This window comes from Sorangium sp. So ce117 (genome assembly GCF_051524395.1).
GTDB classification, from domain to species: Bacteria; Myxococcota_A; Polyangia; order Polyangiales; family Polyangiaceae; genus Sorangium; species Sorangium cellulosum_B.
The window spans coordinates 7,244,423-7,302,093 of the sequence record NZ_CP150309.1; the positions used below are offsets into that span (position 1 = coordinate 7,244,423).

The 57,671-nt window shown below is 71.1% G+C and carries 45 protein-coding genes (2 of these 45 running past the window's edge); 14 read left to right on the plus strand and 31 right to left on the minus strand.

Going from position 1 to position 57,671, the window contains the following annotated elements; translation table 11 throughout:
• A protein-coding gene (locus WMF46_RS27110) for a GNAT family N-acetyltransferase (RefSeq protein WP_437979847.1) crosses the window boundary here: on the minus strand, window positions 1-127 show its 5' portion. It extends 701 nt beyond the left edge of the window; only the first 127 of its 828 coding nucleotides appear in the window; the start codon lies at window positions 125-127; its stop codon lies off the left edge, out of view.
• A 143-nt stretch (window positions 128-270) separates the two neighbouring features.
• Between WMF46_RS27110 and argG the strand changes: the two genes are divergently transcribed.
• Together argG and WMF46_RS27120 are read left to right on the plus strand one after the other, a co-directional pair.
• Window positions 271-1,623: an argininosuccinate synthase gene (argG, locus tag WMF46_RS27115; RefSeq protein ID WP_437979848.1), complete on the plus strand. Its 1,353-nt coding sequence runs from the start codon at window positions 271-273 to the stop codon at window positions 1,621-1,623.
• A gap of 150 nt (window positions 1,624-1,773) precedes the next feature.
• Window positions 1,774-2,133 (plus strand): phage holin family protein, encoded by a 360-nt coding sequence (locus WMF46_RS27120; protein ID WP_437520919.1) that lies wholly within the window; start codon window positions 1,774-1,776, stop codon window positions 2,131-2,133.
• 28 nt (window positions 2,134-2,161) lie between these two features.
• Here the strand turns inward: WMF46_RS27120 and WMF46_RS27125 are convergent, their stop codons facing one another.
• Window positions 2,162-3,145 carry an aldo/keto reductase gene (locus WMF46_RS27125; protein ID WP_437979849.1) on the minus strand — a complete coding sequence of 328 codons (984 nt, stop codon included), beginning with the start codon at window positions 3,143-3,145 and terminating at the stop codon, window positions 2,162-2,164.
• Window positions 3,146-3,194: 49 nt separating this feature from the next.
• A complete protein-coding gene (locus WMF46_RS27130; protein ID WP_437979850.1) occupies window positions 3,195-4,910 on the minus strand; it encodes a MutS-related protein in 1,716 nt (571 codons plus the stop codon).
• A gap of 316 nt (window positions 4,911-5,226) precedes the next feature.
• On the opposite strand from WMF46_RS27130, the gene WMF46_RS27135 reads away from it, so the two are divergent.
• Window positions 5,227-6,006, plus strand: a complete 780-nt coding sequence (locus WMF46_RS27135; RefSeq protein ID WP_437979851.1) for a BON domain-containing protein — start codon at window positions 5,227-5,229, stop codon at window positions 6,004-6,006.
• Between the two features lie 241 nt (window positions 6,007-6,247).
• Here WMF46_RS27135 and WMF46_RS27140 read toward each other — a convergent pair whose 3' ends face one another.
• The 5 genes from WMF46_RS27140 to WMF46_RS27160 form a co-directional block, all read right to left on the minus strand.
• A complete protein-coding gene (locus WMF46_RS27140) occupies window positions 6,248-7,882 on the minus strand; it encodes a protein kinase domain-containing protein (RefSeq protein WP_437979852.1) in 1,635 nt (544 codons plus the stop codon).
• Between the two features lie 639 nt (window positions 7,883-8,521).
• Window positions 8,522-9,583 (minus strand): 3-oxoacyl-ACP synthase III family protein, encoded by a 1,062-nt coding sequence (locus tag WMF46_RS27145; RefSeq protein WP_437707750.1) that lies wholly within the window; start codon window positions 9,581-9,583, stop codon window positions 8,522-8,524.
• A gap of 226 nt (window positions 9,584-9,809) precedes the next feature.
• Window positions 9,810-10,436 (minus strand): endonuclease III domain-containing protein, encoded by a 627-nt coding sequence (locus tag WMF46_RS27150; RefSeq protein WP_437541541.1) that lies wholly within the window; start codon window positions 10,434-10,436, stop codon window positions 9,810-9,812.
• Window positions 10,433-11,188, minus strand: coding sequence for a c-type cytochrome (locus WMF46_RS27155; RefSeq protein ID WP_437979853.1), 756 nt, complete (start codon window positions 11,186-11,188; stop codon window positions 10,433-10,435). Before WMF46_RS27155 ends, WMF46_RS27150 begins: the two co-directional genes overlap by 4 nt.
• Entirely contained in the window at window positions 11,185-12,423 is a 1,239-nt protein-coding gene (locus tag WMF46_RS27160) for a YncE family protein (protein ID WP_437979854.1), read from the minus strand. The genes WMF46_RS27155 and WMF46_RS27160 overlap by 4 nt, the downstream gene beginning before the upstream one ends.
• Window positions 12,424-12,698: 275 nt before the next feature.
• On the opposite strand from WMF46_RS27160, the gene WMF46_RS27165 reads away from it, so the two are divergent.
• Window positions 12,699-14,318 (plus strand): metallophosphoesterase, encoded by a 1,620-nt coding sequence (locus WMF46_RS27165; protein ID WP_437979855.1) that lies wholly within the window; start codon window positions 12,699-12,701, stop codon window positions 14,316-14,318.
• Between the two features lie 129 nt (window positions 14,319-14,447).
• Here the strand turns inward: WMF46_RS27165 and WMF46_RS27170 are convergent, their stop codons facing one another.
• Together WMF46_RS27170 and WMF46_RS27175 are read right to left on the minus strand one after the other, a co-directional pair.
• A complete protein-coding gene (locus WMF46_RS27170; protein WP_437979856.1) occupies window positions 14,448-15,188 on the minus strand; it encodes a 4'-phosphopantetheinyl transferase family protein in 741 nt (246 codons plus the stop codon).
• A complete protein-coding gene (locus WMF46_RS27175; RefSeq protein ID WP_437979857.1) occupies window positions 15,189-16,028 on the minus strand; it encodes a metallophosphoesterase family protein in 840 nt (279 codons plus the stop codon).
• A gap of 230 nt (window positions 16,029-16,258) precedes the next feature.
• On the opposite strand from WMF46_RS27175, the gene gltB reads away from it, so the two are divergent.
• The 4 genes from gltB to WMF46_RS27195 all read left to right on the plus strand — a co-directional run bounded on the left by gltB (window position 16,259) and on the right by WMF46_RS27195 (window position 23,859).
• Window positions 16,259-20,866: a glutamate synthase large subunit gene (gene gltB / locus WMF46_RS27180; protein ID WP_437979858.1), complete on the plus strand. Its 4,608-nt coding sequence runs from the start codon at window positions 16,259-16,261 to the stop codon at window positions 20,864-20,866.
• The gene (locus WMF46_RS27185) at window positions 20,859-22,298 is read left to right on the plus strand and encodes a glutamate synthase subunit beta (RefSeq protein ID WP_437979859.1); all 1,440 of its coding nucleotides are present in this window, start codon (window positions 20,859-20,861) and stop codon (window positions 22,296-22,298) included. The genes gltB and WMF46_RS27185 overlap by 8 nt, the downstream gene beginning before the upstream one ends.
• A gap of 9 nt (window positions 22,299-22,307) precedes the next feature.
• On the plus strand, window positions 22,308-23,303 hold the full coding sequence (locus WMF46_RS27190) for an MDR/zinc-dependent alcohol dehydrogenase-like family protein (protein WP_437902447.1): 996 nt from the start codon (window positions 22,308-22,310) through the stop codon (window positions 23,301-23,303).
• A gap of 145 nt (window positions 23,304-23,448) precedes the next feature.
• Complete coding sequence (locus tag WMF46_RS27195) at window positions 23,449-23,859, plus strand: hypothetical protein (RefSeq protein WP_437979860.1); 411 nt, start codon at window positions 23,449-23,451, stop codon at window positions 23,857-23,859.
• A 106-nt stretch (window positions 23,860-23,965) separates the two neighbouring features.
• On the opposite strand, the gene WMF46_RS27200 is transcribed toward WMF46_RS27195, so the two are convergent.
• Both WMF46_RS27200 and WMF46_RS27205 read right to left on the minus strand, forming a co-directional pair.
• A complete protein-coding gene (locus tag WMF46_RS27200) occupies window positions 23,966-25,270 on the minus strand; it encodes a GRAS family protein (protein ID WP_437520963.1) in 1,305 nt (434 codons plus the stop codon).
• Between the two features lie 961 nt (window positions 25,271-26,231).
• Complete coding sequence (locus WMF46_RS27205; RefSeq protein WP_437979861.1) at window positions 26,232-27,620, minus strand: sigma 54-interacting transcriptional regulator; 1,389 nt, start codon at window positions 27,618-27,620, stop codon at window positions 26,232-26,234.
• Window positions 27,621-27,826: 206 nt separating this feature from the next.
• Between WMF46_RS27205 and WMF46_RS27210 the strand changes: the two genes are divergently transcribed.
• The gene (locus tag WMF46_RS27210) at window positions 27,827-28,474 is read left to right on the plus strand and encodes a hypothetical protein (RefSeq protein ID WP_437707773.1); all 648 of its coding nucleotides are present in this window, start codon (window positions 27,827-27,829) and stop codon (window positions 28,472-28,474) included.
• 128 nt (window positions 28,475-28,602) lie between these two features.
• Here WMF46_RS27210 and WMF46_RS27215 read toward each other — a convergent pair whose 3' ends face one another.
• From WMF46_RS27215 to WMF46_RS27245, 7 genes are all read right to left on the minus strand, one after another.
• Window positions 28,603-30,009, minus strand: a complete 1,407-nt coding sequence (locus tag WMF46_RS27215) for a hypothetical protein (RefSeq protein ID WP_437979862.1) — start codon at window positions 30,007-30,009, stop codon at window positions 28,603-28,605.
• Window positions 30,010-30,110: 101 nt separating this feature from the next.
• Window positions 30,111-33,008 carry a carboxypeptidase regulatory-like domain-containing protein gene (locus WMF46_RS27220; protein WP_437979863.1) on the minus strand — a complete coding sequence of 966 codons (2,898 nt, stop codon included), beginning with the start codon at window positions 33,006-33,008 and terminating at the stop codon, window positions 30,111-30,113.
• Window positions 33,009-33,253: 245 nt separating this feature from the next.
• A complete protein-coding gene (locus WMF46_RS27225; protein WP_044965786.1) occupies window positions 33,254-33,685 on the minus strand; it encodes an ExbD/TolR family protein in 432 nt (143 codons plus the stop codon).
• 10 nt (window positions 33,686-33,695) lie between these two features.
• Window positions 33,696-34,157, minus strand: coding sequence for an ExbD/TolR family protein (locus tag WMF46_RS27230; protein WP_437979864.1), 462 nt, complete (start codon window positions 34,155-34,157; stop codon window positions 33,696-33,698).
• Complete coding sequence (locus tag WMF46_RS27235) at window positions 34,108-34,818, minus strand: MotA/TolQ/ExbB proton channel family protein (RefSeq protein WP_437979865.1); 711 nt, start codon at window positions 34,816-34,818, stop codon at window positions 34,108-34,110. Before WMF46_RS27235 ends, WMF46_RS27230 begins: the two co-directional genes overlap by 50 nt.
• Window positions 34,819-34,875: 57 nt before the next feature.
• Entirely contained in the window at window positions 34,876-35,640 is a 765-nt protein-coding gene (locus tag WMF46_RS27240; RefSeq protein WP_437979866.1) for an energy transducer TonB, read from the minus strand.
• Between the two features lie 177 nt (window positions 35,641-35,817).
• Window positions 35,818-36,525 carry a response regulator gene (locus WMF46_RS27245; protein ID WP_437541577.1) on the minus strand — a complete coding sequence of 236 codons (708 nt, stop codon included), beginning with the start codon at window positions 36,523-36,525 and terminating at the stop codon, window positions 35,818-35,820.
• 247 nt (window positions 36,526-36,772) lie between these two features.
• On the opposite strand from WMF46_RS27245, the gene WMF46_RS27250 reads away from it, so the two are divergent.
• Window positions 36,773-37,342 carry a serine O-acetyltransferase gene (locus tag WMF46_RS27250; protein WP_044965787.1) on the plus strand — a complete coding sequence of 190 codons (570 nt, stop codon included), beginning with the start codon at window positions 36,773-36,775 and terminating at the stop codon, window positions 37,340-37,342.
• Between the two features lie 38 nt (window positions 37,343-37,380).
• Here WMF46_RS27250 and WMF46_RS27255 read toward each other — a convergent pair whose 3' ends face one another.
• From WMF46_RS27255 to WMF46_RS27295, 9 genes are all read right to left on the minus strand, one after another.
• The gene (locus WMF46_RS27255; RefSeq protein ID WP_437979867.1) at window positions 37,381-38,982 is read right to left on the minus strand and encodes a PrsW family glutamic-type intramembrane protease; all 1,602 of its coding nucleotides are present in this window, start codon (window positions 38,980-38,982) and stop codon (window positions 37,381-37,383) included.
• A gap of 469 nt (window positions 38,983-39,451) precedes the next feature.
• Complete coding sequence (locus WMF46_RS27260) at window positions 39,452-40,150, minus strand: LolA family protein (RefSeq protein ID WP_437979868.1); 699 nt, start codon at window positions 40,148-40,150, stop codon at window positions 39,452-39,454.
• Window positions 40,151-40,444: 294 nt separating this feature from the next.
• Entirely contained in the window at window positions 40,445-40,984 is a 540-nt protein-coding gene (gene ruvC / locus WMF46_RS27265; RefSeq protein WP_437979869.1) for a crossover junction endodeoxyribonuclease RuvC, read from the minus strand.
• A gap of 4 nt (window positions 40,985-40,988) precedes the next feature.
• On the minus strand, window positions 40,989-42,497 hold the full coding sequence (locus WMF46_RS27270; RefSeq protein ID WP_437979870.1) for an FAD-binding oxidoreductase: 1,509 nt from the start codon (window positions 42,495-42,497) through the stop codon (window positions 40,989-40,991).
• A 153-nt stretch (window positions 42,498-42,650) separates the two neighbouring features.
• On the minus strand, window positions 42,651-44,825 hold the full coding sequence (locus tag WMF46_RS27275) for a hypothetical protein (RefSeq protein ID WP_437979871.1): 2,175 nt from the start codon (window positions 44,823-44,825) through the stop codon (window positions 42,651-42,653).
• Window positions 44,826-44,866: 41 nt separating this feature from the next.
• The gene (locus tag WMF46_RS27280; protein WP_044965791.1) at window positions 44,867-45,058 is read right to left on the minus strand and encodes a hypothetical protein; all 192 of its coding nucleotides are present in this window, start codon (window positions 45,056-45,058) and stop codon (window positions 44,867-44,869) included.
• 234 nt (window positions 45,059-45,292) lie between these two features.
• Window positions 45,293-46,786 (minus strand): PQQ-dependent sugar dehydrogenase, encoded by a 1,494-nt coding sequence (locus tag WMF46_RS27285; protein WP_437979872.1) that lies wholly within the window; start codon window positions 46,784-46,786, stop codon window positions 45,293-45,295.
• A gap of 912 nt (window positions 46,787-47,698) precedes the next feature.
• The gene (locus tag WMF46_RS27290; RefSeq protein WP_437979873.1) at window positions 47,699-48,856 is read right to left on the minus strand and encodes a hypothetical protein; all 1,158 of its coding nucleotides are present in this window, start codon (window positions 48,854-48,856) and stop codon (window positions 47,699-47,701) included.
• A gap of 29 nt (window positions 48,857-48,885) precedes the next feature.
• Entirely contained in the window at window positions 48,886-50,436 is a 1,551-nt protein-coding gene (locus WMF46_RS27295) for a protein kinase domain-containing protein (RefSeq protein ID WP_437979874.1), read from the minus strand.
• A 227-nt stretch (window positions 50,437-50,663) separates the two neighbouring features.
• On the opposite strand from WMF46_RS27295, the gene pdxH reads away from it, so the two are divergent.
• Window positions 50,664-51,251: a pyridoxamine 5'-phosphate oxidase gene (gene pdxH, locus WMF46_RS27300; RefSeq protein WP_437902461.1), complete on the plus strand. Its 588-nt coding sequence runs from the start codon at window positions 50,664-50,666 to the stop codon at window positions 51,249-51,251.
• Window positions 51,252-51,351: 100 nt separating this feature from the next.
• On the plus strand, window positions 51,352-51,765 hold the full coding sequence (locus WMF46_RS27305) for a secondary thiamine-phosphate synthase enzyme YjbQ (RefSeq protein ID WP_437972972.1): 414 nt from the start codon (window positions 51,352-51,354) through the stop codon (window positions 51,763-51,765).
• Window positions 51,766-51,821: 56 nt separating this feature from the next.
• Here WMF46_RS27305 and WMF46_RS27310 read toward each other — a convergent pair whose 3' ends face one another.
• Window positions 51,822-52,280, minus strand: coding sequence for a globin domain-containing protein (locus WMF46_RS27310; protein WP_437979875.1), 459 nt, complete (start codon window positions 52,278-52,280; stop codon window positions 51,822-51,824).
• Window positions 52,281-52,609: 329 nt separating this feature from the next.
• On the opposite strand from WMF46_RS27310, the gene norR reads away from it, so the two are divergent.
• Entirely contained in the window at window positions 52,610-54,187 is a 1,578-nt protein-coding gene (norR, locus tag WMF46_RS27315) for a nitric oxide reductase transcriptional regulator NorR (RefSeq protein WP_437979876.1), read from the plus strand.
• 64 nt (window positions 54,188-54,251) lie between these two features.
• Here the strand turns inward: norR and thpR are convergent, their stop codons facing one another.
• Together thpR and WMF46_RS27325 are read right to left on the minus strand one after the other, a co-directional pair.
• The gene (gene thpR / locus WMF46_RS27320; protein ID WP_437979877.1) at window positions 54,252-54,839 is read right to left on the minus strand and encodes an RNA 2',3'-cyclic phosphodiesterase; all 588 of its coding nucleotides are present in this window, start codon (window positions 54,837-54,839) and stop codon (window positions 54,252-54,254) included.
• 27 nt (window positions 54,840-54,866) lie between these two features.
• Window positions 54,867-56,789 carry a M2 family metallopeptidase gene (locus tag WMF46_RS27325; RefSeq protein WP_437987942.1) on the minus strand — a complete coding sequence of 641 codons (1,923 nt, stop codon included), beginning with the start codon at window positions 56,787-56,789 and terminating at the stop codon, window positions 54,867-54,869.
• Window positions 56,790-57,340: 551 nt separating this feature from the next.
• Here WMF46_RS27325 and WMF46_RS27330 point away from each other — a divergent pair.
• Window positions 57,341-57,671, plus strand: the 5' end (the start) of a protein-coding gene (locus tag WMF46_RS27330) for a phosphatase domain-containing protein (protein WP_437979878.1). 710 nt of this gene lie beyond the right edge of the window; the window shows 331 of its 1,041 coding nt (coding positions 1-331); it begins with the start codon at window positions 57,341-57,343; the stop codon falls past the right edge of the window.

Sequence of the window (57,671 nt, forward strand, 5' to 3'; positions counted from 1 at the left end):
AGCCCTCTCCATCAAAGGCCATCCACCCGCCCGCGATGGGCTCCGCGCAGGCGACCACGGCGGCGATGCCGACCGCCAGCCGGCGCTCCTCGATCCGGGCGATCTCGGCGTACGACAGCTTCGGCATGGATTTGCACCTCATTTGCGAGCAAGGCTCGCGTGACACGGTGTCCTCCATCCTAGTCCGATGAGGCCCGGCCTGCGCCGTTTCGTGCAAGCCAGCGCGCTTCCGGTGGAGGCGCCTGGGCGTTGCGATTATGCTGCGCCGCCATGAGCAGGATCTTCCGTTCACTCCCCCCGGCGGGCACCCACCTCGGCATCGCGTTCTCGGGCGGCCTCGACACGCGCTGCGCGGTGGCGTGGCTCTCGCGCAACGGGCTCAAGGTGCACGCGTACACCGCCGATCTGGCGCAGCCGGACGAGGACTCCCCCGGCGACATCCCGCCGATCGCCCTCCAGCACGGCTCGGTCTCCGCCAAGCTGGTGGACTGTCGCGAGGCGCTCGTCCGCGAGGGCATCCTCGCCATCCAGTGCGGCGCCTTCCACCTCTCGACGGGCGGCAAGAAGTACTTCAACACCACGCCCCTCGGCCGCGCGGTGACCACGACCGCGATCGTCCGCGCGATGCGCGACGACGACGTCCACGTCTTCGGCGACGGCAGCACGCACAAGGGTAACGATATCCAGCGGTTCTACCGTTACGGCATCTTCGTCGACCCCACGCTCAAGATCTACAAGCCCTGGCTCGATCCGAGGTTCGTGGGAGAGCTCGGCGGGCGCAAGGAGATGAGCGAGTACCTCGAGCGCCACGGGCTGCCCTACCGCATGGGGACGGAGAAGGCGTACAGCACCGACGCCAACGTGCTCGGCGCGACGCACGAGGCGAAGGACCTCGAGCACCTGAACACCGGGATCAAGATCGTCCAGCCCATCATGGGCGTCGCCTCCTTCCGGCCGGAGGTCGCCATCGAGGCCGAGACGGTGACCCTCGGGTTCGAGCGCGGCGTCCCGACGACGATCAACGGCAAGCGCTTCGGCTCCCTGTTCGAGCTGTTCGTCGAGTGCAACCGGATCGGCGGGCGCCACGGGCTCGGCATGAGCGACCAGATCGAGAACCGGGTGATCGACGCGAAGAGCCGCGGCATCTACGAGGCGCCGGGCATGGCCCTGCTCCACGCCGTCTACGAGCGGCTCCTGTCCGCCATTCACAACGAGAACACCCTCGACGTGTACTTCACCCAGGGCAGGCGCCTCGGGCGTCTGCTCTACGAGGGCAAGTGGTACGACCCCGAGGCCATGATGCTGAAGGACGCGCTCTCGCGCTGGATCGCCCCCGGCGTGACCGGCGAGGTGACGCTCGAGCTGCGCCGCGGCGACGATTACAACATCCTGAACACGCGCGCCGACTACATGGCCTATGCGCCGCACAAGCTCTCGATGGAGAAGGTCGAGGAGGCCTATTTCACCCCCGAGGACCGCATCGGCGCGCTCGAGCTCCAGAACCTCTCGGTGACGGACAACCGCCAGTTCCTGATCCACCTCATCGAGAGCACGCAGGCCCTCGGCCCGGGCGGCGCCCCCGCCATCGGCGAGCTGCTCGGCGGCGACAAGCCGAAGGAATGAGCCGGGGCGGCGCCGCAGAGGCTGAGCGGAGGCCGCGCGCCGGCTCCGCTCGCCGACGCGCCGGACGAGGTTGCGCCCGGCACCTCCCTGGGTCACGAGGAAGGTGCGAACGCCGGCCCGCCCGAGCGGTGCCGGCCCAGGGAGGTGGTCATGAAGGCGCTCATCATCCAGGCACTCGCCGCGGGCCTCGCGGTCCTCGTCGGAACGAAGATCTTGCCCGGCGTGCGGATCCGAAAGACCCAGACGGCGCTCGTCGTCGCCGCCGTGTTCACCGTCCTCAACCTGCTGCTCGGCTGGCTCGTGAAGTTCCTGGTCGCGGTGGCGCTCCTGCCCGCCGCCGTCCTCACGCTCGGCCTGGCGTATCTCTTCTTCGGCCTCGTCGTGAACTCGGTGCTGCTCTACGCCACCGACAAGCTCATCGACGATTTCGAGATCCGGGGGCTAGGGCCGCTCTTCGGCACGGCGGCCCTCATCTCGTTCGCAGGATGGCTGTTGCCGCGCATCTTGTGAGCCTTCGCAGCCCTCGCCCGGGCGGCGTCTACCATAGCTGGTGAACGTGAGGCCGGAGCCGCCGGTCGTAGATCTCGCGGATCTTCGCCATCGTCTCCTGCGGCACGGGCGGCAGGTCCGCCGCGCTCGCGTTCTCGTCCACCTGCTCGGGCCGCTTCGCGCCGGGGATCACGCACGTCACCGCGTCCTGCATCAGGATCCAGCGCATCGTCCACGCGCCCATGCTCACGCCGGCGGGCACGAGCGGGCGGAGCTCGTCGACGACCTCTAGGCCCAGGTCGTAGTCGACGCCCGAGAACGTCTCGCCCTTGTCGAACGCGGCGCCCTCGCGGTTGAAACTGCGGTGATCGTCGGCCGCGAACCGGGTCGCCGCGCTCATCTTCCCGGTGAGCAGCCCCGAGGAGAGCGGCAGTCGCGCCAGGACCCCGACCTGCCGGCGCTTCGCCTCGGGGAAGAAGAGCTCGGCCGGGCGCTGCCGGAGGACGTTGTAGATGATCTGCACCGACTGCACGCCGGGGTACTCGATGGCCTTGAGCGCCTCTTCCACCCGCTCGACGCTGACGCCGTAAAACCGGATCTTGCCCGCCTTCACGAGCCTATCGAGGGCGTCGAACACCTCGGGTCGATAGTAGACGTCCGTCGGCGGGCAGTGCAGCTGGATGAGGTCGAGCGCGTCCGTCTCGAGGTTCTTCAGGCTGCGCTCGACGAAGGCCGTGAGGTTCCCCTCGTCGTAGCTTGCCGCCGTGTGCGGGCTCAGGCGCCGGCCCGCCTTCGTCGCGACGACGATCTCCTCGCGCCGCTCGCGCCTGAGCCGCGCGAGCAGCCGCTCGCTCCGGCCGTCCCCGTACACGTCCGCGGTGTCGAAGAAATTCACGCCTCGATCGACGGCCCGGTTCAACGCCGCGAGCGACTCCTTGTCGTCGACGTCGCCCCAGGTGCCCCCGATCGCCCAGGCCCCGAAGCTCACCGAGGAGACGCGGAAACCCGTCCTGCCAAGAGGTCGATACTCCATGGCGGCGCATACAACCAGATTTCCCCCGCCACGGCGAGCGTGGCCGCGCTCAGGCGGGCTCGGCCCCGCGGCGGCGGTGCGCGCGCTTGCTGCGCTCGACGAGCGCGACGAGCTCCTCGCGCGTGACCCCGAGCCGCGCCGCCGTCCGGTGCGCGAGCGACGTCCGGGCGACCCCGTCGACGAACTGGTATGTCGGCCACTGCTGCGCGTCGAGCTCGACCTGCAGGAACACGAGCCGATCGACCGGCCGCTCCCGCTCGAGCCGCGCCGCGAGCTCGAGGAAGTGCGTCGTGATGAAGGCCTGAGGGCGGAGCTCCGAGAGGAGCGAGATCACGAGCTGGAAGATCTCCTCGCCTTCCGACGGGTTCGTGCCCGAGCAGAGCTCGTCGAGCACCACCATGTCGCCGACCTGCATCGCCTCGAACAGCGACCTGATGCGGAGCAGCTCCATCCCGAGGCGCCCCTCGCTCTGATCGGCCTGCGCCTGCTCGATCAGCGACACGAAGAGCCCGTGGCACGGCGACAGGCGCGCCTCCGCGGCCGGCACGAAGAAGCCCGCCTGCCCCATCATCTGGGCCAGCGAGAGCGCCTCGAGCAGCCGGGTCTTCCCCCCCGAGTTCGGCCCGGTCACGATGACGGTCGCGTCGTGGTGATCGGTCGCGATGTCGCACGGGACCGTGCTCACCGAGCTCGCCAGGAGCAGCGGGTTGAACAGCCCCTTGAGCTCGCGCCCGGGGCTCCCGCCGCGCGCGCCGTGCGCGCCGTCGGAGGAGCCCGGCGAGACGAGCTCGGGCAGACAGACGGAGAGCCCGGCCGCGCGGGCGCGGTCGCGCAGCGCGAGGCCGGCGAGGTAGAACTCGAGATCTCCGAGCAGCTGGACGAGCGCGACGAGATCGTCCTCGATGCCGTCGAACACGCTGTTGACGTGGCGGGCGAGCAGCTCGTCGTCGCTGAACCGGTACCCCCTCCACAGCATCACGAGCTTCGTGACCAGGCGCCCGAGCGGCGACTGGTAGAAGCGGTTCTCGCTGTTCTCGCGGATCGACAGGGCGCGCAGATCGCGGACGTGGCCGTCGGAGCCGACGCGGATCCGGACATCCAGCGTCGCGATCTCCTCGTCGTACGCCAGCAGATCCGCGAGGCGGCGGTACGCCTCGCCCTCGCGCACGGCCGCGCCGAACGCCGAGAGCCGCGACAGGCCCGAGCGAGCGCCCGCGAACCCACCGGCGAGCGCGTCGAACGCGTCTTTGGCGGCGGCGAGGATGTCCAGCCGGCGCCGGCTGCCTTCGCCGCGAGAGATGGGCATCGTCTCGATCTGGCCCACCCAGCGGCGCAGCGCCGCGTAGGCGCGCTCGAGATCGCGGCGCTGCGCCTCCGACCCGGTGAGCTCCCGGAAGATCGCGCGCCGGAGCTCGACGGTGTCGCGATCGCTCGGCGGCTGGGAGAGGGCGCGGCCCAGCAGCGCTGGGCTCGGGATGTACGTGCGGCCTTCGCTCGTGAAATGGAGGCATCCGACGATGAGCTCGCGCAGGAAGACGTGCTGCGCGAAGCGGGCTGGATCCCACGTCGACGCGGGCAGCGACGCCGACTCGACGTGCCGATCGAACGCCCCCGCGGGCGCGCCGCCCGCGAACGCGAACGCCAGCGACTCCTTGACCGCCCGCGCGTCGATCCGGAGCGCCGGCCGGTGCGAGAGGAGATCGGGCGCGGAGCGCTGTCCGGGCGGGGCGTCAGGCAGGACGGGTTCCGGCGGCGCCGCGCTCACGACCTCGAGCCTACTACGATGCGTCGGGCCGGAGCGCTCGTCCGGTGTCCGGTGCCGCCGCTGCGCGGTGGCCAGGGAGGGTCTCGGCATGACCCCGTCGACACGCGCGGCGCGCCGTTGTTCCCGGGCGGCCGGGAACGACCGAGTTCCTGGCACGACGTCTGCCTCGGTGTGCGCCCGGAGATGCACCATGAGCTATCGCTGCACGATGAGCAGAATACGCTGGTTCTGCGGCCCAACCGTCCTCGCGCTGGCGCTCGCCGGCACGGCCTGCAGGAGCGAGAGCGAGAGAGCTGAAGGAGCGGTCCGCGAGCCCGTGGACCAGACGAACAGGAGAGGCGAACCGCCTCCGGCCCCGAACCAGCCCGGCAAAGAGCTGCGCGAGCAGGCCGAGCGCGTGGGCGACAAGGCAGAGCAGCTCGCCCAGGAGGGTCAGCAGCTCGGCAAGGAGGCGCGAGAGCAGGCCGGGCGCGCGGGAGACAAGGCAGAGCAGCTCGCCCGGGAGGGTCAGCAGCTCGGCCAGGAGACGCGCGAGAAGGCCGAGCGCGTGGGCGAAAAGGCAGAGCAGCTCGCCGAGCGCGGGCGCCAGGCGGGCCGCGACGTCAACGACCAGATGAACAGGGTCGGCGAGCAGACAGGTGCGCTCAAGGACAACCAGGGCGCGCGCCCGCAGTCGGCGCCGCCCGCCGCTCCCAAGGACAAGGCCGCGCCGCAGCCCCCGCAACAGGGCCAGGCTGAGGGAGCCAAGAAGCAGGAGGGAAATGCCGCCGCGATGGAGCGCGACGAGTGGACGAAGGCAGCGAAGGACAACGACTATCAGGTCACCTTCGGCCGCGACGGCTCGGTCATCGCCACGAAGGAGGCGAAGCGGACCGGCGCGCGCCCGTCCGACGAGACGCTCCGCAATGCGGTCGGCGGCAAGCTCGCGGACAGCGATCACGACGCGGTGAAGAAGCTGCACGTCACGGTGCGCGACGGCGTGGTCACGCTGCAGGGCACCGTCGCCAGCGTGAAGGAGGCGACCGAGGCGGTGAAGGAGGCCATGGACGCCGACGGCGTCACCAAGGTCATCTCCTACATCCGTCACGGCTCATGACGCCATGAGCTCCTCCTCGTAGCCGCAGTCACGGGGTGCATCCGTTCGCCGACGACGTGCGGACGCCGCCCCGATCATTCGGTTCCCGCCCCCTCAGCCCCCTCCAGAGCCGCAGCAGAGCGGCGGTCACCCGCACAGGAGACGGGCCCAGATCGGCGTTTTCGGCGCGGAAGCGCACTCCCGTGCGCTGAGCACCGAAAACGCCGAGGTGGGCCCGTATCCGAAGCGGGTGACCGCCGCTCTAGTGGGTGAAGTCTTTGGGGCGGAGCTTGACGGAGCGCTCCACGGCCTCCGCGGGTGAGAGCGCCAGCATGAGCGTCTCATCGAAGCAGTCGGACCTCGACACGACAACGACCTGCGTGCCCACGGGCAGCTCGGTCTTGAGCGGCGTCTTGCCGAGCGTCTTTCCCTTCCAGCTCACGGTCGCGTCGGGCGGATCGCTCGAGATCGTCACGCTCGCCCTGGGGCCCTCCTCGGGCTTCTTCTGGACGGTCTCCCCGGCCTCGGCGCCGTGTGAAGCGACCGCGGGAGCATCGGGGGCGGGCGCGCGCTGGTTCGCGACGTGGACCGCGCCGCCGACAAGCGCGACCAGCGCGGTCAGGGCGGACGCGCCGATCAGGTAGCCGCGCTTCGAGGCCGACACGGGCCCGGACGTGGTCGCTCGCAGGCTCACCGAGTCGCTCACGGGGGTCCTGGGCCGCTCGACGCCCGTCGCCCGCTCGGCGCCCGACACGCGCTCGAAGCCCGAGGCCCGGTCGACGCCCGACCGGCTGGACTCCCCGACATAGGGGAGCCTGCTGCCCGAGCCGGAGCTCGAGGGAACCATCGCGACGCCGATGCCGCTCATCGTCACCTGGCTGGAGGCGTCGCTCAGCAGCGACGCGCTGGCCACCCGCTCGATCTGCGCCTTGATCTGCTGGCGTATGGAGGCCCGGCTCTCGGCGAAGATCCCCCGCATGCAGGCGCCGAGGAACTCGCTGCGGACGTCCTCGCCCGACCACTGAAGGTAGTTCTCGAGCACATCGCACATCTCCTGCGCCGTCGCGAAGCGCTTCGATGGATCGCGATCAAGGGCCTTCGCGGCGATCTGATCGAGCGCGATGGGGATCCCCGGAACGACGGTGGAGAGGCGCGGAATCTTCCCCAGCAGGAGCTGGTGCATCACGGTGATCTGATCGCCCTCGAACAGCCGCCGCCCGGCGAGGAGCTCCCAGAGCACGACGCCGACCGCGAAGATGTCTGCCCGGCGGTCCACCGTCTTGCCCGCCGTGACCTGCTCGGGCGCCATATACGTCAGCTTGCCCTTGAAGGTCCCGCTCTCGGTGCTGGAGGCGTTGACGACGGCCTTGGCCACGCCGAAATCCACGAGCTTCACCGCGCCCTCGTACGTGATGAAGATGTTGTGCGGCGAGACGTCGCGATGCACGATGCCGAGAGGCCGACCGTCGAAATCGCAGAGTTCATGCGCGTAATGCAGCCCGCGCAGCACCTCGGCCACGATCCGGATCCACGTTCCACGGACGAGCCCGCCCGTGCCGGACTCCCGCTCGACAGCCGCCTTCATGACGCGCTTCAGCGGCTGGCCCTCCAGGTACTCCATCAGAATGAAGTAGCCGTCCCGATCGCTGCCGACCTCGTAGGTCTGGACGACATTCGGGTGGTTCATGCGAGCCGAGAGCTTGGCCTCGTCCATGAACATGAGGACCTGGCGATCCTCCTCGTCCCCGGAGCTGCGGAGACGCTTGACGACGACCAGCTTGTTCACCGAGGCGGGCCCGTGAGCCATCGCGAGGAAGACGTCCGCCATCCCGCCGCGGCCGAGCTTGGCGATGGGACGATACCGGCCGAGCCCAAGCTGGGTCGGTGTGTCTCTCAAGATCGACGCTCCGTGTTCTCCGATCACACTCACCTCAGTGTGCAAAATCCGATAATTGCGCGTCCGAGTCAATGCGAAGAGTTTGCGTCCTCGCCATCAAGGAAAACATGCTCCAATGAAGTGAATGGCCTACAATCGTATGAGCAAGAGCGGCAAGAGACGACATCCGAACACACGCACTCACGCATTCACGCGCATTCACGCGCATTCACGCGCATTCACGCGCATTCACGCGCATTCACGCGCATTCACGCGCATTCACGCGCACTCGCGAACACCGCACCCCCGCGCGTAGGTCCCGCGCTGTGCTGTGCCTGCTGCGCGCTACCTGCTCCGCATTAGGTGCTGCGTGCGCAATTCGCCGCTGGCCGGGGAGGGGCCGTGCCGCCGAGCCCTGAGGTGACTCCCTTCCCGGTAGCGCCCGCGCAAGGTCGATCGCATTGCAAACACGGGGTCTGCTGCGGGCGTTGATGGAAACGTAACAAGGGATACGCCACGTGCAATCCGTCGCGACACGATCGCACGAAATTTCCGCGACGTTCCGCACCGGACGCAATACGCCGCGCGCGACCGGCGCGGCTCGATGATGATGACGAGGAGGACGGGACGCCTGCGAGCGAGGCGCCGCCGCTCAGCCGCTCAGAGCTTCCAGAGCGCGCAGCCCCAGTGGACGCCGGTCCCGAGCGCGAGCACCATGGCGAGTTGCCCTTTCTTCACCCTTCCGGCGCGCATCTCCTCGTCGATGAGGATGGGCACGGTGGCGCCGCTCGTGTTGCCGAATCGCTCGATGTTGCTCGGGAGCTTCTCGACGGGCACGCCGAGGTCCTTGCGAATGTGCTCGTTGATCCGTCCGTTCGCCTGGTGCGCCAGGAACACGTCGATCTGCTCGATCGCGAGGCCCTGAGAGGCGCAGAGCTCCCGCGCGGTCGCCGGGAGCTTGGTCACCGCGAACTTGAAGAGCTCGCGGCCATCCATGCGGGGGATATGCAGGTCCTCGTCGAACGACGTCGGCTTCCAGTACGGGCGCGAGCGGAAGCCGCCGCCCGGCACGAAGAGGAGCTCGGCGAAGCGTCCATCGGAGCAGATCTTGTTGGCGCGCAGGCCCGCGTCGCGATCGGTCGCGCGGAGGACGAGCGCGCCCGACCCGTCCCCGAACAGGACGGCGAGGTTCCGGTGGCGATCGGCGTGCGCCCGCGCCTCCGGCGTCGCCGATCGGCCATTCTTCGGGTCGAGCGCTCCCCAGTCCTCCCACGGCATGAAGCCGGCGTGCGCCTCCGCGCCCACGAACAGGATGGTCTTGGCGGCCCCGGTCTGGATCAGCCCGTCGATCGTCTGGAGGCCGAACAGCATCGCGGCACACTGCTGCCGGATGTCGAGCGCGGGGACGCCTGGAATGCCCAGCTTCGCGCCGAGCAGCGCCCCGGAGCCGGGGAAAATATAGTCCGGCGTCATCGTGGCAAAGAGGATGTAATCGATCTCCGACGGCGCGATGCGCGCCGACGCGATCGCGCGCTTCGCCGCTTCGCACGCGAGATCGCTCACCCCCACGCCGTCCGGCGCGTAATGACGCTGGCGGATACCGGAGCGCTGGTAGATCCACTCGTCGGAGGTCGTGATCACCCGCGCGAGGTCGTCGTTGGTGACAGGTTCTCCGGGCACGTAGTGGCCCGTCCCGATGATCTCAAATCCAATCTTTGTCACAGAAGTGCCTTACCCGAACCGCAAGCGCGCGGCGACCGGGAACCGCACACCCGCACACGACCGCGCCCGGCCGCCTCGCGCCGCAGCGCGGCGGGCGGTGGTCGCGCTCATGAGATCGCCGGGACGTTGCACCCAGCTTGACGGAAACGCGCCGCCTCGATAGGCTGCCAGCCGCGCTGGCGACGTTGTACCCGCCCCCGTCTTCGGCGGCCGCCGGGCGCCGCGTTCAGCGTCGGCGGGCGGCCCAGCTGCAGATGGGGCAGCCGGTCCTGTCGTGGCGCAGCGCCGGGCAGTGTTCGCGGCCGAAGTAGATGAGCTGAAGGTGGAGCTTGTTCCACTGCTCGGGTGGGAACGTGCGCTTCAGGTCGCGCTCCGTCTCGACGACGTCCCTTCCGGACGACAGCCCCCAGCGGAACGCGAGCCGGTGAATGTGGGTATCGACCGGAAAGGCGGGGTGACCGAAGGCCTGTGCCATGACCACCGAGGCCGTCTTGTGACCGACCCCCGGCAGGGCCTCGAGGGCCTCGAACGAGGCGGGGACGACGCCGCCGTGCTCGGTCGCGATCCGCTCGCTCAGCGCCTTCAGGTGCCGCGCCTTGGTGGGCGCGAAACCGATCCTCCGGATGAGCTGGGCGATCTCCTCGGTGGGCACCGCCGCCATGGCCGCGGGCGTCCGGGCGCGCGCGAGGAGCGCCGGCATCACCGCGTTGACCATCTTGTCCGTCGTCTGGGCGCTGAGCATCACCGCGACGAGCAGCGAATAGGGATCGTCGTGGGCCAGCGGAATGGGCGGGGCCGGGTACAATCGGTCAAGGATCTCGGCGATCCTCGCGGCTTTCTCGGCGCGCTTCACGGAGGCCAGGGCAGCCCGTAGAACGAGAGCAGATCGCCGAGCTCCTCATCGGAGAGGACCTCGCGGGAGAACGGGGGCATCTGCCCGCCGTAGCCGACAAACCCGCCGTGCCGGACCTTCTCGATGAAGACAAGCCGCCGGTCGGCCTCGGTGTACTCGCCGAGCGGGTGTTCCTTCAGCGTCTGGTCGGGCAGCGCCGGCGCCCGCGCCACGAGCCGGCCTTCTCCCGAATGGGCGCTCCCGTGACACGAGGCGCAGGCGCGCTCGTGGATGCGCCCGCCCGCGGCCGCGTCGCCGGCCGGGATCTGGCTCAGCTCGTAGACCGGCGTGAAGGGGACGGCCTCGGCCGCTCCTCCATCGCTGGGCAGCGACTCCAGGTAGGCATAGATGGCCTGCGCGGCGTCGTCGTCCGCCGTCAAGGGCAGGTCCTTCGTCATGAAGTAATAGAGGCAATGGTTGATCGCGCCGAGGAGCTCGACCTCCTGCCCGCCCCAGTAATGCGGGCGCTCGACGGCGCCGGCCAGCGGGGCGCCCGAAAGCATGGCGTCGCCCGCGTCGCCCGCGACAGCTTCATGGCAGGTCGAGCAGGAATAGCGATTGAAGCGCGTCTCCGCGATCGACGGGTCCCGGAAGAGCGCCGCGCCGTGCTCGACGGCCGTCGCGTCGACGACCTTCGTCTCCGGATCGCCCGGACAGCCACAGAGGAGCGCCGCGCACGCGAGCGCGGCCGCAAGGCTGCAGGGCGCCCTCACGGCGCCTCCGCCGCGACGCGCACGAGCCCGTCGGGATAGAGGCCCACCTCCGTGTCGCTGAGCGTCTCCAGCGTCTCTGGATCGAGCCGGAGCACCCTGCCGGGCGTCGCGCTCCTGTCGCCCTCGCAGACGAGGAAGAGGCCGTGCTCCTCGTCGAGCTGCGCGAGGTGCGGCCGCATGCATTCATCGGCGATGTTCCGGGTGACGACGCCGTCGTCGTCCGGGGTCACGCCGATCCGCACGATGGTGTCGGGCACCTGGGTCGGCACATAGATGGCGCTCCCGTCAGGGGTCCACGCGGGGAAGTAGGGCGCGCCGATCGTGAGGATCTTCCGGGAATCGTCGAACGTCTCCGACGCGACATCGAAGAAGCGCACGTCCCTGCTCTCCGTGCTGCTCACGGCGATGGTCTTTCCATCGGGCGACATGACGGCCGCGTAGGGTCCGTAGTTGTTGGCATGGGGCGACGGGCTGGAGGTAGACCCCACAGGCACGCGCTTCACCTCGGCGGAAGGGTCCGTCAGGTCGACGATCGCGAGCACGTCCTCGCCGTAACAAGCGACGTAGGCGCGGGCGCCGTCCGGGCGCGAGAGGGCGATTCCGTGGGCGGCCATGCAGACCGGGATGAATACGGGATCGGGCGATCCCGAGAGCAGGACCTCCTCGGGATCGATCACCGCGAGGGACGAGCGCGCCGCCTCGACGTCGCCCGGGTTGTCGAGCACGCGTTTCAGATCGAAATGAGAGACGACCACGCGCTTGCCGTCCTCCGAGATCACGATATCACCCGGGTTGGCCTCGACGCGCACCTGCCCCAGGATGCGCAGATCGTCGAGCGCGAGCTTCTGGACGTAGCCCGCCACCACGCTCCCGCCGTGCACCGCGTGGGGGCCGATCGCGCCGGCGACGTCAGGGTACGACAGCGCGACGTAGACGGCGCCGCCCTCGGCGTCCACGGCCACATGGTGAGGCCCGTCGATCGTCACGGGATCGCGGCCCACGGGGTGGACGCCGAACCGCTCCCCGGTCGCGAGCGAGACAAGAGAGATCGTATCGGAGAGGCTATCGCTCACCAACCCCATCCCGCCCTCCGGAATCGTGATCTCAGGGAGTCGGTCCGGATACGCGTCGCCTTCGTAGGCCCTGTAGCGGTATTTGATGATGGGCTCGGGATCGCTGCAGCTCGCCAGCATCGCCGCCGCGAGCGCGCAACCCAGGAATCGCGAAATGACCATAGATGACCTCGGGACGAGCGCCTCTGGCTCGGACGCGCCGCATCCTAGCAGCCGTCGGCGCGCCGGCCGCGGCTCCGCCCTACCATGGCTCGGCTCGCTCGTGCGCCTCGACGTGACGCTCCGCCGACGTCCGCCGCCGCGCTGCGCGACGTGGGACGTACTACGCGCGTTCTGCGCTCTCTCTTCCTCGGTCGGCGCCGGCCCCCAACGGCAGCGCTACCGCCCGAGTGAACATTTCTTGATCGGACGCTGTGGTGTTGTCATGTAAGGAAGCGATGAGCCAGACACGAGCGGTGGGCATCGCAACATGGGAGCCCGGGCGGCGGCGGATCGCGCGAGCGCGCCCACGTCGCCCCGCGGCGTGCTTCTTCTTTGCGTCCCTTGCGCTCGCGGCGTGTGCCGAGGAGGAGTCCATCGCTCCGGCGCCGCTCCCTGCGCCGGTGCCGCTGCCAGCGCTCCGCGGCGCGCCGCCGCTGACGACCGCTCGCACCTGGGTGCCGCGCGCCGCGGTGGCCGATCCACCGGACAGGAACCCCGCTGTCCCGGCGGAGATCGAGCAGATGCTCGCGGAGGGCTACGGCGAGCTCAAGGGCGGGCCGGGGCAGCCGCTCGCTCCGGCGACGCTCGACGACACCCCTCCACCGCCGCGCGGCGAGCGGCCGACGCTCCTGACGAGGTTCGTCCACCTCGCCGACACCCAGCTCGCGGACGACGAGTCGCCCGCTCGGCTGGCGATCTTCGACTCGCCCGGCGTGTTCGCGTCGGCGTTCCGCCCGCAGGAAGGGCACGAGTGCCGGATCCTCAACGCCGCCGTCCGCACGATCAACGCGCTCCATCGGAGCGCGCCGATCGACTTCGTCCTGCTCGGCGGCGACAACGCCGACAGCGCGCAGACGAACGAGATCGCGTGGTTCTCGGCCATCCTCGACGGCGCCGAGCGCGTCGAGTGCGACTCGGGCGCTGACGACGACCCCGTGCCAGGCCCCGACAACGATCCCAAGGATCCGTTCTTCGCCGAGGGGCTGCTCGTTCCCTGGCGATGGGTGACCGGCAACCACGATGTCCTGCACCAAGGGAACTTCCCGGTGCACACGCGCGCCGAGCTCGCGACGGGGAGCTGGTCGGACGGCGGGACGCGCGACTGGTCCCTCCCCGGCGCTCCGGTGATCACGGGCGAGGTCGTCCCCGACCCGAGGAGAGCGCTGCTGAGCGGCCCCGAGCTGCTCGATCGGGTCGCGGCGACCGGCGACGGGCACGGGATCGGGCCCGACGAGCGCGCGTACGGCAAAGCGTTCTACGAGTTCGACATGAAGGACACCCCCCTTCGCGTCATCGTGCTCGATACGGCCGCCCAGGCGGGCGGGCCGAACGGCGTGATCCTCCAGGACGACGTCGATCGGTTCATCCGGCCCGCGCTCGACCGCGCGAAGCGCGAGCGCAGGTGGGTCATCCTCACGTCCCACCACGCGTCGCGCTCGCTCGGGGACGGCTCCTTCGCCGCGACGGGCACCCCCGCCGTGCCCGGCGCGATCGACGTCGATGCGTGGCAGTCACTCGTCGGCGGCTACGACAACGTCCTGCTCCACCTCGCCGGACACACCCACGTGCACCGGGTGACCCGGGTCTCTCCGGCCGGCGGGCACGCGTACTGGGAGCTCGAGACCTCCGCGCTCGCCGACTACCCCCATCAGGTCCGCGTCATCGAGATCTGGGACGAGGACAACGGCTTCGTCGCCATCCGGGGCGCCGCCCTCGACTACGCCGTCGACGACGACCCGATCGCCGCCGAAGGGCGCCGCCGGGCCGTCGTGGACGTCACCTCCGGCTTCGGCGACGACGGCCGCGGCGAGCCCTCGTGGCGCAACGTCGAGCTCTCGATCGCGCGGCCTGACTGACCTCGCCCGCCGCGCGCCGGGGCCGCGCGGCGCGCTGACCCAGCCAGCCGGAGGCCTGCCAGGGAGGGATGAGGGATGCGCGGCGGCGCCGCCGCGCGGCGGCCTCGCGCGGTCGGCCCCTGCCGTCGCTCATCCGCCGTCGCGCAGCGGCACCGTCTCCCGCAGCTCGATCGACAGCGCAGGTCCGCCCCCGCTGCGGATCGCGGCGGCCATCGTGTGCCGCGCCGAGGGCTGGTAGAGCGCGAACTGCCAGGCCGAGCGGTCGTCGCCGAGCCGCGGATCGAACGAGATGCCGATCGCCGGTCCATCGTCCAGGTGGAACGAGAACTGATCGAGCGGGATCGCGAGCCCCATCCCGCGCGCCTTGATGTACGACTCCTTGAGCGTCCAGTACTCGAAGAAGCGCGCGCGCTGCCTCTCCGGCGGCAGCGCGCGCAGCGCCCTCACCTCGCCCGGCGAGAAGAAGCGATCGGCGATGTCCACCGCGCTGCTCGCGCGCTCGGTGTCCTCGACGTCGACGCCCACGTCGCGATCCAGCGCGACCAGGCAGGCGATCAGACCCCGCGTGTTCGACAGGTTGAACCGGATCGGCGGCACCCCCGGAGGTCCGGCGATCTGCGGGCGGCCAAACTCGTTCCGGACGAACGACCACGCCTCGGGCGCGACGTTCGCGTACTTCGAGAGGACCGTGCGCACGAGGGCGCGGGTGAGCAGGTACTCGTGCCGGTTCTCGGCGAACAGGAAGCGCGCCTGCTGCGCCGCCTCGTCAGGCGCCATCAGCCGGTGGTACGCCTCGAGCAACGCCTCGTCGCGAGCCGAGTCGCAGAAGACGTACCAGAGGTGCGCGGCGCCGGGGCCGATCGTGAGCATTTACATCCTCGGCGGCGCCGCGCCTGCAGGGCCCGGCAGGATCTCCCGAAGGCAGCTGTCGGCGCTGCGCTCGATGGGCCGCTGGCGCGGATATCCGAACGACACCTCCTCGAAACGAACACCGTCGATCCAGTCGGTGCGGGGGATGTGGAGGTGCCCTGACACGACCACCCGCGCGCGGAACCGCGTGTGCCAGTCGTGCGTGCGCCGCGTCCCGCACCAGATCGAGAAACGCGGGATGTGCCGCAGCCGCACGAGCTCTTCGCGCAGCGGGAAGTGGTTGATGAGCACCGTGGGGCGCCCCTCGAGCGCGCCGAGGCGGCCCTCCGTCGCGGCGAGGCGGGCCCGGCACCACTCGGGCCGGCTCGCGTAGGGGGCCGGGTCGAGCAGCTCCTCGTCGCTGCAGAGGACGCCGCTCTCCATGGCCCACGCCACCGCGTCGCGCTCCGGCACGCCGTCCGGCCGGAAGCTGTAGTCGTAGAGCAGGAACATCGGCGCCAGCACGTGCGGTCCGCCCTCGCCGTCCCAGAGCACGTAGGGGTCTTCGGGCGTGAGCACGCCGCGGCTCCGACACAGCTCGACCAGCCGCTCGTACCGGGCCTGGCCGCGCGGACCGCCGCGCTCACTCGGCATCGTATAGAGCTCGTGGTTGCCCGGCGTCCACACGAGCCGCTTGAACCGCGGACCCAGGGTTTCGAGGACGTAGATGAGGTGCTGCTCCGTCTCCCCGAGATCCCCCGCGAGGATGAGCCAGTCGCTCGGCCGCGGCGTCATGCGCTCGATGGCCCACCGGTTCTCCGCATACCCGACGTGGAGATCGCTGAGTGCGAAGAGCTTCATCCGAATACCGCGCCGCCGGGGGCCGGACCGGCGAGCCGGCCGCCCCCACCCACACCACGGCCGACGACGGGCGTCCACTGCCGAGCGCCGCCGCCGGGAGGAGCGGCCCCCCGGGCAAGGCGACACCCCTTCCCCATTTTGCGCCCGGTTCCGCGGCTCCTGGCGCGCCGCATTAAACTAGGGCTCCAATCCTTGTGCCACCTGTGCTACGCGCGTGTGAAGTCAGCACCATGCCTCTGCCCCAACGACAAGGTCTTTACGATCCGGCTTTCGAACACGACGCATGCGGTCTCGGATTCGTCGCCACGCTCCGCCGTGAAGCGACGCACGAGGTCGTCTGCCAAGCGCTCGAGATCCTCGAAAATCTAACCCATCGCGGCGCCGCTGGCTGCGACCCCTGCACCGGCGATGGCGCGGGCGTCCTCCTCCAGATCCCGCACGAGCTGTACGCCACGTCCCTGGCCGCCCTTGGCATCGCGCTGCCTGCTCCCGGCGACTACGCCGTCGCGACGGCGTTCTTCTCGCAGCTCCCGTCGCGGCGCCGCCAGTGCGAGGCGATCCTCGAGGCCGCGGTCGTGCACCACGGACAGCGCGTCCTCGGCTGGCGTGACGTCCCCATCGATGACGCGGCGCTCGGCCCGATCGCGCGCGACTCGCGCCCCGCGATCCGCCAGCTGTTCATCGGCAGGGTCGCGCCTCGCCAGTCCTTCGAGCAGGTCCTGTATGCGATCCGCAAGCGCGCCGGCCGCGCCGCCAACGCCGACGACTTCTACATCACGTCGTGCTCGTCGCGGACGGTCGTCTACAAGGGCCTGATGCTCGCGGAGCAGGTCGCGGCGTTCTACCCCGATCTGTCCGACAAGCGCACCGTGTCGCGGCTCGCGATGGTGCACTCGCGCTTCTCCACGAACACCTTCCCGACGTGGGAGCGCGCGCACCCGTACCGGGTCATCGCGCACAACGGCGAGATCAACACCGTGCGCGGCAACACCGCGTGGATGTCGGCGCGCGAGGCGCTGCTGAAGAGCGATGTCTTCGCGAACGCGATCGAGGACTTCAAGCCGATCATCCGCCCGGGCGGCTCCGACTCGTCCGCGCTCGACAACGTTGTCGACTTCCTGCTCGCGAGCGGCCGCTCGCTGCCCCACGTGATGATGATGCTCGTGCCCGAGGCCTGGGCGCTCGACCCGGACATGTCGGCCGAGAAGAAGGCGTTCTACGAGTACCACGGCTGTCTGATCGAGCCCTGGGACGGCCCCGCGGCGCTGTGCTTCACGGACGGACGGCTCATCGGCGCGACGCTCGACCGGAACGGGCTGCGCCCCGCGAAGTACGTCGTGACGAGCGACGGGCTCGTCGTGCTCGCGAGCGAGTTCGGCGTCCTCGACATCGAGCCGGCGCGCGTGATCCAGAAGGGGCGCCTCCAGCCGGGCAAGATGTTCCTCGTCGACACGACCGAGGGTCGCGTCGTCAGCGACGACGAGATCAAGCGCCGCGTCGCGACGCAGAAGCCCTACGCGGCGTGGGTCGCCGAGAACAAGATCGATCTGCGCGCCCTCGAGGACGTGCCGAGCCTCTACACCATCCCGCACGCGGACCTCCGGGGCCTGCAGCAGGCGTTCGGCTACACCGAGGAGGACCTGCGGATGATCCTCGGGCCGATGGCCACCCTCGGCGAGGAGCCGGTGGGCTCGATGGGCATCGACATCCCGCTCGCCGTGCTCTCCGAGAAGCCCCAGCTGCTCTTCCGCTACTTCAAGCAGCTGTTCGCGCAGGTCACGAACCCGCCGATCGACCCGCTCCGCGAGGAGATCGTGATGTCGCTCGTGAGCTGCGTCGGCGGCGAGGGCAACCTCCTCGAGGAGACGCCCCGCCAGTGCCGGATGCTCGAGCTGCCGCACCCGATCCTCACGCAGGACGACCTGTCGAAGCTGCGGAAGAACGTCTTCCCCGACTTCCGCGCGGCCACGCTGCCCATGTACTTCCCGGTCGACGGCGACCCGGAGGACAACCTGCGCGCCGCGATCGCGAAGCTCTGCAAGGACGCGAGCCGCGCGATCGCCGACGGCGCGAGCATCCTCATCCTCAGCGACCGCGGCATCGACGAGACGCTCGCCCCCATCCCGAGCCTGCTCGCCGTGGGCGCCGTGCACCACCACCTCATCAACGAGGGGGCGCGCACGCGCGCGGGCATCATCGTCGAGACCGGCGAGGCGCGCGAGGTCGGCCACATGGCGCTGCTCATCGGCTACGGCGCCGGCGCGGTGAACCCGTACCTCGCGTTCGAGTCGATCGCGGCGATGTGCCGCGACAAGACCCTCGGCGCCGACCTCTCGCCGACCGCGGCGGGCTCGCGGTACGTGAAGGGGCTCAAGAAGGGCATCCTGAAGATCATGTCGAAGATGGGGATCAGCGCGCTCTCCAGCTACCAGGGCGCGCAGATCTTCGAGGCGATCGGCATCGATCAGCTCGTCATCGACGCGTACTTCACCGGCACGGCGTCGCGCGTCCGCGGCGTCGGGCTGCGCGAGATCGCGGAGGAGGCGCTCGCGCGCCACCACGCGGCGTACGGCGAGCGGGCGCGCGCGCACCTCGACGTCGGCGGCCACCACCACTTCCGCGTGTCCGGCGAGCGGCACCTCTGGACGCCGCAGTCGATCGCCTCGCTCCAGCGGGCGGTCCGCCTCGACGACGCGAAGAGCTACGCCGAGTACGCCTCCGTCATCAACGAGCAGCAGGAGCACCCGATGTCGCTCCGCGGGCTGTGGGACTTCAGGCCCGCGGGCCCGCCGGTGCCGATCGAGGAGGTCGAGCCCGCCGCCTCGATCGTGAAGCGCTTCGCCACGGGCGCCATGTCCTTCGGGAGCATCTCGAAGGAGGCGCACGAGACGCTCGCGATCGCGATGAACCGGATCGGCGCGCGGTCGAACACCGGCGAGGGCGGCGAGGACCCGGTGCGCTTCCTCCGGCTGCCGAACGGCGACTCGAAGCGGAGCGCGGTGAAGCAGGTCGCCTCGGCGCGGTTCGGCGTCACGGCCGAGTACCTCGTGAACGCCGACGAGCTGCAGATCAAGATGGCGCAGGGGGCCAAGCCCGGCGAGGGCGGCCAGCTCCCGGGCCACAAGGTCGACGCGGTGATCGCGAAGGTGCGCCACTCGACGCCCGGCGTGACGCTGATCTCGCCGCCGCCGCACCACGACATCTACTCGATCGAGGATCTCGCGCAGCTCATCTTCGACCTGAAGAACATCAACTCGAAGGCGCGCATCAGCGTGAAGCTCGTCGCCGAGGCGGGCGTCGGCACCATCGCCGCGGGCGTCGTGAAGGCGCACGCCGACGTGGTGCTGATCAGCGGCGACTCGGGCGGCACCGGCGCCTCCCCGCTCACGTCGATCCACCACGCGGGCGTCGCGTGGGAGCTCGGGCTCGCCGAGGCGCACCAGGTGCTCGTGATGAACGGGCTCCGCGGCCGCGCCATCGTGCAGACCGACGGCAAGCTGATGACGGGCCGCGACGTCGCGTTCGCCGCGCTGCTCGGCGCCGAGGAGTTCGGCTTCTCCACGGCGCCGCTCGTCGCGACCGGCTGCATCATGATGCGCAAGTGCCACCTCAACACCTGCCCGGTCGGCATCGCCACGCAGGACCCGGAGCTTCGTAAGAAGTTCACGGGCGCGCCGGAGCACGTCATCAACTTCTTCTTCTACGTGGCCGAGGAGCTCCGGCAGATCATGGCGCGCCTGGGCTTCCGCACGCTGACCGAGATGGTCGGGCGCTCCGACTGCATCGTGCAGCGGAGCGCCGGGCTCCACCCGAAGGCGAGGAAGATCGACTGCTCCGAGGTGCTGTACCGCCCGAAGGAGGCGCTCACGAGCCCGACCCACTGCGTGGAGCTGCAGGACCACAAGCTCGACCGGGTGCTCGACCTCAAGCTGATCGAGAAGGCGCGCGCGACGATCGACGGCGGGGCCCCCGTCGTCATCGAGACCCGCGTGAAGAACTCGGATCGGACGCTCGGCGCGATGCTGAGCGGCGAGATCGCGCGCCGCCACGGCAGCGTCGGGCTCCCCGAGGACAGCATCGTGGTCAAGTGCGCCGGCAGCGCCGGCCAGAGCTTCGGCGCCTTCGCCTCGCGGGGCATGACCCTCGAGCTCGAAGGCGACGCGAACGACTACGTCGGCAAGGGCCTCTCGGGCGGCGTGGTCGCTGTGCGGCCGCCGCGCGAGGCGCCGTTCCGGCCGGACGATCAGGTCATCGTGGGCAACGTCGTGCTGTACGGCGCGACGAACGGCCGCGCGTTCTTCAACGGCCGCGCGGGCGAGCGCTTCGCGGTCAGGAACAGCGGGGCCACCACCGTCGTCGAGGGCGTGGGCGACCACGGCTGCGAGTACATGACGGGCGGCACCGTGATCATCCTGGGCACCACCGGCCGCAACTTCGGGGCCGGCATGAGCGGCGGGCTCGCCTACGTCTTCGACGAGGACGCGCTCTTCGAGGCGCGCTGCAACAAGGAGATGGTGCAGCTCGAGACGATGACCTCCGCCGACGCCGAGTCGGTGCGGGCGCTGCTCGAGGAGCACGTGCGGCGCACGGGCAGCCGGAAGGCGATCGAGCTGCTCGAGTCCTGGCAGGCCGTCCTGTCGAAGTTCGTGAAGGTCGTCCCGAGCGAGTACCGCCGCGCCCTGGAGGCCGCGGCGTCGCCCGCGACGAACGGAGCGGACGGGTCCGACGGGCTCGTGTCTCTCCTTTCTCCTTCCACCCCCTATGTTTCCACTGGACGTTACATCCCCGCCAACGCGGGTCCCCTGAGCACGGGAGAGAGGTCGGCCGCCCATGGGTAAGGTACGAGGCTTCCTCGAGATCCAGCGGGTCGACATCAAGAAGCGGCCCGTCTCCGAGCGTTTGAACGACTGGCAGGAGTTCGAGCTCCCGGTCCCCGACGCCGAGCTGCGCGATCAGGCAGCCCGGTGCATGGACTGCGGCATCCCGTTCTGTCACGACGGATGTCCGCTCGGGAACCTGATCCCCGACTGGAACGATCACATGTTCCGCGATCGCCTCCCCGAGGCGATCGCGTCGCTCGACGCGACGAACAACTTCCCCGAGTTCACCGGGCGCGTGTGCCCCGCGCCTTGCGAGGCGGGGTGCGTTCTGAACATCGAGAGCAAGCCGGTCACCATCAAGAACGTCGAGCGCGCGATCGCGGATCGCGCGTTCGACCGGAACCTGGTGGCGCCGGTCATCGCGAAGCAGCGCACGGGCAAGAAGGTCGCGGTGATCGGCTCGGGGCCCGCCGGGCTCGCTGCTGCCCAGCAGCTCGCGCGCAAGGGCCACGACGTGACGCTCTTCGAGCGCGACGACCGCATCGGCGGCCTGCTCCGGTACGGCATCCCCGACTTCAAGATGGAGAAGCACCTCATCGACCGGCGCATGGAGCAGATGCAGGCCGAGGGGGTGACGTTCCGCACGGGCGTCCACTGCGGCGTCGACATCACCGGCGACGCCCTGCGCGAGCAGTACGACGCCGTCGTGCTGTGCGGCGGGGCGCGCCGGCCGCGCGACCTGCCGGTGCCTGGCCGGGAGCTGAAGGGCGTCCATTTCGCGATGGATTTCCTGACCCAGCAGAACAAGCGGGTCGCCGGCGACGTGATCCCCGACAGCGAGGCGATCTTCGCCACGGACAAGCGGGTGATCGTCATCGGCGGCGGCGACACCGGCTCCGACTGCCTCGGCACGAGCCACCGCCACCGCGCGGCGCACGTGACGCAGCTCGAGCTGCTCCCCCGCCCCCCCGAGCAGCGCTCGCTGACGAACCCGTGGCCCGCGTGGCCGCTCATCCTCCGCACCTCGTCCTCGCACGAGGAGGGCGGCGAGCGCGACTGGTCGGTGTCGACCACCGCGTTCCTCGGGGACGAGCACGGGCACGTCCGCGCGCTCCAGGCGATGCGGGTGAAGCTGGAAGGTGGGAAGTTCGTGCCGGTCCCGGGGAGCGAGTTCGAGATCCCGTGCGAGCTCGTCCTGCTCGCGATGGGCTTCGTCGGCTCCGAGCGCGAGGGGCTGCTCGAGCAGCTCGGCGTCGAGATGGACCAGCGCGGCAACGTGAAGGCCCACGGCGGGCGCACCAGCGTGGAGGGCGTCTTCGCCGCCGGCGACATGTCGCGCGGACAGAGCCTCGTCGTCTGGGCCATCGCGGAGGGGCGCAAGGCCGCGGACGCGGTCGACGCGTACCTGATGCAGCCGGCCAAGCGCCGGCTGGCGCTCGCGGCGGGCTAGAGCTCGACCGTGCGAGCGCTGGTCTGGGACGGAACGGCCGCGCGCGTCATCGACCGCGACCCCCCCTCGACCACGGCCGGCATGGCCGTGGTCGAGGTGCGGTGCGCCGGGATCTGCAACACGGATCTCGAGATCATCCAAGGTTACATGGGCTTCCGCGGCACGCTCGGGCACGAGTTCGTCGGCGACGTCGTGGAGGGCCCGGCCGCCTGGCTCGGCCGCCGCGTGGTGGGCGAGATCAACTTCGCGTGCGGCCGCTGCGAGAGCTGCGCGCGCGGGCTGGGCAGGCACTGCCCGACGCGCACCGTCATGGGCATCGTCGGCGCCGACGGCGCGCTGGCGGAGCGCGTCGCGGTGCCCGTGGCGAACCTCCACGCCGTGGCCGACGGGGTCGACGACGAGGAGGCGGTGTTCGCGGAGCCGCTCGCGGCGGCGTTCGCGATCCTGGAGCAGGTGCGTGTGTCGCCGGGCGCGTCGGCGCTCGTGTTCGGCGACGGGAAGCTCGGCCTGCTCATCGCGCAGGTGCTCCACCAGGCTGGCGCCCGCGTCCTCGCGGTCGGCAAACACGAGGAGAAGCTCGCCCTGCTGCGCGCGCAGGGCATCGCGACCGAGCTCGTTCGCCCGGAGCCCTCGGGCCAGGCCGACGCCGGTGCCTCGCCGCCCCGGGGCGCCTGGGCCGGAGATCCGGCCGAGCTGGTGGTCGAGGCCACCGGCACCGCCGAGGGGTTCGTGAGGGCCGTCCGCGCGACCCGGCCCAGGGGCACGCTCGTGCTCAAGAGTACGGTGGCCGGGCTCTCCAGCGTCCACCTCGCCGAGCTCGTCATCAACGAGATCACCGTCGTCGGCTCGCGCTGCGGGCTGTTCGGGCCAGCGCTGCGCGCCCTCGAGGCCCGGACCGTCGATGTCCGCTCCCTCGTGTCGGCGCGGCTCCCGCTGGAGCGCGCCGCAGAGGCGCTGGCGGCCGCCGCAGCGCCCGGCGCTCTCAAGGTGCTCGTCACCCGCTGAGCTCGGCGCGCTGGCTGTCAGCTCGTCCGGGTGGCCTGCGGCCAGCGCGGCATGTTCGCCAGGCGCATTGCATGAGAATTTCTCGCGGCTGGCCGGAATAGATCCTCCTAGGGGCCGCAGGCCGCGCCCCCGATCAGGAGCTGCGATGAGCGCGAAGGACAGCCCACACCACGACGACCGCCGAGAGGACGCGCTCAACGAGGCCCGGCGAGCCAGGGAGAGCTGGGAGCAGCAGCGGCTACGGGAGCTCGACCTCGTCGGCATCGAAGAGGATGCGTCGACGTTTTGCCTTCATTGTCGCCGTGAGCTGCTGGGGCAGCTCACACGGGCCCAGGCGCGCGGCTCGGTGCTGTTCGAGCTCGTCAGGCGCGAAGGGCTGAGCCCTCTTCCCTTCCACGACCCCCGGTCCGCTGCCGAGGGCGGTCACCCGCCGGGGTACCGGCGCGACCTCTGGGAAACCGCAATGCACAAGCGCCGCGCCCTGTGGCTCCCCCTCGCGTGCCTCGCGCTCGGCGCGCTGGTGCTCTGGGTGGCATTCGTCCTCCCGAGGCGCTGAGGGCGAGGGGCCGCTCGCGTCCGGATGTGATCCGGACAGGGAAGCGGTCGTTGAAAGAGGGGCGCAGATTCGTGCGTTATGAGCTCACCTGCGCTGTGCGGCGCTCCTAGCGGCGGAACAGGCCGGACATGAACCGCGATGGCGGCGGGAGCTGCCGCGGACGCCACGCCGACGCGGCCACGATGGACACGCCGTTGCGCATGAGCAGGAGCGCGGGCTCGTCGCTCCGGACGTCGAACCCCTGGCTCAGGCGGAGCGCTCCGCGGACCAGCGACTCGTGCGGCGAGACGCGGAGCGGCTCGAAGCCGTTCATGCGGAGGCGGCGCTGCCAGGCGCCCCGGCGCTCGTGCCGCTCGACCCGCGCGGCCCCCTCGCCCACCACCACGTTCATCACCTCCTGTCCGAAGAAGACCTGCTCGATGGTCTCCCGCGCGGCGATGTGCGGCGGGAGCAGCGCCTCGAGCGCCTGGAATACCGCGTAGTAGTGGCCGATCGCCTCCGACAGCCGCGGGAGGAACTGGTGCGCGTTGTGCTCCACATCCGGCTCGACGAGCGTCAGCACGCGCGGCGACAGCGCCCGGATCCTCGTGAGGATCGTGTCGCGGTTCGCGGTGGCGTGCACCGAGGCATCCGGCACGTGGTGCAATGCGAACGCCGCATTGACCGCAATGGGCGCCGTGGAGCGGGACGCGATACGGCTCCAGTCGACGCGCTCCACCGAGGATGCGACGCCGTGGAACTCGAAGGGGACCTTCAGGCGCTCCGCCCACCCCCCGATGAACGCGCCCGCCCAGCGCAGCCGCTGCTCGGGATCGGGGCCCCGGCACGGCAGGTCGATGCCGGTCAGCCGGACCCGCGGCGGGCCGCCGGGCCGCGTCGCCAGCCGGTGTAGCAGGAATGGCCACTGCGTACCGCCGCCAACGCCGATGTCGATGACATGGATCTCCCCTTCGTCCTGGAACGCTTCGACGATGGCCGCGTTCGCGCTGAGGTAGCCGAACCGGATGAGCGGCGTCGCGTGCACGAGCAGCTGAAACGCCGCGAGCATGTCCCGCGGCCCGGCGCTGCGCAGGTACAGATTCCCGTCGCCGGAGCGATCTCCGTCCAGGCGGGCGAGCAGCGCCCGGCCAAACACGCCAGAAATGCGCTCGGACGCGTCCCCCGTATCGGGCTCGGCCCGCAGGATGCCCTCGATGAGGGCCCTCGCGCGCTCGCTGTCCCCCGCGTCGATCGCCTCGCCCGCCGCCAGGAGGCGGCTCAGGAACGGGCGGCGACGCGAGTGGGTTTGGCGGGTCCCCGAGCTCGGCTGCTGCCCTGGGCTGGACGCTGTCGAGCTGGTGGGCCCCTCGATGTGCGCTCGTAGGCTAAGAGGCGCCTCTTCGGCCGATACGTGTCTACGGATCGCGTTCATGGTGTCCAGGGCTGTTCAACCAGGCAGCCCGCCGTCCTGGCTGGGCTCTCCGCGGGCAGCCGATTTCAGGCGAGAACGCATGACGTCGACCACCTCGCAGGAGCCAGGGGTTTCAATGTTTGCAGATGTCGCTGAGGGCGAGCCCGACAGCGAGCAAGGGGCAGGCGCTCGGCGGCCGCGCGCCCGCGGCAAGGCCGCGGAGCGCGGCGCCCGCCCGTGACGCGACGGGGCCTGAGCTCGCAGGGAGACCCGACAGACAACTCTCTGTACATCGATGAAGCCGCCCGCCCGGTCAAGTCCAAGATCGTCATTGTGCGTCGCGCCCCCGTCCTCGTGTTCCGCGCGCCGTCCGAGCCTGTCTTCTGGCGACAGACGTAGGCATTCGTAGGCGTCCCGCGAGGCGCGCGTGATCGCGCCGCAGGCGGAAGCCCCGCCGGCCCCGGCGCGCGCGGATCGCGAGGAGCGCTGCCGCGATGACGCAGGCCGCGCGCGACGCGCAGCCCACGGCACACTTCACCGGTGGTCTCTTCAGGGCGCATCGTGGGCTCCGACCTGGCGAGCACGCGCCGGACTCGTCGAGTTGACCGTGGTCGTGACAGCACCTCGCTGGGGACGGGGCTTACACACGACATTACAACCCGCATAATCAGCTCTGTAAAGTCCCTATACATGGGCGTTCGGTCGATCGAGCCCACGTTGCGTCGCCGGATGGAGGCAACCCTGCGACGATCGGGCGCTTCTTCGCCGGAGAAACAGCGCCGCGACGGCCTTCAGGCCTTCGGAAGGAGCAGAGCGTTTGCTGTAGGTGATGTATGGAACGACCGCCCCCTCGGGCTCAGCAGCCTACGCCGGGAGTGACTTCCTCATCGCGACGCAGCCGGAAGACGAGCGCTCTCGAGTGACGCGGCGGCACCATTGACGCACTCCTGCACCTGTGCATGCGACGGCGGGCGCCAGCGGTTCAGTCGTTGTCGGACAGGTCGCTTCCCTCGGCGAAGTGGGAGCGATCGACGCCATTCTTCTCGAGCCAGCGTCGAATTCGATTCCTGTGCACTCCGAGCCTGGTGGCCGCGCGAGACACATTGCCTCGCTCGAGGCGAAGCGCCTCGGCGATCTCATCTTCGGGAAGCGCCTGTCCTGCGCGCGCCGGTCGAACATCGCTCGCCGTCGGCCGGGCCTGGGGCTCGATCGACTCCGGGCTCAGCCCGACGCCGGCGAGCGGATCCAGATCCTTGGCCTCGACCGTGCGCCGCCCCTCGTCGAGCGCGCGCGTCACGGCGCGCCGCGCCTCGCCGACGAACTCGCGCAGATTTCCCGGCCATCGGCGCATCGCGCACGCGATGATCATCGAATGGTGAATCGCCGGCGGCGCGCTTTGAGCGGCCGCGCCGACCACCTTTGCGCATTGCGCGAGCAGCCACGGGATCTCCTCGGTCCGCTCGCGGAGGGGCGGGAGCCGGACCTCGGGCCGGCCGATACGGTAGTAGAGATCATCCCGGAAGCGGCCCTGGGCGACGCGGGCGCGGAGGTCGTGTGTCGCCGCGCAGATCCGGATCTGCACCGGGCGAGGCGCGACGGCGCCGAGCTCGAGGACCTGCCGGGTGTCGATCGTCCGCAGCAGCTTCGCCTGGACGGCCGCGTCGAGCTCCGCCACCTCGTCGAGGAAGAGCGTGCCTCCGTGGGCGGCCTGCACATAGCCGTCGGTGTCGTGCGTCGCGCCGGAGTAAGCGCCGCGCCTGGCGCCGAAGAGGAGCCGCTCCGCCAGGCCCTCCGGGATGGCCGCGCAGTTGACAGCGACGAATGGGCCGCGCGCCTGCGGCCCCGCCTCGTGGTAGGCGCGCGCCGCGAGCTCCTTGCCCGTGCCGCTCTCGCCCGTCACGAGGAGGCTGTCTCCCCCGGCCGCGGCGCGGATGATCGTGTCGTAAATGAGCTGCAGCCTCGGCCCGAGGACGCTCTCCTTTTCGAGGCGCACGCCCCCGCGCGCGAAGCTCCGGATGTCGCTGAGCGCGAGGAACACCGACGTCCCCGCGCCGACGACCTGGATCGCGTCCCTCCGCACCTCGCCGCGGACCGGCTCGCCGTTGACCGACGTCCCGTTGGTGCTGCCGAGGTCCTCCACGGTCCAGGCGCCGCCGTCGTACGCGATGCGGGCGTGTCGCCGCGACATGAGCGAGTCGTCCATGAGCGGCACGCCGCCGACGCCTCCGCGACCCACCACCACGGAGCCACGATCCAGCGGGATGGGAGCGCAGCGCGGCTGATCCCCCGAGAAGATCAGGACGATGCCGGGAACAGGCTCGGCGACCGAGGGCTCCGGTGCAACCGAGACGCGGACGGTGGAGTGGTCCATCGGGCACAATCTTACCCGTTGAAGAACCTGGCCGGCCAGTGGCCGGCCATCCCAACGGCATGCGAAGGCTCTCTGGGCAGAACTCCCAGCAAATCCAGGTCGCCCCGTTCGCCAGGTTCGGCACAAGTTGTGCTTGTTCCCTCGGCATGGTGGCCTCTGCAAGAGCTCGCATCCATCGGGACCGGGGGTCTGCCCTCGAGGTGAACATGGGATCCGGCCGCAACATCGAGGAGGCGAGCCGCCGCTCGTCCCGGCGTCTGCACACATCCCGCACCCTGCCGAGCCTCCCCACCCACCCCGGTCTCCAGAGCATCAGCGGCCTCCGCGGCGCTCTCGAGTTCCTGGAGTGGCCGGCGTCCGAGTGGACGCCCAAGGACCTCCAGGACTGGTTCGTGGACCACCTCGTGACCCCGGGCCTGATGAAGCGCCCCCAGATCGTGCGCGAGCCCGGCGCGACGCCCGTCATGCTCGATCCCCGGGCCGACGGCGGCAGCAACCTCGAGGAGCTCATCCACAAGGCCCGCGGGCGCGTCATCACGGCCCTCCGGGGGCTGATCGCGCCCGTCGCCGACGATCGATTCCTGAACGCGGCGATCTACGGGGGCAGGGTCCGCCGGGCGGCGGTAGGCGGCCGTCCCGTCTGGGTCGCCTCGCCGCGCGAGATCGACTTCCTCGGCGACATTGTGCTCAGTTTGCTCGCCGCCGACATCCTGCTCGACCGGGAGTTCTATCGCGCACACCTGTGCATCTGCGAGGTGTGCGGAAGGGTGTCATTCAAGGAGACCGCGGACGCGCGAGGCGTATGCAGCGAGCATCGCAGCAGTGTGTCCGGGTTTACGCCGCGGGTGCGCTGAGCGCCTGCGGCGGAGCCGTGACGCCAGAGACGATAAAGGCCGGCTGAAGAGCCGGCCTTCGTCATTTCTCTCGCCACGGATCCGGTCCGCCCGCCGCATCGCGGAGGGCCGGCGCGGACGGCGCCGCGTCAGTTCGCGTCGAACGAGACCCAGGCGCCCGTCGCCCAGGTGTCATCGGCCTTGAACGCGCCGATGTAGCTCGCCTCCGGGTCGAAGAAGCCGTCATCCGGCGGGGTCGCCGCGTTCTCGGTGAGCGTGGCCTCGGGCCGGAAGTCGGGCGTGGCGGCGAAGCAGTCGGCGAGCCCGGGATCCTCGGCGCTGTTGGTCGCCTCGCCCTCGAACCACGCGAGCTCGTCCGTGCCAGCGTCGTCGTCGTCGTCGAGCTTCGACTCGGTCGCCGCCTCGGTGTCGGTCTCTTCGTAGGCGATGTTCGCCTCGATGTTGCCGAAGAATATCGAGCTCGCGAGCTCGACCTCGGTGAGCTCGTTGCGGAGATCCACCCCCGCTTCGAAGCCGGTCACGATGGTGTTGAAGATGTGGGCCTTCGTCGAGCGGCGGAGCAGCATGCCGTACTGCTGCTTGTCGACCTCCTTGTTCTTGCCGCACAGGGTCGCGTTGTAGATCGTCGGCTCGCTGAGGGGCGTGTTGGCCGACGAGTCGGCGTCGTTGTCGCCCTCGAAGCCGTTCGTCTCGTCGGCGACGGACGGGTCCTGCTGGAGCGCGAGGAACTGGAGCTTGCCGGTGTAGCCGAGGTCGAAGTCGAAGCCGTCGTCGCCGTTCTGCGCGCAGATGAGGTGCTTCGCGTTGACGGTGCCGCCGAAGAACTCGAAGCAATCGTCGAGCGTGTGGTGCACCATCACGTGATCGACGGTCGTCCCGGAGCCCACGCCGGCGAAGGTGAGGCCGTTGACCTCGTTGTCCTGGGAGAGGAGGATCCCGCTGTACTCGATGCGCACGTACTCGAGGACACCGCTGCTGTCCGCGGGCTTGTCGCCGCCGTACTCCGTGCCTTCGCCGGTGATGCCCTCGACGCTGGCCTTGCCGCCTTCGACGTTGACGGGCGCCTCGCCGAGCAGGATGACGCCGCCCCAGTCGCCGGCGGCGCGATCGCCCTCCTCGCCCTGGCTCGTGAACACGATGGGCTTGCTCGCCGTGCCCTTGGCGTTGATCTTGGCGCCGGGCTTCACGACGAGCGTGGCGAGGCTCACCTTCTCGCCCATGATCTTCGTGCCGGGCTCGATGGTCAGGGTCGCGCCGCGCTCGACAAAGAGGATCCCCTTCATGAGGTAGCACTTGTCGGCGGTCCACTTCGTGCTGGCGGTGATCGCCTCGCTGACCTCCACCGGGGAGGAGCAATCGGCGCTGACGTCGCCACCACCGCCGCCGTCGCCACCGCCGCCCTCGCCGCCACCGCCACCGTCACCGCCGCTGGCGGAGCTGCTAGCGGACGAGGTGCTTGTCGAGGTCGGGGAGATCGAGTCGTCATCGCCGCACGCGGCGAACGCCGCGACGGAGAGCGCCGAGGCGCAAACCAAGCCCAATCTGAGTGTACGCAATTTATTCTACCTCCTCCCCCAACATGGCGCGTGCAGGAAAACTCGTGACGAGCGCCGCGTGACGATTCAATGGCAGCTGCTCAGTAGGTGAGGGCGGCGCTCAACGTCACAGTCGTCCCGACGCTGTACTGGCTGGCGATCTTGTCCTCATCACCGTCGCTCCCCCTGGTGACGCGGACGGGCGCATCGAGGAGGTTCTCGCCGGCCAGCTTCACCTCGACGTGCTCGCCGAGGCGCTGGGCCACGGTCAGGTCAATCTGGTGCCGCGGCTGCTCGTACTCGTCCGCCAGCCCGTTGCGACCCACCCGCTTGAGCCGGGCGCCGAACACGTTGTAGAGGAGCCGGGCGCTCGTGCCGGTCGACTCTCTGGCGTAATCGAGCCCCAGGTTCACGACGAAGGGAGACTGGCCCTGGAGCGGGTGCGTCGGGGTGCTCTCGATGGTGACCCCTCCCTCGGTGTTCTCGGGATCGATCGTCACCTCCGACTGCACGAACGTGAGGTTTCCGAGCGCCGTGACCTCGTTCAGGAGAGGGGTGATGAAGCCCAGGCCCTTCCTGAGCTCGAGCTCGACCCCGGCGACATAACCGGCTTCTCCGTTCACGTAGCTGAGCCTGCCCCTGCCGCTGTTCGGGACGATGATCTCCTCGATCGGATCCTGGAAGTGCTTGTAAAAGACGCTGACCGCGGCCACCTCGCCGGCCGTCGGGAAGACCTCGAAGCGGAGATCGGCGTTCACGACGCTCGTCCGCCCGAGGTCCGGATTGCCTTTCGCCTCCATCCCGCTGTATCCCTCCTGATACAAGGTCGGGCTGAGCTCGCGGAGCTGGGGTCGGGCCAGCGTCCTGGATACGCCGAGCCTGACGTTCGAGATCGAGCTCGCCTTGAAGATGACGTTGGCCGCGGGCAAGATATCGACCTTGTCGCTCTCCTCCTTGATCTCCGGGCTTGCCGGGGAGTACCTGTCGAACGCCCTCAGCGACAGCGTGGAGGCCTCGATCCGGGCGCCGAGCACCGCGCGGAGCCATCGTGTGATGGCGGCGTCGGTCATCACGTAGCCTGCATAGAGATCGCTGTTCGCCGTGTAGGAGTCGGTCTCGCGCGTGATCTCCTCCAGCTCGAGCGCCGTGCCGATGTTCTCGTCCGAGAACAGCTGGCCCGGCTCCTGGCGCAGGATCGTCGGGTCCGAGCCCGGGCGCTGCTTGAACCGGAACCGGCGCGCGTTGAACTCGCGCTCTCGAAGGTTGAACAGACCGCCCAGCTTCACCCGGGTCGGGGTGTCCCCACGGACGAGAGGCTGGGTATAGGAGAGCTGCCCGCCGTAGTTCACGTCGGTCATGTCGCTGAAGAAGTGGGCGCCGCTCAGCGTGCCCTCGTCCCACGAGAAGGCCCCGCTCGTATCGTCCCTGATGTAGACGGTCTCCCTCGTATCGGGCTCGTCCGAGGACGCGTGGGAGATGGACGCCTTCCAGTCGAGGGTGCCGCCGTCCAGCGCGCCGATGCGGTGCTCTCCCTGGAGCTGACCCAAGGTGAGGGCCCGGGAGATGAACCGCTGCTGGGTGTCGCGAAACGCGCTGCTGCCGTCTGTAGGGTTCCCGCTGATCTCGCTGGCCAGATCCTCCGACGAGCGGCTGTGGAGTCCGGTGATCGTCACCTTGTGGTTCTGATCCGGGTTGTAGGTGACGCTGGCGAACGAGCCCCAGGACACCTGATCACGGATGCTCCCGGTGCTGGTGTCGCCGTTGGGTGCGGGCTCACCGCCCAGAGGATCGGGCTCGAAGGTTCTGGTGCGCTCTTCAGCGCGCGGAGCGAACTTCCGGCCATAGCTCAGGGTGGCGATGTAACCGAGGCGCTGCTCGCCGCCGAGCTTCAGGGTGTCGCCGACGACCACGCTGCCGCTCCCGTTCGGCGGGGTGAACGACCGCGTCGTCACCATCGATGAGTTGATCGCCCGCCCATAGACCGTCATCTCGTCCCTCGTGATGGTGCCGCCGCCAGGCTTGGGGCCGAGCCGCACCACCTTGTAGTCGGGGATCTCGCCGGGAAGCGCGCGCGCGCCGCCGTCGATCCCGAGCCAGTCGGTGCCCGAGCCGGCGTAGCTCAGGCGATCGCGGAACGTCGCCTGGCTGTTCAACCCGAGCGACAGCGATGCCTGGAACAGGAATTGGGTCGGGAGCTCGCGTGTGTTGACCTGGACCGAGCCGCCCACGAAATCGCCGGGGAGATCGGGCGTGAACGTCTTGACGACGGTGATGTCGCTGAGGACCAGCGACGGAAAGAGGTCCAGCGGGACGGCCTGCCGGTCGGGCTCGGGGCTCGGCAGGGGGGCGCCGTTCAGGAGCGCGTTCGTGTAGCGCTCGCCCAGGCCGCGGACGTAGACGTACCTGTTGTCGACAACGGTCGCGCCGACGATGCGCTTCGCGGCCTCGGCGGCGTTGCGATCGGGTGTCTTCGCGATCTCCTTCGCGCCGATGGCGTCGCCCACGTGGGCCGCGTTCTTCCGGATGAGCAGCTGCGCCGCGACGCTCGCCCGCTCCGGCTCGAACTCGACCTCGATGACCTCCTCTGTCTGCCGATCGGGATCGAGGCCGACATCGACCTGGATGACCTGCCCGACGGTCACCCGTACGTCCTGCACGCGCTGCGGCTCGTACGCCTCGTACCAGACCCGCAGCTGATGGGTGCCCGGCGGGAGCTCCAGGCGATACCGCCCGTCGAGGTCCGCGATCGCCTTGAGCTTCGTCCCCACGACGGACACCTGGGCGTCGAGCAAGGGCTCTTTCGTGGCGGTGTCCGTGACGACGCCCCACACCACGCCTTTCCCCGCGGGCGGCGGGCGCGACGGGCTCGGCTCGTCGAGCCCCGCGGCGTCCTCCGCCGCAGGACCGCCGGCCTGAGGCGCCGCGCCGTCTGGCTGCGGCGCGGCGGCTCCGGGGTCGCCCTGCGCGAGGGCCGTGGCCCCCCAGCAAAGCGGTGTCACCAGCGCTGCGACTACCCCCGAAATCCTTCTGCGACTCATGCACCTGTCCCTTCGCGCGCTCCGAGCCCGGGCGCGACTCTCGATTCGATGGCCGGGCGCACGCGCGCCCGTCTGATGAGAAGAGTGGAGGGCCACCTCGCGCCCTCTCCCGTGCACCCCGCCGCGCCCGCGCGCTCGAGCGACGCGGCGGCGGCTCCCGCGCGCCTCGACTTCACCTCATCGAGTCATCGAGCCTCTGCCCTGGCTCAGCGCGCGGGCTTCTCCGTCAGGACGGCGATCGTCTTGGCCCCGCCCATGCGCGCGGCGTCCATGGCCTCCACGGCGACCGCGTAGACGGCCTCGTCATCCGCGTCGAAGTAAAGAACGTTGTCCGAGCGCGCCGCGAAGATCCGCGCGAGCCGCTCCTTCAGCTCGCCGCGCTGCACCTCGGCCTGGTTGATGCGGAGGACGCCGCGCTGATCCACCGTGAGCACCACGGGCTTGTCGGCGTCGATGGGAGGCGGCGCGAGCTTCGCGGTGTCGTCCTTCTTGGGCAGATTCAGCCAGAGCTGCTTGGCGAGCAGCGGTGTCACGACCATGAAGATGATGAGGAGCACGAGCACCACGTCGACGAGCGGCGTCACGTTCATGCTCGGCGCGACGCCGCCCTTCTTGCCTCCACCCTGCGGAACGCTCATCCCCACGGTGTTATCCCTCCTCCGGCTCCGCGGACGCCCCGCCGCCCCGCTGGCTCACCTGCAGCGATATCCCGGCGAACCCGACCTCCTGGCACAGCGCGAAGGCCTCCCGCACGCGGCCGTACCGCACCGAGGAGTCGCCCTTGATGACCACCCGGCGCTCCGGCTCGGCGGCGCGGATGGCACGCAGCCGCTCGCCGAGCGCGCCGAGGTCGGCGACAGCCTCCTTCTCGAGGAACACGGTGCCTGCGCCGGTGATCGTCACGTAGATCGGATCGAGCTTCGATTTCGACTTCGGATCCGGCTGAAACACCGCCGGGAGCTCGACCCGCTCGCCGTGCTCCATCTGGGGCGCGATCACCATGAAGATGATGAGGAGCACGAGCACCACGTCGACGAGCGGCGTGACGTTGATCTCCGGCTCAGGCGGCTGCTGCCGACCCGAGCGACCGCTCTCCGCTCGAACGCCCATGTTCGTTCTCCATCTCGTCGATGAGCTCACCCGCGCTGCGCTCGAGCGCGAGCTCCACAGCGGCGATACGGGTGGTGAGGTAGTTGAAGCAAAGCACCGCCGGGATGGCGACCGCGAGCCCGAGCGCGGTGACGATGAGCGCCTCGGAGATGCCGGCGCTCACGGCGCCGAGGCCGCCCGAGCCGGTCGAGGCGATGCTCTGGAAGGCCGTGATGATGCCGATGACCGTGCCGAGCAGCCCGACGAACGGGGCCACCGAGCCGACCGTCGCGAGCACCGAGAGGCCGCGGCGCAGGTCGGCGGAGATCGCCTCCCGGCGCCGCGACACCTCGCGGCGCGCGAGTTCCACAGGCGGCACGCCGCCCTCGCCGGCCTCGACGGCGCGCTGGAAGCGGCGCACGGCCGCGCCGACGAGCCGGGCGAGCGCGGAGCGTCCATAGCCGTCGGCGATCGAGACGAGCCGCGCGGTGTCCCAGGCCTCCATCACGGGGCGCGCCTCCCTCGCGAAGCGCCGGGTCTCCGACGTCTGACGCGCGAGCGCGATGAGCCGCTCCACAACGACGGCGACGCTCGCCAGCGCCATGAGCACGAGGGCGAACGCGACGAGCTTGCTCAAAAGCCCCATGGTCGCCCAGATGTGCCCGAGATCAAACTGCATCATGGTGAACCTCCTTCGTTCCTCGCGCGAGAGGCCGAGTCCGCGGCCGCGCGCTCGACGTCATCTCTTCGCCTTGAACGGGATCCGGACCGTCTTGAAGGTCGACACCGGCCTCCCCTCGTGGATCGCCGGCCGGTAGCGCCACGTCTTCACCGTCGCGAGCACCACGTCGTTGAACAGCGGATGGCCGCGGACGAGGGTGACGTTCGTGACCTCGCCGGTCTCGGTCACCACGAACCTGACGACCACGGTGGCCTCTATCCCCGCGCTCCGCGCCGCCTCGGGGATGGGAGGGAGGGAATTGGAGACCGCGACAGGCGGCGTGGCGTTCTCGGGGAGGTGAATCGGCCCTTTCGGCTGCGGAGGCGGTGGCGGCGGCGGCGCGGGCGCAACCGCGGCGGCCGTCCCCGTGCCGCCGGGGACCCCGCCGGGCACGCCGCCCGGTGCGCCTCCCGGCTCTCCGTAGGTGTCGTCGTCGCTCGCCTTGGCCTGGCCCGGGTCCGCCTCCGCCGGCGCCTCGCTGGGCACCGCGGTCGGCGCGACGAGCGCCGGGCGCCTGGGCGCCGCGGAGCGAGGCGCCGGAGCCTCCGCCGCCGGCGGCGGGGGCGCGGGCGCCGGGGCCACGGGGGGCGCCTCGGGGATCTGGGTGGCCAGCTTGACCTCGACGACCTCCTCCTCGGGCGGAGGAGGCGCGATCGCGCCGCTCAGGCGGGCGGCGGCGAGCGCGATGGCCGCGAACAGCAGGAGCCCTGCCGCAACCCCGATCGCGAGGCGCTTCGCCCGCTCAGGATCGGCCTCCCCTGCACTCCACGTTTCAAGATACATCGAGGCTCCCGGCCCACGCTGGCGACAACACAAGAGCTCCACCTGACCTCATGAGAGGGACCGGCAGGCTTCAACAAGGTCGCCCAGCATGTGAATCACCGTCTGCACGGTACACTCGCTGCCGTTGCGGCCCGGTGACGGTGTGGCAACGATTGTCGTGCTCGCCCGGCAGGGCGCTCAGGCGCTGCGGCTCTCGGGGAGGTCGGGCGAAGCGGCGAATCGATAGCCGATACCGCGGACGGTCTGGATATAATCGCCGGCGCTGCGCAGCTTGTCGCGAAGCCGCTTGACGTGGGTGTCCACGGTCCTCGTCGTGATGCTCACGTCGATGCCCCACACGCCGTCGAGGAGCGCGGTGCGCGTCTGCACGCGCTCGCGCGCCTCGTACAGCGCGACGAGGAGCTTGAACTCGAGGAGCGTCAGCTCGACCTCCTCGCGCTCGACCCACACGCGGTGAGCGCCCTCGTCGATCCGCAGGCACCCGAACTCGATGCTCCGCTCCCCGTCCCCGGAGGACTTCGCGCGGCGGAGCACGGCTTGCACGCGCAACACGAGCTCCCGCACGCTGAACGGTTTGACGACGTAGTCGACGGCGCCGAGCTCGAAGCCGACGATGCGGTCGACCTCGTCCCCGCGCGCCGACACGATCATCACGGGGATCCGCTGGGTGCCATCGCTCTGCTGGAGAGCACGGCACACCTCGGTCCCCGGGATGTCGGGTAGCATGAGATCGAGCAAGACGAGATCGGGCCGCTGGTCCACGGCCAGCTGGACCCCCTCACCGCCCTGCCCCGCGAGGAGCACCTCATGCCCGGCTTGCCTGAGGTTGTAATCGAGCACCTTCTGGAGCGCCGGCTCGTCCTCGATGACTAAAATCCGCGCCATGGTGAAGAGCGCGTGTACCCGAGCGATGTGACGGACCGATGACCGGATGGCAACAGGGCGGTGCGGCGTCGAAAAGACCGCGCGGGCACGCAGGCGCAGCGGACGCGCGACGGGATGTAGCAGGGGAGCGCAGGCACGGCGAAAGGTCACGCGGGCGCGGCGCAACGAGACAGACGAGACGAGGTGCCCCCGAGGGCGCGCGGCGAAAGGTCGCACGGGCGGGGCGAGATGCGCTAGGCTCGTCGGGATGCTGCGGACTTTGCGACTCATCGCGGCCGACGTGCGCCAGAAGGCCACATGGTGCTACGGCAGCGATCCACTGCCAACGATCCTGAAGACGCTGGCGACCGACGGCACGGCGGCGATGGTCCTCTACAGGTTCACGCAGGCCGCGCGAGCCCACCGGATGCCGGTGCTCGAGATGGTGCTCAACAAGGCGACCAACCTGGCCGGCGGCTGCGTGATCGGGCGCGGCGCGGACTTCGGGCCCGGGTTCGTGCTCATCCACTCGAACGGCGTTGTCATCAATGGCAACGTCCGCGGCGGATCGAACGTGCTCATCGAGCACCAGGTGACCATCGGCGCCGATCGACGGCAGACACCAGTGCTCGGGAGCGACCTCTTCATCGGCGCGGGGGCGAAGATCGTCGGCGGGGTCACGGTCGGTGACGGCGCCAGGATCGGCGCCAATGCCGTGGTCGTGCACGATGTCGCGCCGAACACCACGGTCGTGGGCATCCCCGCGAAGCCCGTGCAGCGGCGCGAGGACCGCGCCGCGCGCCCAGCCGCGGACGGGACGAACACCTCGCAGAGCTGACCGCCGCCACGCCGGCTCGGGGGTTCCCGTGCGGCGGTCTACCGGGGCGCTCGGGCCAGAAGCTCGTGCCTGAGCTGCGCGATCTCTTGCCGGAGCGGGCCGATGAAATCGGCGCTCAGGGTGCGGTTGCGGCCCTGCAGCGCGCGCGCCGTGTGCCACTTGCTGAGCGCGAGCCGCGCGCCGGCGCGGATGAAGCTCCGCCCCGTGGCGCCGCGCCAGCCCAGGGTGCACCGGAGCCGGCCGATCGGCGAGCAGACGAGCTCGAGCTCGTCCTGGGTGAGCATGCCGAGCGCGACCTCGTCGCGCAGATGATCCCGGATCACCCAGCCCTTGCGGATCACGAGCGCCACGATGATCCCGAAGAACGACGCGACGAAGCACAACCAGAGCAGGAGCCACGGCATGAAGATGTCCCCCATCGCGCGCCCCAGCGCGGTGGGCAGGAAGTTCCACACCGCGTGCAGCGCGACGCCGAGCAGGTAGCCGCCGATCGGGGCCGCCGCGCGCACCCACGTCTTCGACGACTCCCGGGCGAGCCCGAAGCCGATGCCGGTCATCGACGTGAACAGCGGATGGAGCCAGGGCGTGAAGACGCCCCGCAGGACGAACGTGCCGGCGAGAACGTCGCTGCCCTGCATCGAGGCGCGCGCGTAATAGAGCACGTTCTCCACCGCGGCGAAGCCGAGCGCGCAGAACGTGGCGTAGATGATGCCGTCGACGATCCCGTCGAACTCCCGGCGCAGGAAGTAGAAGAAGCCGAACACGCCGAGCCCCTTGAAGAGCTCCTCTGCGAACGGCGCGCTGACCGATGCGCTGACGAGCTCGCCGGCCGGCTCGCCGAAGTTGCTTGAGACGCCGATGTGGACGCCCGTGTTGATCAGGATCGAGAAGCCGGTCGCCGCGAGCGCGCCCCAGAGGAACGCCATCAGCAGGCACCACCACGGCTCGGGATCGTACCGATCGATGATCATCGGGACGAACAGGTAGAGGACGAGCGGTGGGAACGCGAAGAGCGCCCCAACGAGCATGGCGCTCAGCATGCTCCCCCCGGACTCGATGACGCCAAGGAGCGTGAAAAGCACGTTGAGGACCGCGCCCGCGATGAGGCCGATGGCCCACAGCCACAGCCCGGCGATGCGCAGCCGCCGGTCCGGGTCGAACCTCCGAACGGCCGCCGGGTAGCCTGCGTGGTGATGCGCGTACGCGTGACCCTGCTGCCCCCGCGCGTAGCCCTGGGGTGCCAGCGGGTACGCGTGACCCTGCTGCGCCTGCGCATGGCCCTGCGGCCCCTGCGCGTACGCGTGGCCCTGCGGCCCCTGCGAATACGCGTGCCCCTGCGGGTAGCCCTGTGGAGCCTGCGGATACGCGTGCCCCTGCGGTCCGCGCGCATAGCCCTGCGGCCCCTGCGCATGGCCCTGCGGCCCCTGCGCATGGCCCTGCGGCCCCTGCGCATACGCGTGCCCCTGCGGCCCTTGCGCATAGCCCTGCGGCTCCTGCGGATACGCGTGCCCCTGCGGTCCGTGCGGATAGCCCTGCGGCCCCTGGGGATATACGTGCCCCTGCCCGTAGCCCTGCGCTGGCTGCGCGTACCCCTGCGGCGCCTGCCCGTGGCCCTGCTGCCCGTGCGGCGGTTGCCCCATGGAGCTCTGCCCCGCACCTTGCGCCGGATACCCCGAAGGGCCCTGCGCGCGCTCGCTCAAGCGCTCCGCCGGCCGGGGTTGTTGCGGCACGCCGGGGGAATCGGGACGATGTCCGTGGGGATTGTTCATGGATCGAGCGCTCTCGCGAAAGCCTCGTGACAGCGGGTGACCGTTCAGCCGAGGCGAATCCCCGCCGCGCGCGTGGAGCCGAAAGCAGCGGTGACGATCCGCGCCGGGCGACGCCAGCCTCGGAGCTGTCGCTCACACCCGTGGGATCGAAGTATCACGGAATATTTCTACCACGGCAGGGACGCGCCGGGCATATATCCCAGCAGCTTCGCCACGGCGCGCTGCCGGCGAGGAGCGCGGAGGCTGTGACGCTCCGCTTCCACGGGTTCCACGAGCTGTCGGGGGTCGGCGGGGTAACGCGGCAGCGGCTTCTCCGCGCCGGGAACGTGGCGGGAGAACGTCAGGGGCGGACGACGCGCGTGCCCGGTGGAGGCGTGAAATCGAACTCGGTCTTCACGACCGGCTGATTCACGACCGGCGACGAGAAGTCGAACCGATTCCGGTTGCCCTGCGCGTCGAGGATCAGCACGCGGCGGACCTGGTTGGTCTGCCCGTCCACGTAGAGGAGCATCTTCTGATACGCAGGGGTCGCCTCCTTCGGCGTCCCCTCGAGGACATAGCCGCCCTCGAACTTCATCTGCGCAGGATCGAGCAGGCGCAGCGAGAAATCCTTCGTGAGCTGCCCCTTGCCCATCAAGAACGCGAGCGCCGCCGGATACTGAGAGCCCTTCACCGGGGTCTCGAACATCTGCTCGTTGTCCTTCTCGTAGACCTTGATCGTGATGCCGTCGGAGACGACGCGGTTTCCGTTCGGCGCGTCGTAGATCCAGCTCATCTTGCCCGGCTTCTCGAAGGTCACCTTGCCGGTGGAGACCTTCTTCACGTCCTGGACCTTGATCGTGTAGGTCTGGGTGAAGCTCGCCTTGAAGGTCTTCGTGGAGTCGTAGAACTGCTGGACGCGCCTGCCGAGCTCTTCGGCGGTGGGACCCGCGGCCTGGGACTCGCCGGCGGTCGCGAGCGTCGCGAGCACGACCGTGAGGGGCGCCGTCAGCCCGATGAGGCACGCGGCGGCGAGGCGGTTGAGTGAGGTTCGCGTCATCCTTCCCGATCTCCTTTGATGTCCAGAGGCGTCTCGCCCCCGCTCGTCGGCGACGGGGGCGCCGGCGATGCACCGCCGGTTCCGTGCCCTGGCAGCCGCACCCTCGCTGAAGCCGGGGCGCGCCGCACGTTTTCATGTTGGACGCGGCGCGGGAGCGTCCGATGCAGGCTCCATAGCACACGGGATGTGCGCCCGGACCGCCAGGGCCGCGCCCGCCGGCCCCCCGTCACGCAGTCAGCCGCGGCGCCGCGCCGGCGTCCCCATGCGCAACCAGGGAGCCCCGTCGGCCCACGCTCACCCGAGGCGCGCCCGTCGCGGTCGGGCGCGGCGCGGGATGGGCGCGCCCGACGCCGCCAGCGCGGCCGCGAAGCCCGCGGCGCTGAGGTGGGTCATCGCGATGGCCAGCGCGTCGGCAGCGTCCGGCCGCGGGGGCGCGGCGAGGCGCAGGACCGCGGTCATCACCTGCGCGACCTGCGCCTTCTCGGCCGCGCCCCGGCCGACGATGGTCCGCTTCACCAGCGCCGGCGGATACTCCGAGATCGGCACGCCCGCGCGCGCCAGCCGCAGCAGCACGACCCCGCGCGCGTGGCCGAGCTTCGCCGCGCTCTGCGCATCCTTGGCGAAGAACAGGCTCTCCACCGCGGCCGCGTCGGGCGCGAGCGACGCGATCACCTTGCCTAGCTCGTCGTCGATCTCCACGAGCCGGGAGGCGAACGTCCCGCTCGTGTCGATGTCGATGACGCCGTGCGCGACGTGCTCGATGCGCGTGCCCTGCCGCACGAGCAGGCCCCAGCCGAGGTGGCGCGAGCCGGGATCGATGCCGAGGACGCGCATCGGCTCAACAAGCCCCGTGCGAGGGCGCCACGACGTGGGACGGGAAGCCCGGCGCGCGCTCGCCCGCCCCGTCGAGCTCGCCCCGCTCGGCCGCCTCGAGCGTCCGCCGCGGGAAGATCTTGTGCGGGTTGAGCAGGCCCTTCGGGTCGAACAGCGCCTTGATCTTGCGCTCGATCGCGATGAGCTCCGGCGACTGCTCGAGCGCGAGGAAGTCCGCCTTCGACGTCCCGATGCCGTGCTCGCCGCTCAGCGTGCCGCGCATGCCGATCACCGCGCGGAACAGGCGCGACAGCGCCGTATCCACCTGGGGGACGAGGTCCGGGTCGTTCCAGAGCAGGTTGACGTGGAGGTTGCCGTCCCCGGCGTGGCCGTACGTCAGCATGCGGACGCCCGTCGCCGCCGAGATCTCCGCGACCTCGTCGAGCAGCGCCGGGATCTTGTCGCGCGGGACCACGACGTCCTCCGAGATCTTGTAGCGCGCCATGGCGCGCGTCGTGGGCGAGAGCTGGCGGCGCGCCTCCCAGAGCCGCTCGCGCTGCGCCTCGTCCTGCGCGACGAGCACGTCGAGCGCCCCGGCATCCATGCAGACCTCCCCCACCCGCTCGGCCTGGACCTCGCAGTCCGCGGGCTCGCCGTCGACCTCGATGATCAGCATCGCGCCCGCGCGCTCGTCGACCCCGACCCCGCGCGCGCGCACCGCGTCGAGCGTGGGGCGATCGAGCAGCTCGAGGCAGCGCGGGACGACGCCGGCGGCGACCAGGGCGCTCACCGCGCGCCCGCTGGCGCGCACGTCCGGGAACAGGCAGAGCAGCGTCATGACCGACGGGGGCTTCGCGATGAGCCGGAGCGTCGCCTCCGTCGTGATCGCCAGCGTGCCCTCGCTGCCGACGAGCAGCGCCGTGACGTCGTACCCCGTCACACCCTTCACCGTGCGCCGGCCGGTGCGGAGGCGCGTGCCGTCGATGAGGATCGCGTCGAGCCCGAGGACGTACTCGCGCGTGACGCCGTACTTGAAGGCGCGCGGGCCGGCCGCGTTCTCGGCGATGTTGCCGCCGAGCGCGCACATCTTGAGCGAGTTCGGATCGGGCGGGTAGAAGAGCCCCTCGGCCTCGACGGCCGCGTGCAGGTCGGCGAGGATGACGCCCGGCTCGACGACCGCGATCTGCTCCTCGCGGCTGATCTCCTTGATGGAGTTCATGCCGATCGTGGCGATGACGATCCCGCCCCCGACCGGCACCGCGCCGCCCGATTTGCCGCTGCCAGCGGCGCGCGGCACGACGGGCACCTCCGCCTCGCTCGCCGCCCGCACCGCCTTCTCGATGTCGGCAGCCGAGGACGCGAGCACGACCGCATCCGGGCTCACCGGCGGCTGATCGGACTCGTCGCCCGCGTAGGCCGCGCACCCGTCGGCCGACGTGATGACCTTCGACGGGCCGAGCGCGCGCTCGAGGAGCCGGCGCGCCTTGTCGATGGCCGACGCCGACGGGCGGGGAAACGTGGGGTGCTGTCGCATCTCCCCCATTTACCGCGGATCGCGCGGCGATGCTGGGGGATCCGCGCGGGCAGGCTCAGGGCTGGCCGCCGCCGTCGGGTGCACGCGGGGTGCACGCGGACACGCGCGTGCCCACGGTCTGCCTGGCCGCGGGCGAGCGGGCGCGCCGCGCGATCAGAGCAGATCGAGGAAGGCGAGGAGCGCCTCGATCGCGCCGGCGTCCAGCGGGACGAGGCCCTCGTCCGCGGGCGCGCCGTCGTGGAAGAAGGCGCCCGGCGCAGCGGCAGCGGCCGTGCCGCGGTGATCGCCGGCGGCGCGGCCGCCCGTGTCCTCGAAGCGCGCCCGCTCGAGCACATCGCGCAGCGTCTTCGCGGAGCCGTTCGTGAAGTAGGGCCGCTTCTTGTAGAGCCGCCGGAGCGACGGCACCCGCGCGCCGTCCTCGTGCACGTACGGCACGACGCCGGTCTTCTCGTAGCCGGCCCTCCCCCACACGATCGGGCCCTCGGGCGCGAGCACGAGCGCCTCCCAGCGCTCGAACGGGGCCGCGGAGCCGGGGTCGTCGCTGCGGAGCACCGGCGCGTGGCAGCGGGCGCAGCGGTCCCGGAACACCCGGGCGCCGTCGCGCTCGAGCGGGGTGAAGCTCGTCCGGCCGAGGACGGCGGGGTTCGCGCGGTGCGAGAACGCCATGAGGAAGCTCATGAGCGAGCGGCGGAGCGCCTCGGGCGGCCGCGCGGCGCGCCCGCCGTCGGCGAGCCCGAGATCGGCGAGCCACGGCGCGCCCTCGCTCGAGATCGAGAACCATGGGTCGTGGCCGCTCAGCGCGCCGGCGACGCGGAACTCGTTGTCGGCCACCGCGGTGAGATCCGGATCGAGGGCGCGGGAAAAATGGGGGCGGTTGTTGAACAGGCCGAGCAGCGGCTTGGTCGTGGCGCGCACGTCGCCTCGACCGGTGTGGTGCGTGCGGCCGTCGACGTAGCCCTCGAAGTGGCACGTCTCGCACGTGAACCGGCTGAGCGGGCCGTCGGCCTTGTTCCACGGGGCCATCAGCGAGGTGAAGAAGAGCGCCTCGCCGAGGCGGATCTCGTCGGAGCGGGCGTCCTCGCCGCCGTCCCGGACCGGCTGCTTCACGACCGCGCCGCCGCCCGCGTCGAGCAGCCACGCGTCGAGCAACGGGTTCGCATAGGCGAAGGCGCCGCCGCCGAGCGCGGCCATGGCGGCCACGCCGGGGGAAAGCGGGCGGGTGGAGACCTCCGGCGCGCTCGCGAGGCCGGCGTCCGTGGCGCGGAAGAGGAGCTCGGCCCGGCGATCGCCGCCATAGCCGGTCGCGATCACGCGCACGCCGCTCGATCCGGGGATCGCCGAGAGCGCGACGGCCTTCGGGGTGAGGACGCCGAGCTCCGAGACGTTGACGGCCGAGAGCCGCGTCACCTCGGGCCGGGCGCCGGCGGCGACGCGGTAGAGGAAGACGAACGAGTCGATGTATCCGAACGAGCCGCCGGTCCTGTCGAGCGGGTGATCCTCGACCCCGCCAGCCGCGAGAAGGAGCCCGCCCCCGGCGCCGCCCGTCTCGAGCGCGTCGAAGCTCCAGATCGGGCCGTCGTGGCGGACGCGCGCCGCGCCGCCCGGAAGCGGGCGGCCGTCGGCGCCGACCGGGAGCACGACGAGCGTCTTGTCGAGGAGGCAATCGACGATCAGGTGATGCGCGAGGCGCACGACGCGGAACGGGCCAGCGCCGATCGGCTCGTCCCAGCGCTCGACATCGATGCGTCCGTCCACGCCGGTGGGACCAGGCCGCAGCGTGACGAGCGTGCCGGCGCGCTCGTCGAGCGCGTAAAGGAGCCCCTCGGGGCCGGCCGCGACGTCCCGAACGCCGTGGAGGCCCGCGAGCTCGATGCGCCCCGCGGGCTCGAGCGAGGCGCCGCGGACGGCGTAGCGGAAGAGCGAGGGCGACGCCTCGCCGCTCGCGAAGACCTCGCCGGTGGGCGTGACCGCGACCCCTGTCGGCGAGGCCGGCGCGGGGGCGCGGGCGAGCTCGCGAAGCGACGCGTCGAGCAGGACGAGCGCGTCGCGGCCGCGGAGCGGAGAGAGCAGCGCGGGCGCGCCCGGCGCGGCGGGGCGGCCCAGCGGATCCACGGGGAGGAGCGCGATCGGGTCGGCCCCGAACAGCCTGTCGGAGCTGGGTGCGCGGGAGAAATCGGCCTCCGCTCGGCGCGCCGCCTCGAAGCGCCGCAGCGGCTCGAGCGGGTCCGGATCGGGGGCACCGCCGTGGACCGGGGGCGCAGGGCGGCCGTCGCACGCCACGGCGGCCAGGCCGAGCGAGAGCGCGAGCGCGAGGCGGACCGCGGCCATGCGCCTGCGCCGGGGGGCAGCGGGCCGCGCCGCCGCGCCGATCACCAGCCGCCGGTGCTCGCCGGCTTCGCGGTCTCGGCCGGCGCCGCCTTCTCCGGCTCGGCCTTGGGCGCGGGCTTCGCCGCCTCGGTCGTGGCCGCAGGCTTCGCCTCGGGCGTCGCCTGGGGCTTGCCCTCGCAGCCGAAGAGACACAGGGCGCCGAGCGCAACAAGCACTGTCAAGACATTCTTCATGGGACTCCTCCTGAACGAGCGGGGCAAGCGAAGCACATCCGCTGGGCGCTCGGAAGGGGGGCGCGCCGTCCGCTGCCATCGGAGGCGACGCGACGGCGGCTGCGCGGGGGTTGGCTGCGGCGGCGGAGGCGGAGCGGGCGCGCGTGGCCGCCCGCGTCCAGGAGCGTGCGGGAGCTCGCGCGCGGGATCCAGGGCCGGGCGCGAGATCCGGCGCCCGCGCCCTGGGCGGCCTGGTCAGGTCCCGGGAACGATCTTCACCAGGCTGTTGCGGTTCGCGACGAAGTATTGCTCGCCGTCGTTGTCCTCGACGATCGCGGTGAGCGCGTTGAAGGTCGGCAGGCTGCCCTGACGCGCGAACGCCGGAGCGTTCGGCGCGTTCGGATCGGGGTTCTTGTTGATGATCGTGATGGGCGACGTCTGCGCCCCGCACTGCATGAGCGCGCCCATCTTCCCTCCGGTGTAGTCGCCGAAGAGGTAGACGCCCCGGAGCTGCGGCACCTGGCTGCCCCGGTACACGAACCCGCTGACGACCGACTTGTAGTCGCGGTACGGCCCTGTCGCGCTCTGCCGCCGATCCATGTCGGCGATGGGCGGGGTGTGCGTATCGCCCGCGCGCATGGTGCGCCCCTGGCAGGTATCCGCGTGGGTGCCTTCCCACTTCGGCCAGCCGAAGTTCAGCCCCGAGGTGCCGGCAGGAACGTAGTCGACCTCCTCGTAGCCATCCTGGCCGACATCGCCGATGAAGAGGTCGCCCGTCCCCCGGTCGAAGGTGAAGGTATACGGGTTGCGCAGACCATAGTGCCAGACCCGCGAGGCCGTGCCGTCGAGGGGATTGCCGGCCGCGGCGTACGGCTCGGCAGCATTCGGATCGAGGCGCAGGATCTTGCCGAACAGCGAGGCCGGGTCCTGCGACCCGCCCGGCTTGTCGCTGTTGCAGGAGCCGCCCCCGTCGCCCGTGCCGACGTAGAGCATGCCGTCGGGCCCGAACACGATATGGCCGCCGTTGTGATTCACCGCGGACGTGTCGAGCCGCACGATCGTCTTCGCCGAGTTTGCATCCGCCACGTAAGGATCGCTGGACCGCTTGTACTCGACCACCATGTCACGGTTCATGTCCGTGCCCGTGGTCGCCGTCATCATGATGTAGAACTTGCCGCTCGTCGCGTAGTCGGGCGGGAACGCCATGCTGATGAGCCCGCGCTCGTCGTCGAAGCCCCCGGAGCTGAGCCGGATCTGACTGCTCACGTCGAGGAAGACCCCGCTGCGCAGCTGGCCGCCGGAGAACACGCGGATCTGCCCGGTCTGCAGCACGAGATACCAGTCGCTCGACCCCTTCGGCTGAGCGGCGTAAACCAGCTTGTCCACGCCGGCGGTGACGACGGGAGCGAGCGCCAGCTTCCCGACGTCGGGCGCCGCGCTGGCATCGCACGCCACCGGGTCGCCGCCGCCGGCGCCGGAGCCGCCCTGTCCCACGGTGGTCCCGGACGACGAGGTGCTGCTGCCACCGCCGGTGCCGGAGCCGGAACCAGGGCCGGAGCTGGAGGCGGAGCCAGCGCCTGCGCCGGAGCTGGAGGCGGAGCCGGCGCCGGCCCCCGTCCCCGTCTGCGCACCGGAGGAGCCCTGGTTCCCCCCGCTCGTCACGGTGTCGCCAGAGCTGGTCGCCCCGTCGTCGCTGCACGCACCGGCGCCCAGCGCGAGACACGCGCCGCCACCCAGCGCGAAGGTCATCCACAAAGCCAAGGTTGAACGCTGTTTCATCATGAGACGCATTCTATACATGACAAGCGCCGTGGCGCACTCATGAACTACCGCCGGGCGAAAGAACAGGACATCGGAGCCCGGGGTAAGCAGGTGACGGATCATGCCTGCAGAACGCCAACACGCGCTCGCCTGGCCGGCCGACGGCGCACGTTTGCTCGATGCGAGCTCGGAGACGCCGGCGGCGCTCCTCTCCCCAGGGACTGTGGGCTCAAGGGCATTCGACAGGCTCGCTCAAACGGTCGCCACCGCAATCGGGCAATGGGAGAACAGCGCCCCTCGACCGGCGTCGAGCAGCATTGCCATGATTTGATCAGCCGTTCAGATGAAATGCGCCCGGCGCACGCCAGCGTGGGCCATCGATGCGCTGCTCACTCGTCGAAGTGGATATTTGAAACAGAGCGGTACGTGCGAGTCCCCGAGGTCCGCTCGGGGCCGGGGCTATATTCCCGTCCAGGACCCTTCTGATCATCGCCTGCGACGGATCATCGCTCGCCACGCCCTCGCCGCCGGAGCTCGCTGGCCGGCGCGCAGCGTCACCAGCAGGCCAGCCGCGCCGCGCCATAGCGCGAAGGCGCCTGGCTCACCGCGCCGGACGAGCCCGGGCGGAGAGACGTGCTGTGTTTCCCCCGTGCACCGCAATCGATGCCGGTCGACTCGGCATCATCGGTCAGCTCGCCGCACGGCGCCATGTCGGAGAGGTGATCCGTGTCAATCGAGGGGCCGCGCTGAACGCCGGTATCTCGGGGCGCCCTCGCTCACGCCGGCTCTCCTCTGCCATCGGTGCCAATCGGCTCACCCGGCTCGATGCCGGACGTCGTGGGGCGCCCCGCGAGCTCCCCCGCTGCGACGACGCCCGCTCCTGCTCCTGTGGCGTGCTGCTCAGAGAGTGCCCGCGATCCACACGCTCCCGGGGCCCAGGCCGACGCGCGCGCTCCAGGGAGCGTCGGCCGTCGGCCCGCGGCCGCGCGCGGACGCCGCGGCGTCAGGCGCAGACGGCGCGGTGATCCAGAGGATCGCCCCGCCCACGGCGAGGGCCGCCCCCGCGATGAACACCGCCGTCCCGATGTTGCCCTTCGCCACCGCGTCGTCGCGCAGATCGAGGCCCGTCTGATCGACGCAGCGGCCCGCCTCGTCGCAATGGCCGCCCTCGGTGGCCTTGTCGAACGTCGATTTCGCCATGAAGCCGAGCGCCGTGCCGACGCCGAGCCCGACCACGCCGAGCCCGACCCCGACGATGCCGAGCGGCTTGCGGATGCTCCCCCCCTGCGCCGAGGGCGGGTCGCTCGCCGGCGGACGGACGGGAGGCGGCGCCGCGACCACCGGCGTCGACGCGCCGCTCGATCCCGGGGCGGAGGCCGTCTCCGTGGCGCGCTCGAGCGCCGGCACCGTGACGCTCACCACGCCCGGCTTGTCGATCGTGACCTTCACCTCCCAGGGCTCGTACCCAGGCGCGGCGGCGGCGACCCGATGCTCGCCCGGGTCGAGCGGCACCGCCGTCCCCCAGAGCGCCCTGCCCACGGCGACCCCATCCCGCGTGAGGCCCAGGCCCGCGATCGACGCCGCCGGCGGGACCACGATCTGGAGGCGGGAGAGCCGCGGCTCGAGCGCGGCGGCCCGGGAGCGCGCCACCCGCTCGCGCTCCGTCTGCCCGGCAGAGAGCGAGGCGGCCGCGACGTCGCGAAAGCCGATCCACGCCGTCGCGATCTTGCCGGTGCGCTCGTAGCAGTCGGAGAGGTTGAAGAGGGTGCCGATGCCCGGGTCGATCGCATGGCTCTCGGCGAGCTTCGGGCAGGCCTCGGCGTGCTTCCCCGCGGCCATCAACGCGCGGCCCTCGTCGAACAGCGCGACCGCGGCGGCGCGCTCCTCCCGGGTCGGCTCGGCGGCGCGCGCGGCCGGCGTGAGCGAGGCGAGCGCAGCGAGCGCCGACAGGAGCGCTACCGCTCGACGGCGACCGGACCCGGAAAGCGGCGCGCGGGAGACCGCAGCAGGGCTGCCGGACTCCGGACAGGGGCTCGAGAGACGACGATGGCAAAGCAAGACGGCACCTCTCCTGGGCTCACGGGATGTCATCGCGGATCGGAAAAGAAGTCTTGCGGCGCGGTCGATGTGGGGCGGGTCGACGGCGGGGTCCGCCCCGACGGCCGCGCGCCCTTCGACGACGCCGGCGGCCGCGGCGCCGCAGACCCGCTCGCGGCCGGCCGCGCGGTCGCGACCTCGGACACGGGCGCTTCGGGCGGCGGCGCAGGGCCGCCGTCGAGGAGCTCGGCCGCCTTGCCCGCCGCCAGATCGGCCGCGGGCACCGCCGCGTCGCGCGAGGGTGCCTCCGGCGCCAGCGGCGCCTCCGAGGGCGCCGACGCGGCGAGCGGCGCCCCACCCGACGCGGGGACGCGGAGCGCGAACCACACGAGCCACGCGAGCCCCGCGGCGCCCACGAGCGCCGCCGCCAGGGCCGCCGCGATCCCCAGGGTGCGCGCCCCGCCGCGCTGGCCCGACGAGGCGCGCGTGCCGCCCCAGGAGCGATCCGTCGCCGCGCCGTCCGAGAGGAGCGCCGTGGGCGCGCCATCCCACGCGGAGCCGGCCGCCACGCCCTTCCCATCCGGGTCGCTGGACGACGGCGTCCCGCCGGCGGGCCCAGGCGACGTGGAGCTCGAGCGCCGGGGCGGCCCGGGCGCGCGGCCCGCCTCGGCGCTCGCGTCGAGGCGGATCTGCAGCACGCGCGCGGCGCGATCGGCCAGGTGCTGCGCGTGCGGCGGCGCGAACCGAGCGAGCTCGGCGGCGAGCTCGGCGATGTTGCCGAAGCGATCGGCAGGGCTCTTCTGGAGGCAGCGCTGGACCACCCAGCCGAGGCGCTCGGGCGCGTCGGACCGCTGCGCGTCGAGCCGCGGCGGTCCCTCGAGGATGCGGTCGTAGATGGCCATCGCGGAGTCGCCCCCGAAGGGGACGGCGCCCGTGAGCAGCTGATAGAGCATGGCGCCCATGGACCAGACGTCGGCCCGCGCGTCGACGCTCTTCGAGGAGACCATCTGCTCGGGCGCCATGTAGAACGGCGAGCCCAGCATCGTCGAGCTCTCGGTCATGTCGTGCGCCTTGGGCGCGGTCGCCTCCGCCACGAGGGCCATCTTGGAGATGCCGAAGTCGATGACCTTGATGAGCGGGCTGCCGTCGGCCCGCTGGGTCAGGAACAGGTTGGCCGGCTTCAGATCCCGATGGATGATGCCGAGCGCGTGCGCCTCCGCGAGCGCGTCGCACGCCTGGAGCAGGTAGTCGCAGGCGAGCGCGACCGGGAGCGGCCCGCGATCGCGCAGGACGGCCTTCAGGTCGGTCCCCTCGAGGTACTCCATGACGAGGTAAGGCTCGCCGCGCGCGAGCGTGCCGACGTCGTACACGCGCGTCACGTGCTCGCTCCGGATGCGCGCCGCGACCTGCCCCTCGCGCAGGAAGCGGGCGACGAGGTCCGCGCGCTCGCGGGCCTGGGGCCGCAGGAACTTGATGGCCACCCGCTCGCCCAGCAGGAGATGGCGGGCGGCGACGACCACGCCCATCCCGCCTTCACCGAGGACGCGCTCGACCTCGTATTTCTCCGCGAGGACGTCCCCCACGCTCACCGGTACGACCATGCACGCCCTCGCTCCGCCCCTCCGCTAGTATCAAACCAGCGCGTGCGCGACAACGCGAGCTTTCCCGGAAATCAGCGAGGGGCGAGGGAAGCCGCCGCGCCGCCATAGCCACCCAGCCACCCCGCCACCCGAGCTCGCGCGCGTTGCTCGCGTGCATCGCGGGTTCGCCAGCGGCGCGCTCTGCTTGTATATGCATGACGCAATTTCACCATGAGCACCGTTTCACCATGATCACCGAGCCGACCGATCCGTTCGTCATCGCGCGCGAGCTCCTCGAACAGCGGCAAACCACCGAACCGACCGACGCGACCGCCATGACGCTGGCCACGGCGGACGCGTCCGGGCGCCCCTCGGCGCGGATGGTGCTGCTGAAGGGCATCGACGATCGCGGGTTCGTGTTCTTCACCAACTACGAGAGCCGCAAGTCGATGGATCTCGCGGCGAACCCGTTCGCCGCGCTGTGCATCCACTGGGCGAAGGCCGCGGAGCAGATCCGCGTCGAGGGGCGGATCGAGCGGGTCAGCGACGCGGAGTCGGACGCCTACTTCGAGACCCGCGGGCGGGGCAGCCAGATCGGCGCGTGGGCGTCCCGGCAGAGCGCGCCGCTGCCCTCGCGCGAGGCGCTCCTCGATCGGGTGCGCGAGATCGAGCGCCGCTTCGAGGGCCGGCCGGTGCCTCGGCCGGAGTTCTGGGGCGGCTACCGGGTGGTGCCGGAGCGCGTCGAGTTCTGGTACGGCCAGGAGAACCGCCTGCACGACCGCGTGGTCTACGTCCGCCACGGCGACGGCTGGCGCGTCGAGCGGCTCTACCCCTGAGCGCGGCGCGAGGAGGGGGCGCCCGCGGCGGCAGGCGGCCGCGGCGCGATCGTCGATCACGCGCTCCGTCACGCTCCGTGACCCGCGCGGGGGAGAAGCCATGAAATCGAAGACCGACTATTTCTACTTCGAGACGAAGGCAAAGCGCGAGCTCATCAACGTCACCGAGCGCGTCGCGGCCGTCGTCACCGCCAGCGGCATCCGGGAGGGCATGGTCCTCGTGAGCGCCATGCACATCACCGCCGGCGTGTTCGTGAACGACCACGAGCCGGGCCTCTGGGAAGACATCTGGACGTGGCTCCAGCAGCTCGCCCCCGAGGGGCCCGACTACAAGCACCACAGGACCGGCGAGGACAACGGCGACGCCCACCTCAAATCGATCCTCGTGCACCACCAGGTGATCGTGCCCATCACCGCGGGGAAGCTCGATCTCGGGCCCTGGCAGCAGATCTTCTACGCGGAGTTCGATGGCGGCCGGCGCAAGCGCGTCGTCGTGAAGGCGATGGGAGAGTGACGCCGCCGGCCGACGCGCGGGCTCCGCGGGCGACAGGGTCGAGGGCGCTCGTCTCCCTAGCCGCCCGCGGGCGCCGCCGGTGGCGGCGCGTGGGGCCTCGCGGCGCCGTACTCCCTCGCACCGCGCTGCATGAGCGAGGCGATCGCGCCGAGCGCGTCGGTCCAGGCCTGCTGGTGCGCCGGGGACCAGTCCGCGGCCGCGACCTCGGCCATCGCGGAGATCAACGCGTCGGCGACCCAGGGGTACATCGCGTCCGTGACGCCGTAATCGACGTGCTTTGCCCCCATCGCCATGAGCTTCTCCTCGAGCCACGACGCGTCCTCCAGCCGGTCGATGACCGCGGCGAGCGCCTCGGTGAGCATCTTCTCTTGCTGCTCCTGGCTATTGCGCCCGAAGAGCGGCTTCACCTGCGGATACCGAGAGAACAGGATCCCGTAGAAACGGTGCGTGAGGTTGGGCGCCCTCTCGATCACGAGCTCGAAGCTCTCCCGCAGCAAGCCAACGTTCAATCCCATGAAAACCTCCAGGCCGGGCGCTGTGCCCGTGATAGCCGTCGTCGGCGGTCGATTCGCCCGTCGGCGCGCGCTGGCCGAACGCGTTCGCACGGGCCGTGCCAGGAGCGTTTCTCCGGGGATCGCGTCGATCCTCGCCGGATCGGCGCGACCTCGGCAGCCGGCGGCGGTTTCCCACGGGAAACCTGGCCCGCTGCCGAGGGCGGCCGCTCCGGCGGCGCCCACCCGCGCGCCGCCCCGCCGCGCGCCTTGCTCCGCTGCACCCCACGTTGTTTCCTGCCGGTGTCTCCGACAGGAAACCTCCGTCGCCTCCGTCTCCTCGAGGAACCCGCGTGACCCTGCTCGACGCCGTGCTCAGCCTGTCCGAAGCGCCCGCCCGCGACGAGGCGCTGCAGCGGATCCTCCGCGCGCTCGCGCGGGTGACGGCGGCGGACGCGCTCTCGGTGCTCACGGCGGCGGAGGACGGCTCGGTCGGCGTCGCCGCGCAGATCGGGCTGTCGCCGGCCGCCCTGGGGATGAGCTTCCGGCCAGCGGAGCACCCGCGCCTCCGCAGGGCGACGCAGGCGGCCGGGCCGATCCGGTTCCTCGATCCGAGCGAGCCCGACCCCTACAGCGGCTGGCTGCTCGGTAACCCCGGAGAGATCCACCCGATCCACGCCTGCATGGCCGTGCCGCTGCACGTGCAGGGCCGCCTCGCCGGGCTGCTGACGCTGGACGCCTGCGATCCCCACGGCCTCCGCGGCCTGCGCGACGAGGACGCGCGCGTGTTCGCGGGGCTCTGCGCCGGCGCGCTGCGGCTCGAGGCCGGCGCCGGGCTGCTCGATGCCGGCCCGGAGGCGCGCCGCGCGATCGGCCCGGCGTCGAGCCGCAGCGCGCCGGCGAGCCGCTCGGCCGGGATGCAGCGGATCGAGCGCGAGATCGCGGTGCTCGCCCCGCTGTCGGTGCCGGTGCTCGTCACGGGCGAGACGGGCGTGGGGAAAGAGCTCGTCGCCCGCGCGCTGCACGAGCGATCGCCCCGGGCGCGCCGGGCGCTCGTGATCGTCAACTGCGCGGCGATCCCCGCGCAGCTGGTCGAATCGGAGCTCTTCGGCCACAGGAGAGGCGCGTTCACAGGCGCCACGGCCGCGCGCGCCGGCAGGTTCGAGGCGGCGCACGGCGGGACGATCTTCCTCGACGAGATAGGCGAGCTCCCGCTCTCGGCGCAGGCGCAGCTCCTGCGCGCGCTGCAGGAGGGGGAGATCCAGCCCGTGGGCGAGGACCGGGCGCGCCGCGTCGACGCGCGGGTCGTCGCGGCCACGAACCGCGATCTCCGGCGGGAGGTCGCCGAGGGGCGCTTTCGCGCCGATCTGTTCCATCGGCTCTGGGTCTACCCGATCTGCGTGCCGCCCCTGCGCGAGCGGCGCGAGGACATCCCCGCCCTCTGCGAGCGCTTCGCCGCCGAGCTCGCGGCCGAGCTCGGCGCGGGGCGGGTGGACTTCACCGAGCCGGCGCTGGGCGCGCTCGCGCAGGGAGCGTGGCCGGGCAACGTCCGCGAGCTGAAGAACGCCGTGGAGCGCGCCGTGCTTCGCCGGACGATCGCGGAGGGCAAGAGCGCGGCCGGCAGGGCGCTCGTCGTGCGGCGCGAGGATCTCGACGCGATCGACGGCGGCGCGCAGGAGCGCTCGCTCCCCCCGCGGATCGAGCTCCCCGGGGAGCGGCTGCGGCTCGCGGACGCGTCGCTGGGGCAGCCCGTGGAGCCGCTGGCAGAGGCGCTCGAGAGGGCCCGCCGCGAGGCGTTCGCCCGAGCGTTCCGGGCAGCAGGCGGCAACGCGGCGACGGCCGGACGGCTGCTCGGGCTGAGTCGATCGTTCGCCTACAAGGAGGCGGTGCGCCTCGGGCTCATCCCTCCGGCCGGGCCGCGCAAGCGCTGAGGCGCCCGAGCGAGACGCCGTCCTGTCGAAGGACGGAGCGCGGCGCCTCCACGGAGGACGACGCTCAGCGCGCCTGCTCGGGGGTGCCGATCCCCTCGAGCGGCACGCGCGCGAGCGCCGTGTAGCGCGCCCCCTTCGGGGTCAGCTCGCTCTGGTAGACGATGATCTCCTCGACCCGCGTCTCGCCGAAGTCGACGCTGCCGACCGCCTGAGCGCAGGCGTCGAGCGCCGGATCGCCGCGCGGATCGCGCGAGCGGGCAAGGGTGAGGTGCGGCTCGAACGGCCGGTCCTCGGGGACGTAGCCCGTCGACATCGAGAGCGTCTGCTCCAGGTCGCGGTGGATCGCGGTGAGGGCGCCGACAGCGCCGCCCACGCCGAGCCAGAGCGCGCGCGGGCGACGCCGCGTTCCGAACGCGCCGCCCTTCTCGATGCGCAACGTGAGCGGCCTGTGGAACGCGGCGACGCTCCCGGCAGCAGCGATGACGAGCGGCAGGCGCTCCTCTCCGATCTCGCCCATGAAGGCGAGCGTGATATGCAGCCCAGCAGGCTCCACCCACTTGGCGGACGGAGCCCGCGGCGAGATCTCCCGCAGGAGATCTCCGATCTTGGCGAGGAGCTCGGCTCCCGGATCAACAGCGACGAAGACGCGCACAGCTCACCTACGCTCACCCACGCTCAATTACCACCCACATACTTCACGCTTGTTCTGCTCCTTGAGCCACCTCCGGAGCGGCTCGAAGTACTCCAGCATGGCGCCCGGATCGGCCGCGGTCTCCCCCGTCACCGCCTGCATCGCCTCCTGCCACGGGCGGCTCGCGCCGAGCGAGAGCATGGCGCGCAGCTTCTCGCCCGCGGCCGCGCTGCCGTGGATCGAGCACGCGTGGAGCGGCCCCGTGTGCCCGGCCGCCTTGCACAGCGCGCGGTGGAACTGGAACTGGTAGACGTGCGCCAGGAAGTAACGCATGTACGGGACGCCCGCCGCGACGTGGAACTTCGCCCCCGGGTCGAAATCGGCCTCGCTGCGCTGCACCGGCGGCGCGACGCCCTGGTACTTCAGCCGCAGCGCCCACCACGCCGCGTTGTAGTCGGCCGGCTTCGTCCTGCCCGAGAAGACATCCCACCGCCACTGGTCGATGAGCTTGCCGAACGGGAGGAACGCGATCTTGTCGAGCGCCTTCTTGAAGAGGAAGTTGATGACCCCCTTCTCGTCCTCGGACACCCTGTCGAGCAGCCCCAGCGACCTCAGGTAGCTCGGCGTCACGGAGAGGGCCAGCGTGTCCCCGATCCCCTCGTGGAAGCCTTCGTTGGCGCCCGACTGGAACAGGATCGGGAGCTTGTAGTACTGGTGGAAGTAATAGACGTGCCCGAGCTCGTGGTGGATCGTGATGAGATCCTCCTCGCTCGGCTCGATGCACATCTTGAGGCGGAGATCGCCCCGGTCGCCCACGTCCCAGGCGTTCGCGTGGCAGACGACCTCGCGGTCGGCCGGCTTCTTGAGCAGCGATCGCTCCCAGAAGGTCGCCGGCAGCGGGTCGAACCCGAGCGAGGTGAAGAACCGCTCGCCGAGCGCGACCATCTGCTTCCCGTCGAGCTTCTTCGCCTTGATCTTCCGCGTCACGTCGAGCGAGGGCTGGCCCTTGTACGGCTCCATGAGCGCGTACACGTTCGACCACTCCTGCGCCCACATGTTGCCGAGGACGTGCGCCGGGATCGGGGCCTTCTCGCCGATCCTGTCCTTGCCGTGGATCGCGCGCAGCCTCGCGCGCACATAGCAGTGCAGCTCGTCGTAGAGCGGCTTCAGCTTGCCCCAGAGCCGCTCGGTCTCGGCCTCGAACGCCTCGGGGGACATGTCGTATCCGGCGCGCCAGAGCGCGCCGACGTCCGGGAGGCCGAGCTCCGCCGCCCCCTTGTTGCCGAGGGCGACGTAACGCTCGAACTTCGGCCGGAGCGGCGGGGCGATCGCGTGCCAGCCCGCCCATGCATCGAGCAGCTCGTCCCAGTCGCGGCTGGTCTTCAGGAGGTTTTCGAGCTCGTCGAGCGCGAGGCACTTCGGCTCGGCCCCGGCGCCCGCGGCGCCACGGGCCGCGGTCGTCGCCCGCCCTGGCCTGGCCTTCGGGCAGTGCTTGCCCTTGCCGTACAGGCTCGTCATCTCGACCGAGAGCGCGGCGAGCTCGGCGCGCTCCGCCGGGTCGCTCGGGGCCGGAAGGGAGGTCGAGATCTTGAGGAGCGAAAGCTGGCGGGCGACGTCCGCGGGCAACGCGAGCCCGTCGAAGCGCGCCGCCGCCTTCATCGTGCGGTTCAGGTACTCCATGCTCGCCTCCTCGGCGGAGGCGGCGAGCGCGTCGGTGTCGTCCGTGAGGTAGGTCTGGTTGACCCAGGACGCGCGCGCGGACTGGATCCGCAGCCTGCGCAGCTCCCGGTCGACGGCGGCCACGAAGGCCTGCGCCTCGGCCGGGCTGGGCGGCGCCGCCTGCGGGGGGGCGGCCTCCGGCCGGGCCGCCGCGGGCGCCGGCGCCTCCTCCCCCTGGCGCGGCGGCGCTGGCGCCGTCGCCGGCGGAGCGGCGCCGCTGCACGCCGCGCCCAGCCCGAGCGCGACGAGCATCAGCGGACGCGCGATGGCCGTCCGGGCGAGGGCAAAGCGGACCACGGGCCCTTCATACACGCCGGACCGTGCCGAGGGAACCAGGAGCGACGTGCGATCGTCGGGGCGCGGCCCCCGCCGCGTCGCCCCTCCGGATTCAGCCGCGCCCCCCGCGAGTCACCCGCACCGTCCGCGATTCACCCGTACCGTCCGCGATTCGCGCGGGTCGGCGCGACCTGGACGAACCGCCCCGCTGTGACGGCTGCCATGCGGCGGTGAACTGCCGTTACAATGCTCACCCACCATGAGGAATGCCCTTGCGCCCAGGCCCACGCTCTCGGCGGTCCTCGGCCTCGCCGCCGCCGCCCGCCCGGCGCCCCGCTCGCCCGCAGGACGGGCGAGCGACCGCCGCCCGACGGCCCGGAGCAGCCGCTCCCGGTCGCCTCGCAGCGCGAGGCGGCGAAGCGCTGCGACGAGCTGCGACCTCGAGGTGAGGTGCAGACGGATGCCCCACCCCGAGGCGCGAGCCACGACCTCCTGCGCCACGACCTCCTGTGCACTGAGCGACGGCCATGAGTGAGCTTGAAAATTTCTCGTTCGTGATCCCCGGCGAGCTCGCCGGCATGGCCTATCCCCACGCGCCCCAGGCGGTCGAGGAGCTCGCGGAGCTCGGCTTCCGCAGCCTGGTGTCGCTCTCGCGTCGGGCGCCACCGCCTGCGGCGGTGGGCCCGCTCATCCACCTGCATTGCCCGCTCGCCGACTTCACGCGCATCCCGGGCGTGGACCTGCTCCGCGCCGTGGCGTTCCTCGGCCGGGCGCCGCGGCCGATCGCCGTTCACGGGGAGGGCGGCGTCGGGCGCACCGGGGTCGTGCTGGCGTGCCGCCTCGTGTCGCTGGGCAGGT

Bases quoted from the DNA above. Each gene is read 5' to 3' on its own strand.
- argG (WP_437979848.1), top strand. From the start codon at position 271: ATGAGCAGGATCTTCCGTTCACTCCCCCCGGCGGGCACCCACCTCGGC.
- WMF46_RS27120 (WP_437520919.1), top strand. From the start codon at position 1,774: ATGAAGGCGCTCATCATCCAGGCACTCGCCGCGGGCCTCGCGGTCCTC.
- WMF46_RS27125 (WP_437979849.1), bottom strand. From the start codon at position 3,145: ATGGAGTATCGACCTCTTGGCAGGACGGGTTTCCGCGTCTCCTCGGTG.
- WMF46_RS27160 (WP_437979854.1), bottom strand. From the start codon at position 12,423: ATGGTCATTTCGCGATTCCTGGGTTGCGCGCTCGCGGCGGCGATGCTG.
- WMF46_RS27165 (WP_437979855.1), top strand. From the start codon at position 12,699: ATGAGCCAGACACGAGCGGTGGGCATCGCAACATGGGAGCCCGGGCGG.
- WMF46_RS27170 (WP_437979856.1), bottom strand. From the start codon at position 15,188: ATGCTCACGATCGGCCCCGGCGCCGCGCACCTCTGGTACGTCTTCTGC.
- WMF46_RS27175 (WP_437979857.1), bottom strand. From the start codon at position 16,028: ATGAAGCTCTTCGCACTCAGCGATCTCCACGTCGGGTATGCGGAGAAC.
- gltB (WP_437979858.1), top strand. From the start codon at position 16,259: ATGCCTCTGCCCCAACGACAAGGTCTTTACGATCCGGCTTTCGAACAC.
- WMF46_RS27185 (WP_437979859.1), top strand. From the start codon at position 20,859: ATGGGTAAGGTACGAGGCTTCCTCGAGATCCAGCGGGTCGACATCAAG.
- WMF46_RS27195 (WP_437979860.1), top strand. From the start codon at position 23,449: ATGAGCGCGAAGGACAGCCCACACCACGACGACCGCCGAGAGGACGCG.
- WMF46_RS27200 (WP_437520963.1), bottom strand. From the start codon at position 25,270: ATGAACGCGATCCGTAGACACGTATCGGCCGAAGAGGCGCCTCTTAGC.
- WMF46_RS27205 (WP_437979861.1), bottom strand. From the start codon at position 27,620: ATGGACCACTCCACCGTCCGCGTCTCGGTTGCACCGGAGCCCTCGGTC.
- WMF46_RS27210 (WP_437707773.1), top strand. From the start codon at position 27,827: ATGGGATCCGGCCGCAACATCGAGGAGGCGAGCCGCCGCTCGTCCCGG.
- WMF46_RS27225 (WP_044965786.1), bottom strand. From the start codon at position 33,685: ATGAGCGTTCCGCAGGGTGGAGGCAAGAAGGGCGGCGTCGCGCCGAGC.
- WMF46_RS27230 (WP_437979864.1), bottom strand. From the start codon at position 34,157: ATGGGCGTTCGAGCGGAGAGCGGTCGCTCGGGTCGGCAGCAGCCGCCT.
- WMF46_RS27235 (WP_437979865.1), bottom strand. From the start codon at position 34,818: ATGATGCAGTTTGATCTCGGGCACATCTGGGCGACCATGGGGCTTTTG.
- WMF46_RS27240 (WP_437979866.1), bottom strand. From the start codon at position 35,640: ATGTATCTTGAAACGTGGAGTGCAGGGGAGGCCGATCCTGAGCGGGCG.
- WMF46_RS27245 (WP_437541577.1), bottom strand. From the start codon at position 36,525: ATGGCGCGGATTTTAGTCATCGAGGACGAGCCGGCGCTCCAGAAGGTG.
- WMF46_RS27250 (WP_044965787.1), top strand. From the start codon at position 36,773: ATGCTGCGGACTTTGCGACTCATCGCGGCCGACGTGCGCCAGAAGGCC.
- WMF46_RS27255 (WP_437979867.1), bottom strand. From the start codon at position 38,982: ATGGGGCAACCGCCGCACGGGCAGCAGGGCCACGGGCAGGCGCCGCAG.
- WMF46_RS27260 (WP_437979868.1), bottom strand. From the start codon at position 40,150: ATGACGCGAACCTCACTCAACCGCCTCGCCGCCGCGTGCCTCATCGGG.
- ruvC (WP_437979869.1), bottom strand. From the start codon at position 40,984: ATGCGCGTCCTCGGCATCGATCCCGGCTCGCGCCACCTCGGCTGGGGC.
- WMF46_RS27270 (WP_437979870.1), bottom strand. From the start codon at position 42,497: ATGCGACAGCACCCCACGTTTCCCCGCCCGTCGGCGTCGGCCATCGAC.
- WMF46_RS27275 (WP_437979871.1), bottom strand. From the start codon at position 44,825: ATGGCCGCGGTCCGCCTCGCGCTCGCGCTCTCGCTCGGCCTGGCCGCC.
- WMF46_RS27280 (WP_044965791.1), bottom strand. From the start codon at position 45,058: ATGAAGAATGTCTTGACAGTGCTTGTTGCGCTCGGCGCCCTGTGTCTC.
- WMF46_RS27285 (WP_437979872.1), bottom strand. From the start codon at position 46,786: ATGACCTTCGCGCTGGGTGGCGGCGCGTGTCTCGCGCTGGGCGCCGGT.
- WMF46_RS27295 (WP_437979874.1), bottom strand. From the start codon at position 50,436: ATGGTCGTACCGGTGAGCGTGGGGGACGTCCTCGCGGAGAAATACGAG.
- pdxH (WP_437902461.1), top strand. From the start codon at position 50,664: ATGATCACCGAGCCGACCGATCCGTTCGTCATCGCGCGCGAGCTCCTC.
- WMF46_RS27305 (WP_437972972.1), top strand. From the start codon at position 51,352: ATGAAATCGAAGACCGACTATTTCTACTTCGAGACGAAGGCAAAGCGC.
- WMF46_RS27310 (WP_437979875.1), bottom strand. From the start codon at position 52,280: ATGGGATTGAACGTTGGCTTGCTGCGGGAGAGCTTCGAGCTCGTGATC.
- WMF46_RS27325 (WP_437987942.1), bottom strand. From the start codon at position 56,789: ATGCTCGTCGCGCTCGGGCTGGGCGCGGCGTGCAGCGGCGCCGCTCCG.